The sequence below is a fragment of the Nocardia sp. NPDC059177 genome (genome assembly GCF_042755165.1).
Lineage (GTDB): Bacteria > Actinomycetota > Actinomycetes > Mycobacteriales > Mycobacteriaceae > Nocardia.
In genome coordinates this window covers 1-57,671 of record NZ_JBHZBX010000005.1, presented here as the reverse complement: position 1 = coordinate 57,671, position 57,671 = coordinate 1, and the positions used below count along the sequence as shown (strand labels likewise).

Here is a 57,671-nt window from a genome sequence, read left to right as displayed (position 1 = left end):
GCGAGCAGGTTGGTCTGGCTCAGCGTCGAGAACCACGCACCGTCCATGGTGGTGTAGGAGGTCAGCGACGAAACCCGTTCGCCGCTGCGGTATCTCGTCTGCTTCGGCGTGGCGACCGACAGCGACAGGTCGGTGTCGCCGTTGTCGCCGGCCACCCGGGCCGTGGTGCGGGTGGCGTCGATGTCGACGTCGACCTCGGTGACCCATTTGGGGAAACCGTAGCCGTCGTGCCCACGCACCCGGGCGATCTCGGTGCTCACCGGGAGTGAGAACACATAGGAATCGAGGTGATCGGTGTCGAGGCCGGTCACCAGATCGGCGAAGCCGAGCCGGCCGTGGCGGGCGGGCCGCACGGCGACGCCGACCCCGACCTCGGTGTAGAAGTCGATATCGCACATGTCGTACCGGAAGAACATGGCCGAGACCAGGCCGATGCCGGGCGCCACCTCCAGCGGCGCCAGCTCACGCGGCAGCCGCGCGCGGATCGCCCGGGAGCGGGCCAGCATCGTCAGCCGCGCGCTGGACATGCGGTAGTAGTAGTTCGGGGTGTAGGTCTCCCCGATCCGCGAATCGACCCGGCTCTTGGGCAGACGCCGGAAGTAGTCGACGCCACTCACCCGCGGATCGCGGGCGACCTCGTCGAGGTCGGTCCGCATCCGATAGCGGTCGTACAGGCCGCCTTCCGGAACGGTGACTACGCGGCCACCGAGTTCCACTTCGATCGTGCCTGGACGAGTCGCTGACATCGGCGTAGCTCCTTGCTGACGGTCCATTGATGTAAGCGACGTTAACTTCAGATGTAAGCGCTGTCAACGTGTGAGGTCGGCGATCAACCGATCAGCCAGCTCCGCCGACGACCCCGGGTTCTGCCCGGTGTACAGATTTCCGTCGACCACGATGTAGGGCCGCAGCGGAATCAGCCCCTTGGAGTAGTCGACGCCCAGTTCTTTCAGCCGGTCCTCGAGCAGCCACGGCGCCTTGCGCGCGAACCGGTTGAGCAGCTCCTCGCGATTGGACAGCCCGGTCATCCGGCGGCCCGCGAACGGCGAAACACCGTCGGGTCCGGTGGCCGCCGTGATGGCGGCCGGCGCGTGACACAGCAGCGCGAGCGGTCGACCGGAAGCCAATCGATCGGCGAGCAGCGCACCGGAGGTCGCGTCGTAGGCGAGGTCCTCCATCGGGCCGTGGCCGCCGGGATAGAAGACGAGATCGAAATCGCCGGCATCGATGGTGTCGAGCGCGACCGGCGTGGCGAGCTCGTTCCGGATGCTGTCCAGGTAGCGCTGCACCTCGCGGCGTTTCCACGGCATGCCACCCGCGATGCCGACACTCAGCCGATCGAGGGTCGGCGCTTTTCCTCCGGGGGTCGCATTGGTGACATCCCAGCCGGCCCGGCGGAACGCCCGATGCGGGACGGCGACTTCCTCAGCCCAGTACCCGGACGGATGCACCGTGCCGTCGTTCAGGGTCCAGCGGTCCGCGGCGGTGATCACCATCAGAACCTTGGTCACAATTCCTCCTGATGCGGTCGAACCGAGAGGGATGCGGCACCTGCGGGCGGAATGACGCCGTCCGGATCGTCGACGTAGAGCAGGTCCACGGCCGAATGTTTTCGGCGCTTACATTAGTCTCCGGGGGGTCCGTCGTCAACGGAGCAGCGCCGGCCGGGACCAGCCGATACCTCCAGGCGCACACCCATGACCAGGGCAGACAACGGTCAGGCAGCGGCGAGATGCCGGCGGTCGGATCGGCTGATGGTCACCGCCGCGACGAGGATGCCCATCGCGACGCCGATGAGGGTGTCCACAATGCGGCTGACGCCGAGCCCGGGGGTGATGTCGGCACCGAGGCCGACCATCAGCAGCGCCAGCGGCGTGACCGCGAGCGAGGTGAGGGCATAGTTCCGGGTGGCCATCATCTCGGCGCTCACCTGGAGCACGACGATCACCAGGGCGGTCGCCCAGTAGCCGATGCCGACGCCGATCAGCAGGGCGCCGAGGATCGCGCCGCAGACATTGCCGAGCAGTCGCTGGATGCCACGCTGCACGGTCATCGCGTACGAGACGCCTTGGAGGGCGGCGAGCGCGCCCATCGAGGCCCAGAGGGGGTGGTGGAGTCCGGCCGCCGCGGCGAACCAGCCCGCACAGGCCGAGGCGAGGGCGATGCGGGCGGCGTTACCGAGGACCGTGCGCGAGCGCAGCCCGGACCGGCCGGTCGCCAGGAAACCCAGGGGCCGGGGCAGGGTGGACGCCGTGATCTCGCGGTCGAAGATGACGCTGCGGCGCTTGACCTTTCGCAGTTCGGCCTCGTGGCGGACCACGTCGAGCAGCCGGGCCGGGTCGCCCGCCGTCCACTCGTCGACCGCGGTCTCGGCCTCGTCGAGCAGGGCGACGAGATCGCGGTGATGGCGTGCATCGACCTCCCGGACACCGCTGAGCGCCAGCTTCTCCCGCGCCTGCGCGATGGCGCCGCGAGCGGGTGCCACCGACCCGCCGCGGTCGAGTGCGGCGACGGCCGAGAGCGCCCGCGCGACCGCCAGGCGGGCCGGGCCCAGCGGCAGCACCAGCAGCGGTGCCGTCTGCGCGAGCAGTCCCACCCCGGCCCCGATCGCCGCGGCCAGGCAGGCGCGCGCGAGATCGGCGGGCGCGGTGACGTAACCGACGGCCGCGGTGGCCGCGAAGACCAGGATCACCGGTCCGGGCCCGGTGATCCGGAACGCCGACACCCACATCGCCGCGACCGCGGCGCCGACCGACATCAGCGCGACCTCGGCCCACATCGGCACCCGTGCGAGCGCGAGTAGCCCACCCCCGGCGACGAAAGCGACAACCAGCGCGCCGACCAGCGACACCTTGGCCGTCACCCGGACCATCGGCTCGTGCCGGGCGAAGGCGGAGGCCAGCGCCCCGAGCACCGCGAACCCGACGTACTGGCGCAAGTCGAGCAGGCCACAGCCGATGAACACCAGCGCCGCGGCGACACCGACACGCAGGGAGGCGGCGACGGTCGCGTCCGCCGGTCGCACCTCGAGCGCGCGCCGCCAGGTCGCGGCGGAGACCGAGTGCGCCAGGGCGCCACCGGAGTGCCGCAGCCGGGCGGTGGCGGGACGGGGCGGGTTCGACAGATCGGTGGGCACGTCCCCATCCTAAATATATTTCACTAGTAAAATACATATGAAATAGTGTGAAACCGGTCGCTAGGATGGACCCATGGGCGACACCTCCCCCGATTTCGTCGACAGCGTGCGAGCCGAATGGGCTCGCGCCTACCCCCTGGTCGACACCTCGACGGTCGAGGTGATCGGACGCATCAACCGGATCAGCGCGCTGGCATTGCACCAGCTCGACCGCGCACTCGCACCCAGGGGCATCACCCGCGGCGAGTTCGAGGTCCTGTGCGCGCTCGCCCGCGCCGACCGCCCGCTGCGCGCCAGCGAGGTGACCGCGCGGACGATGACCAGCAATGCCGCCACCACCAAGAACGCCGACCGGCTGACCAAGATCGACCTCATCGAACGGCTGCCGTTCGAGCGGGACGGCCGGGTGGTGCTGATGCGACTGACCCCCGCCGGACGCGAACTCGTCGACATCGAACTACCGAACCGCGCCGACCGGGACCACCGACTGCTGGCGGGCCTCGACGAGCAGGAGCGCCGCACCCTCGCCGACCTGCTGCGCCGGGTGTCACACAACACCGACGCCGCCGCCGTGCAGGCGCCCGGGTCCTGATTCGTCCATGCCGCCGGGCCCGGCACCCGTGAGTGGCACCTCCGCGACCGAATTCCGCTGTCCCAGACACTGATTCCGGTCCTGTCAAGACGCAATCCCGGCCAACGATTGTGCCGCTCGGTCAGGGCCGCAGCGTCATTACCGTCCCTGCACGTGAAAGCAACTCGTACGCAACGCACGATCGTCGCCGTGATGTCCACCGCCCTGGCCTGCCTCGCGCTCACCGCCACCGCCGCCCTGCCACCGGCGACGGCGACCCCGGGCGCGAGCGGCCAGATCGTCCTGGAGGGCGCGGTCAATGTCCGCGACATCGGTGGTCACCGCACCTACGACGGGGAAACCGTCAAGTCCGGCAAGGTGATTCGCGCCGACGCCCTCGCGGGGCTGACCGACGCCGACATCACCACCTTGGCCGACCGGAACCTGCAGTCCGTGGTCGACCTGCGCACACCAGGGGAGGTCCAGTTCATGGGTGCCGACCGGCTGCCCGATGGCGTCGAGCTGGTCGCGCGGCCGATCGACGACACCGGCCTGTTCACCCAGATGTCGCAGGTCATCCAGTCCAAGGACCCGCAACGCCAGCAGGAGGTGCTGGGCAACGGCGGCGCCGAGCGCATCATGAGCGGTGTCTACGCCAGTTTCCTGACTGCCGAGTCGCGCACCGCGTTCGGCGACACCATCCGTGAGATCGCCGCCACCGACGGCCCGCTGCTGTTCCACTGCACCTCCGGTAAGGACCGCACCGGGTTCCTCACCTATGTGGTGCTGCGGGCGGTCGGGGTGCCCGAACGAACGGCCCGACAGGACTATCTGCGCTCCAACGAGTTCCGCGCCGCCGCCGACGCGAAACTGCGGGAGCAGGTGAAACAGGCCGGCTACATGCAGAATCCGGACCTGCTCATCCCGCTGCAGGAAGTCCGCGACGACTATCTCGACACCGCCGTGCAGGCGCTGGAACAGCAGTACGGCAGCTTCGGCAAGTTCCTCACCGAGGGTCTCGGCATCGACGGGATGACCCTGGTGAAACTGCGCAAGAACCTCGTCGACTGACACCGGGTGGGTCAGGGGTCCCGCGATCCCTGACCCATCTCCTACGTCCGGACAGCCCGCGCGGACTCGTCGGCCACCTCGACGAGCAGCCGCGCCAGCCGGCTCGTGCCGGGCGCGCGTGCGCCGCCGAGACGGCCCGACAGCGACAGCGCCGCGATCCCACCGTGGCCACCGGCGCGGATCGGCACCGCGACGCACACGATGCCGAGCAGCGACTCCTCCCGGTCGAGGGCGACTCCCCGATGCCGCCGGACCCGGTCCAGTTCGCCGTGCAGTTCGGCGCGGTGGGCGATCGTGTGCGAGGTGCGCCGCGGCAGCCGTTCCGGGAAGGCCAGTTCGACGACGCTCGGCCGCAGCGTGGCCAGCAGCGCTTTGCCGACCGCGGTGCAGTGCGCGGGCAGCCGGCCGCCGAGCCGGGTCGCGATATTGTCGCCACTACGGCCGACGGCCTTGTCGATGATCAGCACTTCGGGCCCGTCGAGCACGCCGAGGTGCGCGACCATGCCGGTGCGCTGGCACAATTCGTGCAACCGCGGTCCCATCGCGTCGCGGATCTCGTTGTGTTCGATGGCGAGTCCGCCGAGTTCCAGTGCCCGGTTCCCGAGGCGGTAGCCGCCGGGTGCGTGCGCCAGCCAGCGCAGCCGGATCATCTGGTCGATGATGCGGTGCACGCTGGACCGGGGCAGACCGGTGCGTTCGGCGACATCGACCAGGGTGCGCATCGGCGCGGGCCCGTCGAAGGTGTCCAGGATCAGCGTCATCCGCTCGATCATCGATACCGGTGTGCGGCCGGTGTGTGCCACCGACCTGGGTGCTGTGTGCGCGTCGACCGTCATGGTCACCTCACTGCTGTTCGCTGTGCTGTGGCATCACTGTGCCGTCGTGGCGGCGCGCGGGAATCGCGGAAACTACGGAGATCGGGTGGGGCGGCTACGGAAATCGGGCGATGGTCACTCCGTGCGGCGGCCTGCCCAGGCGGCGATCTCGGTGCGGGAGGTGAAGCCCAGTTTGGTGAGGATGTGGTCGACGTGGCTCTCCGCGGTGCGGATCGAGATCACCAGTTCCTGGGCGATCCGGCGGTTGCCGTAGCCGCGGGCGACCAGCCGCGCCACCTCGCGTTCCCGGCGGGTCAGCACGTCGAGTCCGGCCGGTTCGGCGGCCGCGACCACCGGCGGTGCGGTGTTCATCGCATAGTCGACGGCGTCCTCGACCGCCAGCGCGGCACCGGCGGCGAAACAGGCGGCGAACGACCGCGCGCCGAGCGCGGTCTCGACCTGCTCGTTGACCCGTCGGCCGATCAGCTGGGTCATCGTGTGCGCGAGCCGCTGGGAACTGCCCCGGCGGATGGCCGACGCGGCGCCCATCAGCCGCGCCGCGCGCTGCGGGTCGCCCTCGGCGGCGGCGGTCCAGGCCAGGCCGTCGACGCTGGTGGCGATCCACGCGCACCGGTCGAAGCGGCGGAACATCTCGATCGATCGACGCAGCGCGGCGACCGCGCCACCCTGATCGCCGTCGCGCCAGCGCTGGGTTCCGACCGCCCATTGGGCGAGACCGCCGAGCAGGTGGGAGCCGTGTTCGGTGGTCGAGGCCAGTAGTTGTCCGGTCATGGCGCCGGCGAGCGGGTCGTCGAGTGCCAGGGCGCACACGGCGGCGAAGGCCAGGCTCTCCATCTCCACCCGCGGATGCGCGCACTCTCGCGCGCGGGCCGACACCGCCACCGCGATGTCGCACGCGCCGCGCAGCTCACCCGCCCCGAAGACCAGCACCGCCCGCGCCATCTCGGCTTCGGCCCGCACCTGCGCCGACCCGGTCTCGGCCGCGATCGCGGCGGCGTCCGCGGCGAATTCCGCCGCGGTCCCGGTCTCCGAGCGCATGGCCGCGATCACCGCCGACGCGGCCAGTGCCCGCGCCCGGTCCACGGTGCGCTCGCTGTTCTTCGCCAGCGCCTCCGACAGCCAGCGGTACCCCTCCAGCAGCAGGTGACAGTGTTCCCAGAACGGCCAGAGTTCGGTCGCGATCTCGAGGGCGCGGCGGGCGCCCGCCGGGTCGTCGAGGCAGAATTGCAGTGCGGCACGCAGATTGGCGTGTTCGCGCGCGACATCGGCGAACCAGGCGGCGTCGGCGGCGTTCCAGTATTCGTCGCGGCCACGCCGGGCGAGCCGGTAGTAGTACTCGCGGTGGGCGACGCGCAGGGTGTATTCGGTTCCCCGCGCCCGCAGCCGGTCACCGGCGAACTGCCGCAGCGGTTCGAGCATCGTGTACCGGCCCGCGCCGTCGACACCGGGTCCATAGGTCAGCACGGACTTGTCCACCAGTCCGGTCAGCGCGTCGAGCAGGGTGTGCGGCGCGCCGACCCGGCAGATCGCTTCGGCGGCGTCCAGGTCGACACCGCCCGCGAAGACCGACAGCTGTTCCCACAGCCGCTGCTCGTCGGGCGTGCACAGGTCATAGCTCCAGCGGATCGCCGAGGCCAGCGTCTGCTGACGTCGTGGCGCGGCGCGCAGCCCGGTGGTGAGCAGCCCCATCGCGTCGTCGAGCCGGGCCAGGACCTGCTCGGGGGTGAACATCCGCAGCCGCAGCGCCGCCAGTTCCAGCGCGAGCGGGATGCCGTCGAGGCGGCGGCAGATCGCGGCCAGCGTCGCCGCGTCGACCGCGTCCCGCCGGAAGTTCGGGTCCGCCGCGGACGCGCGGTCGACGAGCAGTCGCGTCGCGGGGCTGTCGAGATCGGCGTGTTCGGGGTCGGGCACCGGCAGCGGCGCCACCGGCAGCAGCTGTTCGCCGGGGACGCCGAGCGGTTCGCGGCTGGTGGCCAGGATCCGCAGGCCGGTGGTCGCGGGAACGAGCCGATCCGCGAGCGCGGCGCACGCGCCGATCACATGCTCGCAGTTGTCCAGGATGAGCAGCAGATCGGTGTCGGCCAGGTGGTCGGTGAGGGCGGCCAGCGGCGCGCTGGTGTCGTCGCGCAGGCCGAGTTCGCGCGCCACGGTCGGGGCGACCAGGTCCGGATCGCTGACGTGCGCCAGTTCCACCAGCCACACACCGCCGGGAAACGCCCGCCGCGCCACCGCACCGACCCGCCTGCTCAGCCGGGTCTTGCCGACCCCGCCCACCCCGGTCAAGGTGAGCAGCCGGGTGCCACCGAGCAGCTTCCTGGCCAGCGCGACATCGGCATCGCGACCGACGAAACTGGTCACCTCCACCGGAAGATTGCCCGGTACGCGCCTGCCCACGCCCTACTGTCGCACACCCCGACCGGGCGTACGGGCAGACCGCGCGCAGTTCGTACCTCGCGGCGCGGTCGCCGGCTCAGCGTGGGTTGCCGGTCGAGTCCGCCTCGTCGGGCGGTTTACGACGGCGACCGCGAGCCAGCAGGACAACGGCGACGAGAACGACCAGTCCGACGATCACGAGAAGCTCCATGTACGGCGCGTACCCGCGCCCGGCCCGGCCAATCACTGCTCGCGGCCGCCTTCCGGATCTAGACATACAGGAAAGAACAGTCAATAACTTAGCAATGCCTCCGTGGTAGGAATCACGAAGTTACTCGACTACATAATCACTCGATCGGGCCACATCTTGAAAATGACCAGTAACTTATGTCACGCTGCAAGTGTTCAGTGGCATCGTCGGCACAACGTTCGCAGCGCGAGTGGAGTGGCGCGAGACCCTCGCACGATCCCTGGGGTGAACATGACCGATGTGGGCACGAACGAGCCGGCCCGGCCCGCCGCCGATGCCGCGAACCGCCGCCGTTACATGGCCGGACCCGCGGCGCTGCTCGGCGGCCCGGCCAATGTCATCATGCAGCTGAGCCTGGCGCCGGTCGGGCGCGGCGTCATCGAGAGCACCGTGTCCAGCGGGCGATTCGACCTGCGCCCACGCAAACGGGGAAAGACCACACTCACCTACCTGGCCGTCGCCATGCTCGGCACCGACGAGGATCGGGCGGCCTACCGCGAGGCCACCAACGTCTCCCATCGGCAGGTCAGGTCGACACCCGGCAGCCCGGTGAAATACAACGCGTTCGACCCGCAGTTGCAGCTGTGGGTGGCCGCCTGCCTGTATCGCGGCACCCTCGACTCCCAGCTGTACCTGTTCGGGCCGGTGGCCGACGACCGCGCCGACGAGTTGTACCGGGAATCGGCCAGATTCGGTACCACACTCCAGGTCCCGCAGTCGCTCTGGCCGGCCGACCGCAGCGCCTTCGCCGAGTACTGGGACTCGAAACTGACCGAGATATCGATCGACGACGAGGTGCGGACCTACCTGCTCGAGCAGGTGGTCGACCTGGGCCCCTACCACCCCTGGGTACGGCGGCTGTTCCGCCGCGCGAACCGCTTCTTCACCACCGGCTTCCTCCCACAACAGTTCCGGGACGAACTGGGCCTGCCCTGGAGCCCCCGCCACCAGCGCGCCTTCGAGATCACCATGCGCGCGATCGGGCAGATCCTGTCGGTCCTGCCCGAACGCGTGCGGCTGTATCCGTTCGAGACCTACCTCCGCGACATGCGCCGCCGACGCGAACTCGGCAAACCGCTCGTCTGACACCGGCCGCGCGGGCGAGAGCAGCCGATCATCAGTAGCTTGGTGCCGACAGGGGCGCCATCGCCGTCGGCCGCCCCGGAGAGGACAACCGTGCGTTCGACGCTGATCTCCCGCCGCGACCTGGACTTCCTGCTCTACGAGTGGCTGCGGGTGGAGGAGCTGGCCGGTTTCCCCCGGTTCGCCGAGCACTCGAAGCAGACCTTCGACGGCTTCATCGACCTGTGCGAAGACCTCGCCACCCGCTACTTCGCCCCGCACAACAAACTCAACGACAGCCACGAACCGACCTTCGACGGCGAGCAGGTCACCATCATCCCGGAGGTGGCCACCGCGGTCGCGGCCTTCACCAAGGCGGGCCTGATCGGCGCGGGCATGGACGAGCGAGTCGGCGGGCTGCAACTGCCCGCGACCGTACAGGCCGCGGGCATGAGCTGGTTCCAGGCCGCCAATGTCGGCACCACCGCCTACGTGTTCCTGACCATCGGCAACGCGAACCTCATCGCGGCCCACGGCAGCGCCGAGCAGGTCGAGCGGTTCGTGCACCCGATGATCGATGGCACGGCCACCGGCACCATGTGCCTGTCCGAACCGCAGGCAGGCAGTTCCCTGGCCGATATCGTCACCCGCGCCGAACCCCGGGACGACGGCACCTACCGGCTGTTCGGATCGAAGATGTGGATCTCCGGCGGCGACCACGAACTGACCGGGAACATCGTGCACCTGGTGCTGGCGAAGATCCCCGGCGGACCCGCGGGCACCAAGGGCATCTCGCTGTTCATCGTGCCCAAATACCTCATCGCCGAGGACGGGTCCCGCGGCGCGCGCAACGACGTCGTCCTGGCCGGGCTCAACCACAAGATGGGCTACCGGGGCACCACCAACACCGTGCTCAACTTCGGCGAAGGCCGCCACACACCCGGCGGGGCACCCGGCGCGGTCGGCTATCTCGTCGGCGAACCGCACCGCGGCCTGTCCTACATGTTCACGATGATGAACGAGGCGCGTCTCGGTGTCGGTCTGGGCGCCACCGCGCTCGGCTACACCGGCTACCTCAAGTCCGTCGACTACGCCCGCACCCGCCACCAGGGCCGCGCCCTGGCCACCAAGGATCCCGCCACCGCGCAGATCCCGATCATCGAACACCCCGACGTGAAGCGAATGCTGCTGGCGCAGAAGGCCTACAGCGAGGGCGCGCTGGCCCTGCTGCTCTACTGCCACCGGCTCATCGACCTCGAACGCACCGCCACCGACCCCGAGTCCGCCCGCGCGCACACCCGGCTGCTGGAGATCCTCACCGGCGTCGCCAAGAGCTGGCCGTCGCAGTGGTGCCTGGAAGCCAACAATCTGGCCATCCAGGTCCACGGCGGCTACGGCTACACCCGCGAATACGACGTCGAACAGCACTATCGCGACAACCGGCTCAACCCGATCCACGAGGGCACCCACGGCATCCAGGGCCTGGACCTGCTCGGCCGCAAGGTGATCCAGCACGACGGCGCCGCCCTGCTCCTGCTCACCGAACACCTCGCGGCCACCGTGACCGCCGCCCGCGCGGCAGGCGGACAACCCGCCGACCACGCCGAACTCCTCGACGCCGCCTGGCAGCGCCTGCTCACCGTCACCGCCGGCCTCTTCGCCGCGGGCGACCCGGCCGCGGCCATGGCCAACGCCGCGGTCTACCTCGAGGCGTTCGGGCACATCGTCCTCGCCTGGATCTGGCTCGAGCAGGAACTCGCGACCGTCGGCGCGGACGGCGACTTCTACGACGGCAAGCGGGCAGCCGCCCGCTACTTCTTCCGCTACGAACTCCCCCGGACCGCACCACAATTGGACCTGCTGGCGGCCATGGATCGCACCACCCTGGAGACGGACCCGAACTGGTTCTGACCCGGCGAGCGACGGCTCGCGCGCACAGGATCCGTTGACAAGGGCTCAGCCCTCCTCTTAATATCTTCTCCAACGCAGATACATCTTCTGAGAAGATAGATCTCCTGAGCAGGAGATAGACGAGAGGCTCCCGATGACCGCGACCACCACCGTGACCGATTCCCCCACCGCGTCCACGTCCCGTCGCCGCACCGTCGCGAAGGCGCTGGGCGTGAGCGCACTAACCCTCGGCATCGCCGTCGTCGGCGGCTACGTGTGGCTGGACCGAACCTCGGACGTGCAGAATCGGGGCGTCGCAGCGTGCACGGACGTCACACCCGTCGGCGGCACCACCGCCGACCTGCGCGGAGTATGCGCGACCCTCGCCGAGCTGAACGCGGCCTGGGAGCGCGGCGACGCCGATGCCTACGGCGCGACCTTCACCGAGAACGGCACCTACACCACCTTCGCGGGCACCCATTACGAGGGCCGCCGCGATATCACCGAGAGTCATCGCGCGCTGTTCGATGGATTCGTCGAGGGCAGCAAGCTGGCCGACTCCTACCTCGGCATCCGCGTGTTCGGCACGGACACCGCGATCGTCACCACCCGTGGCGACCGATACGACGACGAGCGCCCGCGCGAGCTGTCCAAGACCGCGACCTTCACCATGGTGCGCGAACCGGACGGGCAGTGGCGGATCGCCGCCTTCCAGAACACCCAGCGCAAGACGGTCATGGAACGCATCTCGTTCCTGTTCGATCCGGCCACGAAGCCCGAGGCCGAACGGTGAGCTCAGTAGTCGGACGTGAGGATCCGGAAGAACGCCACCCGGGTGACGGCCCACACCGCCAACCCCGTGCAGGCCAGGACGTGCGCCAGGTACAGGCCGCCGACCAGGACGACCCCGTAGCGGATCATCCAGTCCCCCAGTGAAATCAAGGCGATGAGGTCGAAGCCGAACATCAGCACCGATGCCAGCAACACCGGCCCCGCCCACGGTGGGGTGGTATCCGCTGCGGCGGTGTCGGGCGGTGCGTCGCCGGGGTCGCAGGAAACGCCGGCATCGATCTGAGTGTCCATGAGGTCCTGACGGGTAGGTCCGCAACGGAAGTGAGCGGGGCGCAATTTCACTGACCCGTCACATGTTCGGGACCATCACCGGGTTCGGATCGGCCGCGAATCTGAAAACTTCGAACTCCGCAAATATTCGGCAACTCGCGGCCCCGCCGTCGGGCGACGCGCCACGGGCCGGTCAGCGCGCACAGCCCAAGGCCAATTGCGTCTGGGTAACTTATCCAGTCAGATACTTGCACTTGATGTTAAGTGCAAGCGTCCCTAGCGTTCTCGGTATGAACCTCATCATCCTCGCGGCCTCCGGACAGACCGGAATCGCACTCACCCGACAGGCGCTGCGCCGCGGTCACACCGTCACCGCCATCGCGCGAAATCCCGGCCGGATCACCGTGGCCGACGCCCCCGACCTGCGCAAGGTCGCCGGAGACGTGCACGACGCGGCCGGTATCGCCGCGCTCGTGGACGAGGAATCGGTGGTGCTGTCCGCACTCGGCACCGACCGGCCCGGCACCCTCCTGGCCGGGGCCGAGGCGGTCGTCGCCGCGGGGCCACGCCGGGTCATCTGGCTCGGCGCCTACGGCACCGGCCGGTCGGCGGGGGTCGCTGGAGAGGGCGCCGGGCGGCTGGCCGCGATGCTGGGTGATCGACTGGCCGACAAGGTCGACGCCGACAACACCGTCCTCGCCGCCGGTGGCACGGTCTTCCATGCCGCGATGCTCACCGACGGGCCGGTGAGCCCGCATCGGCGCACCAGCGCCCTGGCAGCCGGGGCGCCGCTGGACTTCGGCGTGCAGGTCAGCCGGGAAACCGTCGCCGCGGCCATGCTCGACGAAGCCGAATCGCCGGAATACCCTGGCGCGGTGGCACTTCCGTTGGCGAAGTAGTCAGCCGGCGGTGATCTCCGCGAGCGATACCCGAACCTGCTCGCGCAGCCAGGCGTGCGCAACGTCCGAATCGTAGCGCTGATGCCAGGTGCCGTTGATCGCCGCCGCCGGGGACTCGACCGGCAGCGGCCGGGTGACGAGCCCGAACGCCTCGATCAAGGGGCGGCCGAGAATCTCGGTGCAGGTGACCAGCGCGTCGCCGCGGGCGGCGATCTGCACCGCGGTGGATACCGTCGCCACCGCCGCGACAACCCGACGCTGCAGCCCGTGCGCTGCCAGCACGTCATCGATCGGGGCGGTGAGGCGTCCGCGCCGGGAGATCACCACATGCGGCTGTGCCGCGTAGGACGCCAGGTCGAGCCCGTCGGCACAGGGGTGATCCGCGCGCATCGCCACGACGAGCCGGTCCGCACCGAGTGGCTCGGAACGGAATTCGGGCAGATCCGGCCGGCCGCCACCGAGTTCCAGGTCGACCCGGCCGTGGCGCAGATCGTCGGTGTCGACGGGGTTCTCCGCCAGTACCCGCAGCTGCACCCGGGGAGCCCGCTGCGCGATCCGCTCCACCAGCACCGGAACGAGTGCCGCGGCCACCGCGTCGTGACAGGTGATCGTGAATGTGCGCGCCAGCTCGGCGAGGTCCAGTTCGCGGACCGGCGAGAGCACGGCGTGAGCTTGCTCGACGAGCCGGTGCACCTCCTCGCGCACCGACACCGCGTACGGGGTGGGTGCCATCGAATGGCCGGTGCGCACCAGGATGTCGTCGCCGGTCACGGCGCGGAGCCGGCCGAGGGTGCGGCTGACCGCGGGCGAGGACAGATGCAGCCGTTCGGCCGCGCCCATCACGCTGCCCTCCTCGAGCAGGGCGTCCAACGCGGTCAGCAGATTCAAGTCCACATGCACAAGAGTGCATCGTATTCAGGAGTGTTCCATGAGCCCAGAACTACTGGCAGCCACCGTCGCCGCCGTCCGTCACGCCGGTGCCCGGATGATGACGCGCTACTCCACCGAGTCCCGTCAGCCCGGGCTCCCCGAATTGCTCGCGCACCTGCGGGCCAACGATGCCGCCGTGGTCGAGGTGTTGCGCCCGGCATTGACCGAGGCGCTGCCGAGCGCGGGCTGGCTCGACGACGAACACGGATCAGGGCCGATGGACGGGGGCCGGTGGTGGCTCATCGACCCGGTCGGCGGCAATGTCAACGCCGCGCACGGCATGCCCGACTGGAATATCGGGGTCAGCCTCGTCCAGGACGGCCGCCCGGTGCTCGCGGTGGTCTACTTCCCTGTTCTCGACGAGATGTTCACCGCGACCGCGGGCGGCGGGGCGTTCCGCGACGGCGAGCCGCTGCGAATCTCGGCCAAGACCGCGTTGAACGGGGCGCTGGTCGGCACCGGTCAGGCTCAGCCGGGTCAAGCTCCCGAACTCGCCGAACGAATGGCCGCTTCTGTGGTCGCGATGTCGAAAGCCGCCCTGCAAGTGCGGATCTCGGTGCCGGTCAGCCACCAGCTGGCCCAGGTCGCCGCGGGCAGGATGGACCTGCACTGGCAGTTCGACAATGTCCGCGCCCACGCCGCCGGTGTGCTGCTGGTCCAGGAAGCCGGCGGTGTCGTGACCACGCTGGACGGCACACCGTGGGAACTGGCCAGCCGGAGCTATCTCGCCTCCGCGCCGGGCCTGCACGCTGCCGCACTCGACGTGCTCACCGGCCGGCCCTGACCCTGCACTAGTACACGGCACGGCAATCGTGGTTTGCGCGAACACCTTTCGGGCCTCGGTTCCTACCGTTGGTCGCATGAGGTATCTGGAAGGTCATTTCGCGCCCGTGGACACCGAGCTCACCGCCTACGATCTGCCGGTGACCGGGCGAATCCCGGACGAACTCGTCGGCCGGTATGTCCGCAACGGACCCAATCCGGTGGATGTGCCGGACCCGGGCACCCACGTGTGGGGCATGGGCCAGGGCATGGTGCACGGAGTCCGGCTGCGCGACGGACGCGCCGAGTGGTATCGGAACCGTTTCGTGCGGGTCCCGGGATTCGCGCCCATGGTGCACGTGATCGGGCACGCGGGGCAGACCTTCGCCATGGCGGAGGGCGGACTGCCCCCGGCCCGGCTCGACGACGAGCTGAACACCCTGGGTTCGTGCGGGCTCGGTGCGACGGCGGACGGATTCACCGCCGGAGCCCATGCCAAGCACGACCCGCGCACGGGCGAGCTGCATGCCCTGTCCTACATGCCCGGCCGTGACGTCGTGCAGTACATCGTGACCGATCCCGCGGGCACAGTGACCCGGACCGTGCCGATCGCCATGACCCGGACCCCGTTCCTGCACGACTTCGCCCTCACCGGCGAGCACGTGGTGCTCTGGGACACCCGTTGGGGTTCGACGGTTTCGAGTGCCGATGGCGGCCAGGGCACCCCACCCGCGTCGGCGTGATGCCGCGCACGGGCGGCGAGGTGCGCTGGCACGAGATCGACCCGGTGCACGTCAGTCACACGCTCAACGCCTACGACGACGGCGACGCGGTCGTGGTCGACCTGGTCACCGCGCAGGGCCCGTTCGATCCCGCCGACCCCGGTGCCATCCGGCCGGTGCTGGATCGCTGGACCATCGCCGACCGGGTCCAGCAGCAGCGCATCGACGACCGGCCGCAGGATTTCCCGCGCATCAACGACGCCTACGCCGCGCACCGCCACCGCTACGGCTACTCCGCGGCGACGGCCCTGTACGGGATCCCGTTCGCCCCCGAGGGCACCGCTCCCGACGGGGCCTTCACCAATGCCCTCGTCAAACACGATTTCCGGTGGGGCACTGCGGAAGTCCACGCGTTCGGCGCGGAGGAAGCCGTCGGCGAGGCCGCGTTCGCGGCCACCGGACCGGGCGAGGACGAGGGCTACCTGCTCACTTTCGTCCACGATCCGGATCGCGGTGCCGCCGATCTGGTCGTGCTGGCCGCGCAGGACTTCACCGGCGAACCCGTCGCGCGGATCCACCTGCCCGCCCGCGTTCCGCTCGGCCTGCACGGCAATTGGCTGCCCGACCACTGAGCCGTGCCAGCATGATGGTCGTGACCGATCCCCGACCGCCGTACCTGCGCATCGCCGCCGAGATCGAGCGGCGCGTCGCCGCGGGCGAACTCCGCCCGGGCGAGCAGGTGCCCACCACCAGAGCCATCGCACAGGAATGGGGCGTCGCCATCGCCACCGCGACCAAAGCTCTCGCCGCACTCAAACACTCGGGGGTCATCGAATCCACCTCCCGGGTCGGGGCGGTGGTCGCTGCCCGGCGGTTGCCCGCGCGGACCGCCGACGGGCTCGACCGCGACCAGGTCGTGCGCACGGCGATGCGGATCGTCGACAGCGGTGGCCTGGCGGCGTTGTCGCTGCGGGCGGTGGCCGCCGAGCTCGGCGTCGCGACGATGACGTTGCGCCGCCACCTCGACGCCGACGCCGAACTCCCGCACCTGCTCGCCGATGCCGCGTTCGCCGAAATAGACTATCCCGCACCGGTTCCGGGCTGGCGTTCGCATCTGCGGGTGGCCGCGCACCTGCAATGGGATGTCTACCAACGTCATCCGTGGGTGCCGCCGCTGGTGTCGATCACCCGGCCTGCCACGCTACCGGCCATGCTCGCCTACGGGCTGTGGACGCTGCGCGCCTTCGACGGCCTCGAGCTGGATGCCTCGACCCGTCTGCACGTCTACGCCACGCTGGTCAACTATGTGCGGGGCACGGCGATGAACATCGAGAGCGAGGCCCGTGCCGAACTCGATACCGGGATGACCAGCGCGCAGTGGGGTGCGGCCCGGCTCGCCGTGGACCGTCCGTTGATCACCCAGCTCACCGAACCGAACACGGAAGTGGACCTGGACTCGCTGTTCGCGTTCGGGCTGGAACGGTTGCTCGATGGCTTGACCATCGTGATGACCCCGCTCGCGACCCGGCGCCGACAGACCTGAGCGCGGGCACCGGGTCAGCCGGCGAGGTCGAGGATGCCACGCAGGGCGAACAGGGTGCCGAAGCCGAACAGCACCGACAGGGTCAAAGTCCGGCTGTGCGCGAGCATCCACTTCTCGAGCACGGCCAGGCCGCGTTCGGCGCGGTCACCGGCGAGGACGAAGGCCGCGATCGGGATGAGGAAGTCGGCCACGGCCGCCACCAGCAGGACCAGGGTGGCCAGCAGTGCCGCGCCGATGCCGACAGCCGCACTCGAGATGGCGCTCATGCCCGCGAGCATGATGAACAGATTGGGGTTGAGCACGCCGAGCACCACCCCCAGCGCGAACGCTTTGCGCGGACCGGCGGAGTCGAGCTCGGCGAGCAGTTTCGGCCGTTCGGCGGTCGGTCGTGGTTTGCGATACAGCAGCCAGCCACCACCGGCGAGGAACAGCAGGCCGACGCTCAGTCCGGCCCACGCCGAGGACCGCGCGGAGGTAGCCGCCGGATCCGACGCACCGCCGAGCACCGCGGCCAGCGCGACAAGGAAGTAGACGACCAGGAACCCGGCGCCGAACATCGCCGCGTTGCGGACCGGCTCACGCGAGCGCAACAACAGCACGGTGCCGATGACGGCGCCGGGGGTGATCATCAAGCCGAGGATCTCCGGTATCAGCATGACGAGCAGACCACCCATGTCAGGACCTCCGTCGCTCGTTGATCCGGATCTCGGCGTCGGCGTAGGCCGACAATGTCGATTCCCCGATCGTGCTGGATGCCGGATAGAACTCGATCTCGATGCCTTGCCGGTCGAGCAGTTCGTCGGTCCACACCGTGCGGATCTGCGGGTCGATCCCGCTCAGGTAGAGGCGGCCGCCGATCGCGTCGAGCCGGTGCGCGTAGTCGGCGATGATGTGCAGGAAGGTCGAGCTGACGCTGGCGCGGCCCCGCAGGCGCAGAATGACGACGCTGTGCCTGGCTCCGGTGGGGTCGGGCAGGCGGGACTGCAGCGTGCGCGCTCCGGCGTAGAAGAGGCTGCCGTAGACGTCCAGGATCACGATCTCGTTGTCGGACAGGTGTTTCGGCACCGTCGACTCGAGCAGGTTTCTGCCCTCCACCCGGAGCCGGACGACTTTCAGGTCGATCGCTTCCTGGTTCATCTGCATCAGCAGCGAGATCGCCACACCGACGCCGACCGCCGAGGTCACCGGCAGCAACAGGGTCGCGACGAAGGTGACACCCAGCGCGGTGCGCGAGATGGTGCCGCTGCTCCAGATCGCGACGACCTGGTCGATGTTCATCGAGCCGACCGCGGCGACGATGAGGATGGCCGCCAGTGTCGGCATCGGCACCCGGCCGACGACCCCGCTGAGCGCGAGCAGGATCACCAGGATCCACAGCCCCGACCACATCGCCGCCCATCGCGTGCGCGCGCCTGCGGTCACGTTGATCGCGGTCTGGCCGAGCGAACCACCCACCGGCATACCGCGCAGCAGCGCGGAGAACAGGTTGCCGACGCCCTGGGCACAGAAGTCACGGTCGGTCTTCGCGCGGGAACCGTCCGGGTTCGGCGCCGATTCGGCGACACCGGCCCCCTGCACCAGCACGATGACGGTCACCGCGAGGGCACCCGCGATCAGCGAGGGCGACAGCACACTCAGCTCGGGCACCTGTGGCAGCGGGAACCCGCGCGGAATCTCGCCCGCCTGCGACACCGTCGCCACCGAATCCCAGCCGAGGGCGAGCATCAACGCGGTCGGCACGATGAGCCCGGCCAGCGAAGCCACCGCCCGGAACCTGGTCCGCGCCACCGCGATCAGCAGCGCGACCGCGAGCGCGCCGACCACCACCGACGGCCAGTCGAGTTGGCGTGGATGCAGCACCACGTGCACAGCCTTCAGCGCGGCCACCGATCCTTCCGCCGGCGCCCCGACCAGCACGGGCAGCTGCCCGAACACGATGTTGGCCGCCACCCCGAGTAGGAACCCGGTCATCACCGAATGCGAGACGAACCGCGTGTAGCGGCCGAGCCGCAGCACCGCGGCGATGATCATGGCGATGCCCGCGACCAGTGTCAGCACGACCATGGCGGCTGAGCGGTCCGCGGGCGCGATATCGGTGAGTACCGAACCCGCGGCCAGCGCCGACGCGCTGGTCGTGGTGACCACCATCAGCCGGGTGCTGGTGGCGGCCCCACCGAAGAACCGCCCGGCCAGGCTCGCGTAGAGACCGTGCACCGGGCTGACCCCGGCCAGCAGACCGGCCGCCATCCCATCGGGCACCCCGCCGATCGCGCCGGGCACTCCGGCGACCACATCGGCCTTGGTCATGCGCTGACCCGCGAACGGATTACGCATGCCGCACTCCGTCACGCCCGCCGAACGGTCCGGCTCCGGCGCTGCGCCGCCTCGAATCGCGCCACGCGGCATCGGCGGCGGGTCCGATCGCCGGCCGCTGCCGGATGCTGGGGCCCCGTGGCAGACGTGCGGTGAGCGCGCGACCCGGATCCGCAGGTGGGAAGCGCAGACTCAGCGCGGCGCCGAGCGTGAAGTAGCTGCGCAGTACTCGGAAGCCGAGATAGGCGGGAAGGTGTTTGACCGAGCTCGGCTGCCACAGCAGACAGACCGAGGCTGCCATGATCATCTGCATGCCGAGGACGGTGGCGACGATCGGCTGCCAGTGCAGCGGCCTGCCGGCCACGACCGAGACTGTGGAATCGACCACGGCGAAGATCAGTATCGGTGCGAGCATCGCGCGGCGGGCGGCGTTGACCAGCTGGAACGGCAACACGAACCCGCCGGTGATCGAGCGCGGGTTCAGCAGCATCGCCCGGTTGTGCGCGGAGATGTGGTAGATGCTGCGGAACCAGCGAACCCGTTGCTCCCGCAGGTGCGCGTAGGAGGCCGGGGTCTCGCTGTAGTACACGGCCCGCGGATCTGCCACCGTGTGATAGCCGGCCGCGTCCATGCGCAGGCAGATGTCGGTGTCCTCGCCGTTCATTCCCTCGACCATCCCGCCGACCTCGACGACCACGCGCCGCCGGTAGATCGCGAACATTCCCGGCACACCCATGACGCCCTGGTAGCCGCCGAGCGCGACCTGGAAGAAGCCGTGCCGCAGATAGACCTCCACCAGGCGGACCTTGTCGATCCAGGTCGTGTTCCCGACCGGCAGCGGCAGCCCGCCCACCGAGCCGACGCGCGGATTTCCGAAGTGCCGCATGGCGGTCTGCAGGCAGCCGGGCCCGATGACGGTGTCGGCGTCGATGCGGACGATGAACTCCTCGGTGATCCGGTGCACGCCCAGATTCAGCGCGATCGCCTTGCCCGGTGTCGGGCATTGGAGTACCTCGCCGGTGATCGCGGTGCACTCGTCGATCGCTTCCTCGGCGACGGCGGTCGTGTTGTCGGTCGAGGCGTTGTCGACGACGTAGAGGTGGATGCGGCCGGCGTAGCTCTGGGCGGCCCGGTCGACCGCGGCGATGGTGGCCGCGATGTCGTGTGCTTCGTCGTGGGCGGGTACCAGCACCGCGACCGGCGGCGAGAAATCTTGTGCCCGTGATCGTCTCAGCGCGGCCCAACCCATTCCGGCGGTGCACACCGCGAAGACCTGCTGGGTCAGGAACACACCGGGCCCCATCCCGCCGAGCAGGGCCACCGAGCGCATGTCGAACACAAGATTCGGCAACGCCAGTTCCACGGTGCTCGCGACGAGCATGGCCACCAGCAACGCACCGATCACGCGGACATAGGCGACCGGTGGAGTCCTCGGGTCGACGGTCATCCCCAGCGGGCGCGGCAGTTGTGCGTGGGCGAGCACCGTCTGCGGGAAGATCGCCAAGGCGGTCAGCGCTGACGCTATCTGCTGACCCAGCACGTGCAGGTCCAGGATGTGCTGGGACGCCAGCCACCAGCCGAGCACATCGAAGGACACACACGACAGCAGGAACTTTCCGAGCAGCAGCACACCGAGATGCGCACGGCGCCACCGGTTGCTGTAGGCGTAGTAGGCGTAGGTGGCGAAGAAGACGACCAGGAATATCCGCGTCGGCACCGCAACGTCGCCACGCCCCGAGGCCAGGATCATCAGGTCGTTGCTTCCGATCACGCCCGCGTGCTGAAGCACCGCCTGGCCGCCCAGGACGATGACGCTGAGCCCGGTGAACATGAGCAGAAACCCGTTGCTGGCGCTGGCCGGCCGGTCCACCGAGTAGTCGACCGGCGCGCTGTCGACGGAGCGGAAGTGCCCGGCGATCGCCGCCGGTGTGGGGAAGTCCGGCTCGGCCCGTGTCATTCAGGGACACTCGCGCCGTCGGGCACCACCGCGCCACCGCCGTCGACGGTGAACGCGCCTGCCGGTGTGATCACCTGCACGCATTCGCGGCCGAAGGCCGGCAGCGGCAGGCCGTCGGTATCGCCCGCGTACTGCACGGCCAGCCCGCGCGCGCCGTTGCCGGTGGCGCACTGCACCACCGTCCCGGTCTCGACGGCGGGCAGGTCGAGCACCGTGGCGTCGCGGCCGGAGACGAGGCGGTTGTCGGTCAGCCGGACCAGGGTGCCGACGCCGGGATCGCCTGCCCCGATCACAACGAACGGTCTTCCCGGCGCGGGTGGGGCATTCCAGTGGATCTCGGGACCGGCGGTGGCCGGGAGGAATTCGGCGAGCACCGGCACCGCTGCGGTGAGCACATCGATCGTGCCTGCCGGGTCGGTCGCGGACAGGTAGACGGCGGGCCGGGCGCCGAGTTCGCGTGGCAGTGCGGTGAATCCGGCGCCGGGGGCGTCACCGAGGTCGAGCCCGGACGAGCCGAGCAGTTGCATCGGATAGGCGGTGATCCGCACGTCGCAACCGCCGAGATCGCGGTCGCGTTGCACGGTCAAGGTCAGGGTGTTGTCGAGCAGTAAGGCCTCGGGCGGCAGCGGGATGACGACCGGATCGCGGGTCGGTGCGAGCCGTCGGCTGTCGAGGAACTGTCCGTTGAGATCGATATTGAGCAGCCACACCAGATCCGGCGGTGCGGCGGGCAGTTGCAGCGCCACCCGCGCCGCCGCGGGGAGCCGGCCGCCGGGAAGGTCGGCCAACGCGAATCGTGCGCGCCACGTGTGATTCTCGGTGACCTGTACCTCGCCGGATTCCGCGCCGAGCGCGAGCAGGCCGACCTCACCCGGCGGCGGTGCCACCCCCACCGCCCGTGGATCAGCGCCCGATCGATCGGCAGTGCTGACGACGGGCGTGGTCAGGTACGGCGTGACCAGGTCGGCGTCGGGTTCGACGATGCTGACCACCGGTGTGCCGTCGATCGCGCCGAGCATGATGCTGTTGTCGACGCCGGTGCGCGACCAGCCCGGTGTCTCGGCCAAGCGCTGCGCCGGGCCGAGCAGGATCACGCTGCGGTGTCCGTCGTCGGGAACGGTGTCGGTGAAACGTACGAGGTAGCCGGATTCGGTCAGTGCCACACCGAGGGTGGCAGCGGTGGTGCGCCACGGGTCGGTGGTGTCGGCCAGCACCACGGTGACTGTGTCGTCCCAGGCGGCGACCGCGTCGCGCAGGGTGTGCACCGGTTGATCGAGCGCCGATTCGACCACGGTGCCGGGATCGAGAGTGATGACCATGCCCGCGCTCTGATCGGCGGTGCACGGCTCGTGATGCAAGGTTCCTCGGGTCCGCACGGTGACCCGGACCTTGCCGTCCGCGGTGGCCTGGCCCGGAATCGCGATCGTGTCGTCGACCAGGTTCTGGCCGCGGGGCAGTTCACGCTGATAGACCTGCTGTCCGTCGATGGCGACGATCAGGAACACGGTGCTGTCCTCGGCGACCTGCGCGGATCCCGCCAGGCGCAGCCGGGTCTTGTCCCTGGCCGAGTCCACCGGGACCGCCACCTGGAAACTCGACGACGGCGTGTCGCTGGTCAGCCGGATGCCGTCCGGGCGTCCCAGATCAGCGAGAGTCTTCGCGTACAGACGGTCGGCGGGGACATCGAAACCATCACTCGGTGGCGGGTTCAGCCAGCCGGTGTTCACGACTACCCAGACCGCGACGAGCACCGCGGCCAACCCGAGCACGAACCAGGCCGACCGCGGCACCCTCCTGCCGTGCTCATTGCGGAAATACTGTGGCGGATCGGGTGTGCGCTCCACGCCTGCGGCGTCGTCTTCAGCCACCGGCAGCCACCCCGCTGTTCGTTTCGCGTTCGCGGTTCCAATACGAGCTCGCGGGAATACGCCGCGCGTCGATGCGGTCGGCGTACTTGTGCGCGATATCGACCGACTCTGCCAGTAGGCCGGATTCCAGCAGGATCGGATCGAGTCCGAGGTCGATGAGGTGGTCGTTGACCGCGCTCAACTCGTTGGTGTCGGCCTCTGCGCGCGGATTGCTGACGTGGGTGACCTCGGCCCCGACCACGCGGGCGACCAGATCGGCGAGGTCGGCGATGCGGTGAGTCTCGGTGACCTGATTCATCACCCGCGGTCTGCCCGACACCTGGTCACCGGATTCGACCGCGAGCCGGATGCACTGCACAGTGTTGCGGATATTGATGAACGCGCGGGTCTGGCCGCCGGAGCCATAGACCGTGAGCGGATAGCCGATCGCGGCTTCCACCAGAAACCGATTCAGCACGGTGCCGTAGTCGCCGTCGTAATCGAAACGATTGATCAATGCCTCGTCCAGAACGGTCTCGTCGGTCTGGGTACCCCATACGATGCCCTGGTGCAGATCGGTGATCCGCAGTCCGTCGTTGCGTGCGTAGAACTGGAACACCAACTGATCGATGGACTTCGTCAGATGGTAGATACTGCCAGGATTCGTCGGATAGAGAATCTCGCGAGACCGCATCTTTCCGTCGCGGTCAGGATAGGAAACGGTCAGGTAGCCCTCGGGGAGGTCGACCGGAACTGATTCGTACCCATAGACACCCATGGTCCCGAGGTGGACCACGTGCGCGTCGACACCGGTCTCGACCAGCGCGTCCATCAGATTGTGGGTGGCGTTGACATTGTTGTCGATCGTGTACCGCTTGTGCCGTGGAGATTTCATCGAATACGGCGCTGACCGCTGCTCGGCGAAATGCACGATGGCGTCCGGTCGTTCGGCCGCCAGCAACTCGGTCAGGCCCGCGTAGTCGTGGGAGATGTCGAGGTCGATTGTGCCGATGTGGTTTCCTGTCACATTCCGCCAGACGGCGACCCGCTCGTCCAATGTCTGGATCGGCGTCAAGGACTCGACCCCGAGCTCGGCGTCGATCTTGCGACGGACCCCACTGTCGACGATCGTCACGTCGTGACCGTGCGCCGAGAGGTGCAGGGCGCTGGGCCACCCGCAGAACCCGTCACCACCGAGAACGAAGATCCGCATTTCCGACTCCTTCCGATTTGGCTACGTTCGGCTACGTCACTGCTGAAGTCGAGCACCGACCGTGTGGACGACGATCACTCTCGGGTCCCACGGGATGAGGTCGTTGACCGCTGCCTGCAGCTCGGCGACCGATGGCAACTGTTGCGGCCCCAGGACAGACACCGTGGCGGTGTCGCCTTGGACCGTGACATCGATGACCTGCGCGCCGGGTGCGTCACCGAGCCAGTCGCTGGTCGCCTCGGCGATCTGCCCGGCCCACAGCGTCGACAGTGAATTGACCACCATCGGGATCGCGACCACCACCAGCGCGGCACCGAGCACCAGGTACGCGCGCCCCCGACGCGCGGTCGACGCCGCCGCCTCCCCGCCGTAGCCGGCGATCAACAACACCGCCGTCACGGTGATGATCATGGCGATGACATTGGAGGCGAACAGCACGAACGCACCGAGCGCGAGCGCGGGCGCCTGCGAACCCAGACACACCCCGACCACACCGAGCGGCGGCACCAGTGAGATCGCGATCGCCACGCCGGGCAGCACGTCACCGACATCGCGGCGGGTGATCGCCACGGCCGCGACCAGCCCGGTGGCCAACGCGGCGGTGAGGTCCATCAGTTTCGGCGAGGTACGCCCGAGGACCTGCGCGTTGGACAGCACATTCACCGGATTCGGCAGCACCTGCGCGAACACGAATCCCAGCGCGATCACCACCACGATCCCCGCCAGCACCAGGATCGCACTGCGCCCGACCAGTGCGGCGCGGCCGGTGACCACCCCGAGACCCACGCCCAGGATGGGCACCGACAGCGGCGCGACGATCATCGCGCCGATCACCGTGGCGGTCGAGTCACCGACCACGCCCGAGATCGCGATGACCGCCGAGAGCACCAGCATGATCCAGAACGCCGACCGCTTCGCGGTGACCGCGCCGACGGACAGATCCAGTTTGTCGGTGAGCTCGTCGAGGGTGCGGCGCTGATCGGTGGGAACCAGGTACCCCAGCATCGGAAATTCCTTCCCTGGACGATCAGGGCGTCACGATGGCGAAATCCGGATCAGGGGCGTCGAGATAGCCGACCAGCTCGACCAGCTTGCCCGCGTCGCCGTCGACCTCGACCCGACCGGCCTCGATCATCTGTTGCAGATCCTCGCCCTGTACCAGCGCGGCCCGCAGGTCCGCCTCGCTCAGGGTGAAGGTGGCCTCGGCGGGTGGGAGATCGTCGGTGACATCGAAATGGACGAGCAAGCCGTTGCGCAGCTGCGTGCGATGCACCGTCGCGGTGCCCTTCAGACGCCAATCGATCACGATCGCCGCCGACCAGGCGCGTGGACCGTCGACCCGCAGTGCTACCGCGTCGAATATCTGCTCGACCGACAGCGCGGCGATGATGTCGGGCGCGGCGGTGACGGTGGGCGTGCCGACGCTGCCGTTGCGCAGTTCGTAGGCGCCCATCAGGAAGAAGTTGCGCCAGGTCCCGTTCTCGGAACCGTAACCGAGCTGCTCGAGCGTATCGGCCTGCAACGCTTTCGCTTCGGAGTTGCCCGGGTCGGCGAAGATCACATAGTTGAGTACCTGCGCGACCCAGCGGAAATCGCCCTCGTCATAGGCCTTGCGGGCCTTGACGATCACTTCATCCGCGCCACCCATGAAATCGACGTGGCGGCGGGCGGATTCGACCGGCGGGTGCTGCCACAGTGTGGCCGGATTACCATCGAACCAGCCCATGTACCGCTGATAGATCGCCTTGACGTTATGGCTGACCGAACCGTAGTAGCCGTGCGTCGACCACGAATTCTCGAGTGCGGGTGGTAGCTGGATGTCCTCGGCGATCTCGATGCCGGTGGCGCCCTTGTTCAACGCGCGCAATGTCTGATCGTGCAGATACCCGTAGAGATCACGCTGCGTCGACAGGAACTCCGTCAGCCGTTCGGTGCCCCAGGTCGGCCAGTGATGGGAAGCGAACACGACATCGGCGCGGCCGGCGTAGCGGTTGATCGCCTCGGTGAGGTACTTCGACCACACATGCGGGTCACGCACCAGCGCACCGCGCAAGGTCAGCAGATTGTGCAGAGTGTGGGTGGCGTTCTCGGCCATGCACAGTGCCCGCCGGTCGGCGAAATAGAAGTTCATCTCCGACGGGGCCTCGGTGCCCGGTGTCATCTGGAACTCGATGGCGATCCCGTCGACGGTCACGGTCTGGCCGGTGTGATCGATGTAGGTAGTCGGCAGGATCAGGGTCGGCATGCCGGTCGATGTCGTCGGGCCCAGGCCAGCGCCGACCGCACCCAGCGGACCGCGCGGCAGCGCAGCCCCGTACATGTACGCCGCGCGCCGGGCCATCGCGGTGCCGGCGTAGACGTTCTCCTCGACGGCATGCTCGGTGAATCCGATCGGTGCGATGATCGGGCACTTGCCCGCATCGACCTCGTCCTGCGTCGTCACCCCCTTGACCCCGCCGAAATGGTCGATATGGGAGTGCGAGTAGATGACACCGGTGACCGGGCGGTCACCGCGGTGCTCGCGGTAGAGACCGAGGCCGGCGGCGGCGGTCTCCACCGAGATCAGCGGATCGATGATGACCACACCGGTGTCACCCTCGACGATCGTCATATTGGACAGATCGAGGCCACGGATCTGGAAAATTCCCTCGCTGACCTCGTACAGGCCCTGCATCGCAACGAGTTTCGACTGTCGCCACAGACTCGGATTCACCGTCGACGGGCATTCGTCGTCGAGGAAGGAGTACGCGCCGCTGTCCCACACCACGTCGCCGTCGGAGTTTCGCACGACCCCGGGCGACAAAGCAGCCACGAACCCGCGTTCGGCATCGGCGAAATCCTGGGTGTCATCGAACGGCAGTGTGCGCGACACACTGGCGTTTCCGGCTTCGATGCTGGCCGAGGCTTCGTGCTGACTGGTCATCGGATCCCTTTCTTCGCAGAGATGGGTGACGCGCCGACCGCGCCCGCCACAACCGCACGCCGGGCACGAAGTCGATCGACTGTCTTCACAGGTTCCTCTCGGGAGCCGCTCCCGACCTCACCCAAAGCAGATGAACTTCATCGACGCCCCCTCCCGTTCAGTGAACTCGCGACCACGCCGAAACGGTCCAACCGAGTTTCACCCGAATCGAGTGAAGCGTTTCCCCTGCCGAGCCCATACGCTGCGAATACCGGCACCGACACGCGGTGGCCCGGGTGTCGAGCGGAGTGCGATCATGTCGTTCTGGGACGTTGTGTGGCTCATCATCATCACTTTCCTGTTCATCGCCTACCTGATGATGGTTTTCACGATCATCACCGATCTGTTCCGTGATCGCGACACCTCGGGCTGGGTCAAAGCAGTCTGGATCGTGTGCCTGTTCATCTTCCCGTTCATCACCGCACTCGTGTATTTGATCGTGCGAGGAAACAGCATGAGCGAACGCACCGTCGAGGCCCAGACCCAAGCGCGCGCGACCGCCGACAGCTACATCCGCGCAACCGCGGGAACCGACTCCGCGTCACAGATCGCGGGCGCGAAGAAGCTGCTCGACGATGGCACGATCACCGAAGCCGAGTTCGCGTCGTTGAAAACCAAGGCACTGAGCTGAACCAAGCCGTTGTGGCCGACGTCACCCAAATCGAGCTCGCGTCCGCCGGACAGGGGCCCACTCGTTCCCCCAGCACTTCGCCTATTACTTTCACCCGTTGATTCCGGAGGTGGAGCCGTGGATACCGACAACTACGACGTGATCGTGATCGGATCAGGATTCGGCGGCAGCGTCGCCGCGATGCGGGCCGCCGAGAAGGGCTACCGGGTCGCCGTCATGGAAGCCGGCAAACGGTGGCCGGACGAAGAGATCCCCGCGACGAGCTGGGACATGCGTCGATTCCTGTGGCAGCCCGAAGCCGGTCTGTACGGCATACAGAAGATGGCTGTCCTCGACGATGTGTTCGTGCTGAGCGGAGCGGGTGTCGGCGGCGGGTCCCACGTCTACGGTAACACCCTCTACGTCCCGCCCCAGCGCTTCTTCGACGCCCCCGCGTGGGCCGACATCACCGACTGGGCCGACGAGTTGGCACCGACCATCGACCAGGCCAAACGCATGCTCGGCGTCGTCCGCGTGCCCTACCTGCCCACCGATATCGACCGTCACATGCGCGCGGTCGCCGACGATATGGGCGTCGGCCACACCTTCAACAGAGCACCTGTCGGCGTCTACTTCGGCACGCCAGGCAAGGAGGTCGACGACCCCTACTTCGGCGGGGTCGGCCCCCGCCGCACCGGCTGCGTGAACTGCGGCGACTGCATGATCGGCTGTGGCCGCAATGCCAAGAACAAACTCACCGTGAACTATCTCTACCTCGCCGAGAAGCTGGGCGCCGCGATCCACGAACTCCACGAGGTGCACCAGATCCAGCCTGTGCCCGGTGGCGGCTTCGAGGTCCATACCCGACACCCAGGCTGGATGCACCGCGCCGTGCACCACGACAGGAAGGTCTTCACCGCACGGCAGGTGATCGTGGCGGCCCACGCGTACGGGACCGCGAAGCTCTTGCTGCACATGCAGGACACGGGCTCGCTGGCCAACCTGTCCGACCAGACCGGACGGCGGGCCCGCACGAATTCCGAGCAGTTGCTCTCGGTGACCCTGCCGCATGCCGACTGGGAACGCGACCCCGAACGCGTACACATCACGCCGGGCTCGGTCTCGATCACCTCCGGTGTCTGGCCCGACCCCGACACCAGCATCGAACCGGTCTACTACGGCGTCGGCAGCAATCTCATGTCGTTGTTGTTCACCTATCACCAGCACGGCGACCAGCAGCACCCCACCCGCGAATGGTTCAAGAAACTACTCCACCGACCCCACGATGTCCTGAAGTTCGACGATCCCCGAGACTGGTCGCAACGGATGGCGGTGATGCTGTGCATGCAGACCACCGACACCTCACTGGACCTGCACTGGCACAACGGCATGCTGCGCAGTCGCCCCGGGGCAGGGCCCCCGCCGACGCCGCACATCCCGGTGGTCGAGGAGTACGTCGACAAACTGGCCGCGCGATTGGGCGCCGATCAGGGCGCGCTGGTGTTCGAGGCGATCAACAAGACCGCCTCGGCGCATTTCATCGGCGGTATCCCGATCGGCGATTCGCCCGACCGTGGGGCTGTGGATCCCTATCAGCGGGTGTTCGGCTATCCCGGACTGCATGTGATGGACGGCAGCGTCATGCCCGCCAACCCCGGTGTCAATCCGTCGCTGCTCATCACCGCGTTGGCCGAACGCGCGATGTCGTTGTGGCCCAACAACGGTGACGACGATCCCCGGCCACCGCTGGGCTCGGGATACGAACGCATCGCACCGGTGATGCCACATCGCCCGATCGTCCCCGCCGGCGCGCCAGGAGAGCTTCGGCTCGACGCCACCGCGGACGATACGATTCCCGAATATCCCTACTGACCACGGGGAGAACACTGTGACTCAGACCAGCGACGACATCCGGATCCTCGGACCGGGCAGCGATATCGCCGACCTGGCCGCGGCCGCCTACTACATCACCGACCACAAGATCCGGATCGCGGTCGTCCGGGTAGGCGAAGCCCTCTACGCGTTCGACGACCTCTGCACCTACGAGGCCTGCCCGCTCTCAGCCGGACAACTCGACGCGCTGACGGTGATGTGCCAATGCCACGGCTGTCGATTCGACGTGCGAACCGGCAAGGTCTTGGCGGGACCCGCCGCGCGGTCGCTCGGCGTCTACGACGTCTACGAAGCCGATGGCCAGATCCACCTACGGCTGGCCGGACTACCGGCGAACTGAGTCACTCCGGCGAATTTCGCGTTCGGTAGCGTACGGCAGCGCGACCAGCTATCCGAGGACCGCGGACAGGTCAAGGCCGGTGAGGCGGCGCTGGTCGGAGAAGATGTCGATCGCGGTGATGCGGTCTGCGGTGACGGTGAAACCGATGACCGAGAACGGGCTGCCGTCGAGCGTGTTGACCAGGCCGGCGCCACCGTTGACCACCGCGGGGTGGATCGTGCAGACGGTGGCCATACGCCGGAAGGTTTCGGCCTGCCCGGCCACCGCGGTGCCACCACGGATCACCCGCATCGCTTCGCCCGCGTCGGCGCGCAACACCACGTCGGGGTCGAGCAGGCGGAGCAGTTCGTCGAAATCACCGCCGCGGGCCGCGGTCAGAAAGGCATCTACGACGCGACGCTGCCGGGGCAGGTCCGGGTCCGGGGTGGCGCCCTGGATCCGGCGCCGCGCTTGGCTGGCCAGCTTCTTGGTGGTTTGCGGTGCGCGGTCCACGATCGGCGCGATCTGGTCGTAGGGCATGGCGAACATGTCGTGCAGGACGAAAGCGAGCCGTTCGGCCGGGCTCAGCGAGTCCAGCACCACCAGCAGCGCCAAACCGACCGAATCGGCGAGCAGCGCTTCGTGCTCGGGGTCCGGTGTGGTCTCGCTGACGATCACCGGATCGGGCAGATGCTCGACCTCGAGGGGTTCCTCGTGGCGGGTTCTGCGGGTCCGCAGCATGTCCAGGCAGACGCGGCCGACGACAGTGGTCAGCCAGCCGCCGATATTGGCCACGTCGGTGGTGTCGGTGCGGGCCAGCCGGAACCAGGCTTCCTGCACCGCGTCGTCGGCTTCGGTGAGTGAGCCCAGGATCCGGTAAGCCACCGCCCGCAGGTGGGTGCGGTGGGCCTCGAACCGGTCGGCCAGCAATTGCTCGTCGTGCACGGAGTCCTCCTCGATGTCGTCCTGTACCGATGACGAATCGGAGCGGACAAACGTGACCGTAGTGGGCGTCGGCATCAGGATCTCGGACTGCCGGACAGTGTGGCGCTCTGCACTAGTACAGAGCGCGGTAGTCGGGTCCCATGAGTACCTCTCCCTGGGAGTCGGTTCCTACGGTGCATTCGTGCCCACCACTGTCCATGGCGCCGCCGGAACCTGGAATCAGCTTGTCTACCAGCCATTTTCGGCGATGCGGTCACGTTCTGCCCGCGGCATCCGTCAGTGCAGCAGAAGCCGATCCGAGAGGAACCGACACCATGAACGAGATCGAAGTACACGGCACCGTCGCCGCGGGATACGAACCGGTGCGCGCCGAATTCGCCGCCGTGGTCGCCGAGGAGAACGGTGAGTCCGGCGCGCAAGTGGCCGCCTACGTTCGCGGCCGTCAGGTGGTGAACCTGTGGGCCGGTCCCGAGGTCACCGACACCACCCTGACCGGGCTGCATTCGACCAGCAAAGGCGCGGCCGGGCTGGTGATGGCGCTGCTCGTCCAGGACGGCGCGCTCGATATCGACCGGCCGGTCGCGCACTACTGGCCGCGGTTCGCCGCGGGCAAGGAACAGATCACCGTGCGCGATGTGCTCGTGCACCGGACCGGAATCGTCGGCGCCGACGGCGGTTTCACCGTCGCGGAGCTGGCCGACGAACAGCTCGTCGCCGAACGGCTGATCGGGCAGCGGCCCTGGTTCGCGCCGGGCACCGTGCACGGGTACGGAGGGTTCGTCATGTACGCGATCCTCGGCCAGGTGGTCCGGGCGGTCACCGGCAGCACCGTGCAGGAACTGTTCGAGCAGCGTGTGCGCGCTCCCTACGACCTGGATGTGTATCTGGGCCTGCCCGCCGAACTCGACCATCGCTACCTGCCGATCACACCGTGGCTGGCCACCCCGGAGATGGAGGCGGCGTTCGCGGCCAACTCGCCCAACCCGTACGGCGTCGCCGGGATCTCCTACAACCTCAACGCACGCGGATTCACCGCCGCCGATGTCATGGCATTGCCCAACGACGCGACGCTGCGCCGGATGGGGCAGGCCTCGGCCGGCGGAGTGGGTAGTGCGCGTGGCCTGGCACAGATGTACGCGGCCGCGGTCACCGGCATCGACGGGCGGCCCGCGTTGCTGTCGCTGGACACCATCGCCACCATCTCCACGATCCATTCCACCGGCACCGACCTGGTGCGCGGCACGCAGGCGCCCTACGCGCTGGGCTTCGAGGCGAAGAGCCTGCTGCATCCGTTCCTCGGTGCCCACGCGTTCGGGCACACCGGCTCGGCCGGCTCGGACGGATTCGCCGACCCGCACAGCGGCCTGACCTACGGCTACACCCGCCGCCGCGCCGCCTTCGCGTTCAACGCCCCCGAGAACGCGCGCCTGGCTGCCGCCCTGCACCGCGCCGCGACCCACACCGCGCTCACCGCGGCCGCCTGACCTCCGACAAACCGACCCACTCTGCAGGAGCAACACATGTCCACTCGCACCACGTCGATGATGTCCCGCGGCCTGAAACTCGCCCGCTGGGTTCCGGTGGCCGCCGTGCTCGCCGAAACCGCCGTCGGCGCCTACTGGGATCTGGCCCGGATCTCCTATGTCCGCGATTCCTTCGACCACCTCGGCTACCCGATGTACTTCGCGACCATCCTGGGCGTGGCCAAGACCGCCGCGCTCGCCACGATCCTGACCCCCGGCCACCCCCGCACCAAGGAATGGGCCTACGCCGGACTCGTTTTCGTCTACGGCGGCGCCGCCACCTCGCACGTGGCCGCCGGCGACGGCCCCGACAAATGGGCCATGCCGCTGTTCTTCGCCGCCGCCACTTTCGCCGCGCGGGCCTGGCTGCCCCAGGGCGGCTCCACCACCGCCTCGCTGCGCGCCCTCGGCACCGTGGGCCACCGGCCGCAACCTGCCTGACCACCACAGTTTCACCACAACAGAGAAGGAAAAACACTGATGAACGCCAACCTCACGACCATCGAGCGCACCGGTTCCCGGCTGCCGAACCCTCAGCAGCTCGTCCCCGAGCTCGGTGAGATCGGCGCGGCACTGTTCAAAGCCACCGGCAACGGCGCGATCCCCCGGACGACGATCGGCCTGATCCAGCTGCGCGCCGGACAGCTCGTCGGCAGCACCTACCTGGCCATCCTGCACAGCGGCAACCTGCGCGCCGCCGGCGAGTCCGAGGAACGGATCGCCTCGGTGGCGACCTGGCGCGACGCCCCCTGGTTCACCGACGCCGAACGGGTGGCGCTCGCCCTGGCCGAAGCCGTCCTGCAGCCCGCAGCGCATGGTGAACGGGTGCCCGACGAGCTCTACACCCTGGCCACCGAGCACTACGACGACAAAGCCCTGGCCACCCTGGCGATGGCCATCGGCCAGGTGAACTTCTTCGTCCCGCTCGCTCTCATCGGCCAGCCGATGCCCGGCCGCTCGCCGGCCGAACAGTGGACGCCCGTGGCGGACTGACCGTCGACCTGGAGCTGGGGTGTGGCCGTGCGGCCGCACCCCAGCTCTACTTATCTCGAGTTCGCGAAGATCGCGTATTGGGCCGCCGCACGCTGATGGACATCGAGGAGCTGATCACTGCCCACCACCGCCACATAGGAGCGGTAGGCGAGAATGCAGCTGTAGCGATTCTTCGCCGTAGGAGTCGCGTTCTCCACACACGCGGAATCCGGAACACCCGCCGGAGCCGGAGCCTCCCCGGCAAAGGGCATCGGGAACAGTTTCTCGGTCACTGCGCGTCGAGCGGATTCCGGATCCGCCACCTTGAACGCGACCGTCCCCGACGACAGGGCGACACGTTCGGCTTTCATGCGGTCCAGATTGGTGGCGGTGTACTCGCGGTCCTCGTACAACCCGCGATCGATGTAGTGCAGGAAGCCCTGCTTGCCGCTGACACTGTGGGTGCCGTTCGAGTCGGGTAATGGAATCTGGTGCGGGTTCAGCGTGCGGGCCAGCAAATGGTCGGGATCCCACGGCAGGGTGTAGGCCTGCTCGCCGGTCAGCGGCTGGGTTCCGGCCAGTGCCTCGATTTGCTTGGTGAACGCGGTTTCGGCGAGGTCGACAATGGCGGCCAGGTCGGGAGTCGGCGCGGACACCATGATGGCGATGACATAGGGGCCGCTGGCCAGGTACGCGCGCATATACGGTGAACCCGGCTGCCAGTGGGCGTGCGCGGTGGGATGACCGGGCAGCGAAACCCGCTCGTTGTGATCACGGTAGTTCGCGAAGTCGGTGTCGTTGAACTCCTGGGCGGCGGCCTTGGCGTGTTCGTCGTCCCACACCCGCGCCACTGCGATATTGGCGGTCAGCTCGTTCGCCCGGAGCTTTGTCGGCCAGTCGCTGTGATAGGGCCACTTACCTTGCGAGGTGTCACTCGACTTCGCCGAAACACCACCGGTGGCGAACCCGTAGAGCAACCCGTGCCGATCGACGATTTCCTCCATCTCATCGGACTTGCCGAAAAGCACTGTCAGGGAACTGTTCAAATGGCCGGCCGAACCCTGGTACTTCATTCGGGGGTCGATGTCGTAGGCGGTGATCGTGTAGTCCGAAAGGTACAGCCCGGCCACGGTCTTCATGTTGAAGAGCGGCGGAACGAACGGATCGTCATGGGCATTCAATGGCTCGGTCGGATACGAGCCCGTGTCCAACGTGCTCAGGTCGACTTCGCCCGGTGCGGCGGTGCCCGGCACCGTCGCACCACAACCCGCCACCGAACCGGCAATCAGGGCCGCCAGGCAAGCAGCACGGATCCGTGGTATCCCCCACATGAACGAAAACCCCTCCCACCCAAGACAAATCGGAGGGGATGCTACCGCAGGTCGCCGGTAGCGAGGCGTCGGCTCAGAAGTTCCAGACCACCGGCACGACGACAACGGTGACGATCAGGAACCACGCCAGCATCAGCAAACCGAGTTTCCAGTAGTCGCCGAATCGGTAGTTCCCGGGTCCCATGATCATCATGTTCGCCGGCGTGGCGACCGGAGTGAGGAACGCCGCGGCGGCGGCGACTGCCACCGTCATCAACAGGGGCAGCGGCGACACCGAGAGTTCCTCGGCGATCGCGACAGCGATCGGGACGACGATCAGGGCGGTGGCGGTGTTGCTGATGAGCTGGCCCAGCACGACGGTGACAGCGAACAGCCCGATCAGCAGCAGATGCCGGTCGAGATCGCCGAAGACGGTCAGGAACAGCGCGGCGAGCTGGTCGGCCGCGCCGGTCTCGCGGATCGCGGTGGACAGCGGGATCATGCCGCCCACCAGGATCAACGTGGTCCACGAGATCGAGCGGTGGGCTTGCTCGACGGTCAGCACCCGGCAGATGACGATCGCGCACGCGGCGAGCAGCGCCGCGACGGCCGCCGGAACCAACCCGGAGGCGAGCAGCGCGATCATCGCCGCGACGATCGCCAGCGCCGGTTTCGCGCCCGGTCCCATCGGCACCGTCTGGCGCCGGATCAGGTCGGGTTCGTGGACCACGCGGACGGCGGGATCGGCGATGTGGGCGTCGAGGGCGTTCCACGACCCACGCAACAGCAGCGTGTCACCGGCGCGCAGCGTCGCCGGTTTCGGTCCCAGGTCGTTGCCTGCGCGTTGCGCCGAGAGCAGCACGAGGTCGCCGCTGCTGGTGGTCATGCCGGGAAAGATCGTGTGGCCGATGAACTCCGAGCGTGGCGGGATCATCACCTCGGCGACCCCGTATTCGACGCCGATCAATTGATCGGCGCTGGTGTCGATGCGGGCACACGGGGTGAGCTCGTACTCCTCGACGAACTCGGCCACACTGTGCTGGGCCGCGATGACCACCGTGTCGCCGGCGGCGATCGGGCCATCGACAGGTGTCCGGTCTCCGCGCGCGATCCCCCGCAGGGTGGCGTCCGCCGGCAGCAGCGCCGCGACGGTCTCCGGGTCGGCGCCGACGAGTGCCGAGCGGGCGCCCACCGTCACCTGGATCAGGTCGTTGTGCAGGGCGTATTGCCGGGTCAGTGTGGTCGCCATGGCACTCAGATCCGGTGGCAGTGCGGCCGGTGTGGTCGTCGGCAGCAGTCGCGCGCCGAAGACGATCGCGATGACGATGACGCCCACCAGCAACGGCAGCCCGACGAGAGCGAACTCGAAGTAGCCGATCGGGCGCGCGCCGGCGTCGTCGGCGGCCTCCGAGACGATGATGTTGACCGGCGTGCCGGTCAGCACCAGCAGGGAACCGGCGTGGGCCGCGAAGGCCAGCGGCATCAACAGCTGGGAAGGCGCTCGCCCGACCCGCACCGCGAGCACGACAACCATCGGGATCAGCGCGGCCACAGCACCATTGACACTGATCAGCGCGGTCAACACCGCGCAGGCCAGCATCACCGACACCAGCAGCCGGGCCCGGCCCGCGCCGACTCTGGCGATCAGTTGCTGCCCGGCCCAGGCCGTGACCCCGGTCGCGTCCAGCGCCTCGCTGACGACGAACAGCGCGGCGATGAACGCGACCGTCGGGTCACCGAATCCGGCCAGTGCCTGGTCGAGGGTCAGGACCCCGGTGCCGTAGAGCGCCAGCGCCACCGCGAGCGCGACGACGCCGACGGGCAGGCGATTCCAGACGAACAGAACCACGGCCGCGGCGAGTACGAAATAGGTGACAGAGGCGGGATCCACATCAACCTTTCGATCCTCGAACGCCCGGCTATTCCACGACTGCCGCCACCGCGAGCGCGACACAGATGATGACGACATTGATCGCCATCAGCGGCCAGATGAAGCGGAGATATTTGTCGTAACCGACTTTCGCCATGGCCAACCCACCCACCACGACGACATTGGTCGGCGCGATGAGCATGGTCAGGCCGTGCCCCATCTGGAACGCGGTAATGACCAGTGACCGGCTGATCCCCGCGAAATCGCCGAGCGGTGCCAGCAGCGGCATCGCGAGGGTGGCGTGCCCGGAGGACGAGGGGATCAACACCGCCAGTGGAATGTTGACGATCATCACCAAGATGGCGAAGACGCCCGCCGCGGCTCCGTCGACGAGCGATTCCATCGCATTGAGGACGGTGTCGAGGGTTTGGGTGTTGGTCATGATGACCGAGACGCCACGCGCGAGCAGGATGACGATCGCAGGCCCGACCATGTCGCCCGCGCCCCGGGTGATCAGCGAGACGGTCTCCTTCTCCCCCATCCGCGCGACCACGCCGACGACGATCGCGGCGATGATGAACAGCATCGCCAATTGCGGGAACCACCAGTTGAGTTCGAACCAGTACGGCTCGGTGGCGGTTTCGTGGTACTGGTCGTATTCGGCCGGACCGGTGGCTGCCCCGAAAATCGCCGACCAGGGAATGACGGAGAAGATCATCAGCGCGAAGGTGAACGCGGTGATCGCCAGCACCCATTTCTGCGTCGCGCTCAGGTGTTCGTCGAGTGCGCTGTCGGGTGTCTCCCCGGTGTCGAATCCGACCAGCGAACTCGCCGGATCACGTTGCACGCGGGCCGCGTAGCGCAGCACGAACGCGACCGCGACGGCGGTGAGTACCACCCACAGGATGAATCGCAGCACGATGCCGTCACCGATCGAGACGCCGGCTTCACCCGAGGCCACCCCGATCGAGAACGGGTTGACCGTCGAGGCCATCGAACCGACGAGCGCGCCGATGATGATGGTCGCGGCCGCGACCATGCGGTCGTAGCCCATGGCCAGCATCAAGGGGATGACCAGGGCGTAGAAGCCGAAGGTTTCCACCGAGAAGCCCATGGTGGTGCCCAGGACCGAGAACAGCACCATGATCACCGCGATCAGCAGCCACGCTTTGTCGTGCAGCCGGGCGCCGAGCCGGCCGACGGCGACCTCGAGGCTGCGGGTGGCGAAGCTGACGGAGATGAACGAGCCGAGCGCCATGATGAACAGCACCACGCCGACCGAGCCGAAGAGCCGGCCGACATTGTCCGGATCGACGAATCCGGTGGTGAGGTCCTGAGTTCCGTAGAGGCCGTTGACCGGTGCCAGGATCAGCTGCTGGATGCGTTCCCACCACGACAGGGGCGCGGAAACCTCTTCGAAGGTGCCGGGGATCGGTGCGCCGTCGGCATCGGTGTCGAATCGCCCCGCGGGAATGAACAGCGCCGCTATCCAGACGAGCACCATGACGATCGCCAGCACGGTGACCGCGCCGGGGAACTCGAATTTCTTCCGCGGCGGAGTTTCCGCGACGGGTTCGGAGGTCATGTTCGTGCTCATCGAGTTGCTCCGTTTCGCGCCGCGGAACAGTTTGCGCTGTACTCGCGCAGGAACAATGCCTTCGCCAGCGTGGCCTTGGCCAGTTCGTCCAGCAGCACACGCTCGTTGGGGCCGTGGATGTTGGCATAGCCGTCGGTCGCCCCGAACAGCAGTTTCTCGGCGGCCGGGACCGCGGTGTGCAAGGCCATCACCAGCGGGATGGATCCACCGCCTGCCATCTGCCCGGCATCAGCGCCCCACGCCTGGCCGAGCGCGGAGACCGCGGCGTCGAAGGCCGGACCGCCGGTCGGTGCGGCGAACCCGTTGCCGACTTCGCCACCGGTGACGGTGAGTTCGATCCCGAACGGCCGCAACGTCCGCAGGTGGGCGATCACCGCTTCCTGTGCCTGCGCAGCGTCCTGCTCGGGGTGGACCCGCACATTCAGGACCGCGCGGGCCGAACCGGCGACGGCATTGACCGAGGCATCGGGCTTCGGTGCGTCGAAACCGATCACGGTGATCGCCGGCCCCGACCAGATCCGTTCGCCGATTCCGCCGGTTCCCATCAGCGGTGTCCCGTCCAGAACTTCTGCCAGTTCGCGGAACTCGGCGTCGGTGTAGGTGGTGCCCGTCCACGGTTCACGTCGCAGGCCCTGCACCGCGACATCGCCGGCGTCGGTGTGCAGCGTCGACAGCGCACGGATCAACGCCAGACGCGCATCGGGTGCCGCACCGCCGTAGAGGCCGCTGTGCTTGTCGGCTTCCAGTGTCCGCGCTTCCACGGTGACCTGGGCCGATCCACGCAACGCCACCGTCAGTGTCGGTGCGCCCGGCCGGACGCTGCCGACATCGGCGATGACCATCGCGTCGGCGCGGAACAGATCCGGGTGCTCGACCGGATAGAAGTCGAAGGGGCTGCCGAACTCCTCCTGGCCTTCGAACACCAGTTTCACGGTGACCGGTGGCCGGCCCGCATAGGCGCGCAGCGCTCCGATGATGCTGATGATATTGGCTTTGGAGTCCGCGGTGCCGCGCCCGTAGATGGCGCCGTCGCGTTCGACCGGTTCGAAAGGTGGGGTGTCCCACAGCTCGACGTCCTCGGCCGGCACGACGTCGTAATGGGTGTACATCAGCACCGTCGGCGCCCCGGGCGGGCCGGGCAGGGTCGCCAGGATCACCGGAGCGGTCTTGCCCTCGATCCGCAGATCCTCGATCTGCTCGACCCCGCTGGCCCGGAGCAATTCCACGACCAGATCGTGCGCCTGGAACAACGGTTCCGGCGGATAGCCTTCGGTGGCGATCGACGGTATCCGCACCAAGCGGATCAATTCGGAATACAGGTCGGGAAACAACGCACTGACGGCCTGCTCGATCGTGGCATCGGATATCGGTGTGGACACAGCAATCCCTCACTTCTGGTAGCCAGTGCGATCATCGGGTGCTCGAAAGGTTCGTTCAGTTTATGAACTATACGACCAGACTCCGCCGCCAGAGCACATTTCCGGCGATCGACACCAAAACCGCATGAATCGGTGTCGATCGGCAGAAACTCTTCCGGACTGCTTCGCCTGTGCGCGTCCCTCCATCGGCAGGCGAATACACAGCTATCCTGCCAATGGCAGACCATCACAAGGAGTGATCTATGCGCAGCTCGATATCCGCTCGCTCGGGAATCGCCTGTGCGGCAGCCGCACTCGCGATGCTGTCGTTTCCGGCCACCGCATTCGCCCAACCAGCGCCGGACAATCTCCCCGTCGACCTCACCACGACGGTCACCGGCACGACGATCGATTACACCGTGACCGATGTCCCCAATCGTCGTGACACTTTTCCGGTGATCCGCGGTGAATGCACCACCGCGGCAGTCGACACCATCGCCGCAGCCCCGATCCTGGGTACCGCCGCACTGAACTCACTGAGCGGACGACAGCCCGACGCCCCCGATCTGCTGCAACGCCTCATCGCCGCGGGCGCGGTCGCGGCGGGACCCCGCATCCAGATCGCCTCGAACACCGGAGAGATCACCGGCAGTTTCCCCGGGCTGGCACGCGGTGTCTACGTGGTGGTCACCCTCTGCAATATCAACCCGTTCGGGTTCGAATTCGATCCCGATCTCTTCGACGCCTCGCCCGCCGTCGTGACCGATCTCGGTTCAGGATCGGGGTCGGGGTCCGGGTCGTAGGAGCCAGCGCTACCTGGAGTTCGCGAAAATCGCGAACTGGGCGGCGGCGCGCTGGTGGGCGTCGAGGATCTGGTTGCTGCCCACCACGGCCACGTAGGTGCGGTAGGCGACCATGCAGCTGAAGCGGTATTTCGCTGCCGGGGTTTCGTTCTCCACACACGTGGAATTCGGAACGTTCGGTGGCGCGGGGGCGTCACCGGCGAAGGGCACGAGAAACCGCTTCTCGGTGACCGCGAGCTGTGCCGATTCGGGATCGGCGACCTCGATCCCGATCGTGCCCCAGGATTGCGCGACGCGTTCTGCCTTCATGCGGTCGAGCTGGATGCCGGCGAATTCCCGGTCCGCGTAGGACTTCTCGTCGACATAGTGCAGGAAACCCTGCCGGCCGGTGACCGTTTGATTGCCGTAGGAGTCGGGCACCGGGGTCCGTCGCGGGTTCAGGGTGCGAGCCAGGAGATGGTCGGGGTCCCAGGACATCGTGTGCATCTGCTCGTCGGTCAGTGGCTGGGTCCTGGTCAGGGCTTCGAGCTGGCGCGTGTACGCGGTGTCGGCGAGCCCGACGATGGTCGTCAGGTCGGGAGTCGGCGCGGAGACGAGCAGTGCGATGACATAGGGCCCGCTGGCGAGGAAGGCGCGCAGATAGGGCGAACCAGGCTGCCATTGGGCGTGCGCGCCCGGATGACCCGGGAGCATGACGGTCTCGTTGTGTCCCTGATAGGACGCGAAATCGGTGTCGTGGAAATCCTGCGCGGCGGCCGCGGCGCGTGTGGCGTCCGGGAATTGCATGACCGCGATATCAGCGGTCAGTTCGTTGGGAATGTTCTTCGTCGGCCAGCCGTCGGCGGATGGCCATTTACCCTGCGAAATATCGCTCATGCCGGCCGAGACCCCGCTGGTGGCGAACCCGTACAGCATCCCGTGCCGTTCGATGATCTCCTCGACGTCCGTGAAATTGCCGAAAGCGGACGGGAGCGTGCCGTGCAGATGCCCCTGCGAGCCTTGGTATTTCATCCGCGGATCGATGTCGAAGGCGGTGATCGTGTAATCGGACAGGTACACCCCCGCGACGGTCTTCATGTCGTAGAGCGGCGGAATGTAGGGGTCGTCGTGGGCGTTGAGCGGCTCGGTCGGATATGATCCGGTATCCAGCGTGGACAGATCGACCTCACCGGGCACCGCGCTGCCCGGCACGGTCGCACCACAACCCGTCAGCACAGCGGTGAGCAGGACAACGGAGCCGGCGACGCGACGACGCGAACCTCGTTTCATCGCGCATTCACCAACAACGCGTACTGGGCCGAGATCCGTTGCTGCGCGTCGAGCAGCTGCGAGGCCCACGTGAAGGCCGCGTATCGGCCCGCTGTCACCGAACAATAGAACCGGACCGCGAGCGGCTCCCGCCCGATGTACTCCTTGCAGAGCGCCGTCGGCAGGTTGACCGGCGCGTCCGTTTTCCGGAACTTCCGGCTGAGCCCACCCAGATCTTCCTGGACCCGCAGCGCGGCGGCATAGTCACGGGCCCGGTAGACCTCGGCTCCTTCGAAGGCGTACCGGTCGACACCGTTCTCGGCGACAGTGCGTGCCACATCGTCGGGCTCGGAACTGAAATGGACAGCCGTACGCCCCTCGTAGGCGCCGGGTGGATTCGTCCAGGAGTCCTCGAGTGGCCGTTTCAGCGTGCGGCCGAGCATGCCGTCGAGGTCGACCGGCGCGTTCATCAGCTGGTCGGACGGGGTCGGACGGAAGCCGGCGACCGCGGGCACGACCTTGTCGAGGCTTTTGTGGACCCACTCGATCAATGCGGGCCGGTCGACCTTCTTCAGGAAGATCTTCAGATAGTCGAACACCCACGTGTAGATCACGAGATTGCCGGTGGCGTACCAGACTCCGATCGACTGCTCCTGGGGCTGCCAGTGCGCGTGCGCATCCGGATACCGCGGGATCTCGATCGGTTCGTTGCGCGTATTGGCTTCGAAATCGACCCGTTCCAGGGCGCTTGCCGCCGCGGCGGCCTGTTGCTGATCGGGAAAGACCATCACCGCGTTGAGCAGATCGACCCCGTCGTTGCGTGGATGATTGCCCGCGCTGCTGATGAACCCACCGATGAATCCCGGTGCGGCCTCAGCGAATCGGTCGACGGCCATGATCCGGCCAAGCGCGCCTTCGGGATCGATGAAGACCCGCGGCATATACGGGTTCGGATAGACCAGTGCCGGGTCGATCTCCGCCGGTGCCGGAACGTAGTTGCCGAGCCGCTCGGCCTCGACGAACCTGGCCTGCTCCGCGTTGTCCGGCAGGCCGAGGTCACGTGGTGTGGTGGCATAGTTTCCGACATCGAGCCCGGCGATATCGATCACCGGTTCGACCGGTCCAGCCTGTTCCGGACTGCCCCCGCAGGCAGCGACCAGCAATCCCGCCGAGACAGCCACACACACGCGCCGAAACCGCGCACTCCCCCACATGACTCGAACATTCCTCCCGCCCAAGGTAAATCGCACGGATGCTACCGCGTCGCGATCGTTCGTGTCACAAACAGCCGCTGAGCAGCGACGACACGGCTCGAACCGAATCCACAGTGCGACAGCACCGTACGCCCGTGTCGGGAGAGTTGGCTATGCTCGACTCAGCAACTGCGATGGGGGGATCGTGAGCACAGCGCCGCCGAACTGGTACCCGGACCCGGACAACGACGGCATCGTCCGATATTGGGATGGCACGGCCTGGACCGAACAGCGCAGGCCGGTCGGCCCGGCGGCGCAGACCGGACCCGATACTGCCCCGGGCGCAAAGGTGCCGTTGTTCGGTGCTCGCGGCTTCGCGAAGCGGCAATCCCAGGAGCTGGCCGACGCGCTCGCGGAAAACCAGCGGCTACGGGGGCGCCTGGCGCAGACCGGAGGTCTCGAGGTCGCCGACCTCGAGCGGCTGCGCGACGAGCTGGCCACGCAGGTCACCGACCAGCAGACGCTGCTGGACACCGTCCTGGCGCAGCTGGCCGCGGCCGAAGCCGAGGTGATCCGCACCCGGGAGGAGAGTGTCCTGCAGGAGATCGGGATCTACGACTACCGGCATCCGCTGACGGATTCGGTCGCCTATCGCGACGCACTCGCGCGCCTGCAAGACGAGGTCAAAGGTATGGCGCGTCGCGACGGCGGCGCGATCGAGGCACAGAAGGCCTGGGTGGTCGAGGGATCGGCGGCCCAGGGCCGGAAGATGATCCGCGAGTACTCGAAACTCATGCTGCGCGCCTACAACGCCGAAGCCGACAACCTCGTGCGTGCGCTCAAACCGTACAAATTGCGCAGCGCGCTCGAACGCCTCGACAAGATCGCGCTCACCCTCGAACGGTTCGGCGCCACGATGTCGCTGCGTGTCGCGCCCGCCTATCACCACCTGCGTCGATACGAACTGGAGCTCACCGCCGACCATCTCGAACTGCTCGCCCGCCGCAAGGAATACGAACGCGAGGAGCGCGACCGCCTCCGGGAAGAACGTCGCGCGCACGAAGAACTCACGCGCGAGCAGACCCGGCTCGAACAGCAGCACCGACGGCATCGTGACGCGCTGGTAGCTCTCGAGGCCGGCGGCACCGCGGAGACAGACGCCATCGGCGCGCTGCGGGCGAAGCTGGCCGAGCTCGAATTGCAGATCAGCAGCGTCAAGAATCGTGCGGGTAATCTGCGCGCCGGCCACATCTACGTCATCTCCAATATCGGTGCGTTCGGTGCGGGAGTGGTGCAGATCGGCTTGACCCGCCGGTTCGATCCCTGGGAACGGATCCGCGACCTCAGCAACGCCTCGGTGCCCTTCGGCTACGACGTGCACACCTTGTTCTTCGACAACGACGCCGCCGGAATCGAAGACGAGCTGCACCGCAGGCTCGAACGTCAGCGGGTCAACAAGGTCAACCGGCGCCGGGAGTTCTTCTACGCCACGCCCGCCGAGGTCCGGTCGCACCTCGGTGAATTGACGACGGGAGTGCTGGAATTCACCGAGCTGCCCGAGGCGGTTCAGTACCGCCAAAGCCATCCCACGCCGGGCGACGGCGCCCCGCGATGACACAGGAGGACAATTCAGCCATGTCGAATCCGCAGAGCCAGTTGATGATTCATACCGACGGCAGCGCCGACGACCTGTTCCGGTTGAAGGACTGGCTCAACGGCACCGATGAACTGCGCGGCCGGGTGACGTTGCCGCCCAGCCGGATTCGCCCCGGTGAGATGGGTGGGCTCACTGAGGTTCTGGTCGTCACTCTCGGTGCGGGCGGCATCGCACCTGTGCTCATCCAGTCGTTGACCGGATGGCTCACCGCCCGTCGATCCGATATCAGCCTCACGCTGAAGACCGGTGAGCACACCGAACTCACCGTCGACCTCAAAAGGATCAAGCAGCCGGAGGTCGCCCAGACCCTGCAGGCCATGCTGGAAAGGTTCGACAACAGGCAATGACAGCGGCTGCGCATCGAGACGGCTGGCGGGCGGTCCTCATCGGGGTGAGCCGATACGCCGATGCCGAATTCACCGATATTCCGGCGGCCACCACCAATATCAGTGATCTCGCCGAACTCCTGACCGCGCCGACCGGTGGTGGCCTCGCCGCCGAGCACTGCACTGTGCTCGCCGATCCGGTGGACGCGACGGAGGTCGGCCGGGCGATCGCCACCGCGGCGGACGGAGCCGACGATGTCCTGCTCGTCTACTACACCGGGCACGGTGTCGTAGACCGGCGTGGTGGCCAGCTGTATCTGACGCTGCCCAACACCGACCACCACCACCCCGAGTGGGGTTCGGTGCCGTTCGCGACACTGCGCGACGAACTCCTCGAATGCCGGGCACGCACCCGCATCCTGATCCTGGACTGCTGCTTCTCCGGCCGCGCGTTCGAGGCGATGGCACCGGCCGCGGCCGCCGTGGACGGGCAGATCGACGTCCAAGGCACCTACACCATTGCGTCCTCGGGCCGGGATGTGCTGTCGATCGCCCCGGCGGGTCACCGGCACACCGCCTTCACCGGGGCATTGCTCCACGCCGCCGCCGAGACCGGTCTGACTCTCGACCAGCTCTACCGCCGGGTCGAGCAGATCCTGCACCGCGACGGTCACCCTCGACCACAGCGACGCAGCGTCGCCGGCGCGGGCGATCTGCGCCTGTTCACCGCGCCCGACGATGATGCCGCACCGGCCACCACCGAGACCGACAGCGAAACATTGTTCATCAGCGGCGGGCATTGCGCCGACCGAAACGACTTCGTCCAGGCGGAGGCATTGTGGCTACGCGCCGCGACACAAGGACACACCGGCGCGATGAACAATCTCGCCAATTCTCTCCTCGCCCGCAAAAAAGCCGGCGAAGCCTTCGACTGGTACACCAAAGCCGCCGAGCTCGGCAATACCGATGCCATGACCAATCTGGCACAACTGCTCTTCACGCTGAAACATGTCGACGACGCCGAACGCTGGTGCCGGCCGGCAGCCTCGACCGGATACACCGGCGCCATGTTCACCCTCGCCGTGATGCTCGACAAGACACACCGATTCGACGAAGCCATCACCTGGTATCGCCAGGCCGCGGACGCGGGTCACACCGACGCAATGCACAACCTCGCGATCCGGCTCCGTCATCGCGGGCAACTCTCCGAGGCCGCGGCCTGGTGGCGCAACGCCGGACACGCCCACCCGCAACGCACCAGCGACAAGCCGTGCGGGTTCGCCGCCCCGGCACGATCACGGTAATCAACCACCGGTCACCGACCTGTGGGCCTTCGCCGTGGCCCACCGCGTTACGGTGGTGCGACGAACAGCATGTAGGAGTGTCAGGTGCACCGAACGACGGAGCAGGGGGAACCGCCCGGATCAGCGCACCCGCCGTGGATCACGGTGCAGACCACGCGGACCGTGCTGATCGTAGTGCACACCATCACCGCGTGGAATCGGCTGTCGGATATTCTTCCCGTTTTCGATTCCGACCGTCGTATCCAGCTGGTTTTCACTTTTCCCGATGTTTCGAATGTCACCGGCGATGTGGAGCGGCAACTCAGTTCGTCCGGTGCGCGAACAATTCCGTGGAATCGCGCGGTGACGGATGAATTCGACCTGGCGATATCAGTACACCACAGCGGAGATCTCCACCAAATTTCGGCACCACTCGTATTACTGTCCCACGGAATGGGTTATAGTAAAATAGCTCGGGAATCGGGAATCGGGAATCGGGAATCGGGAATCGGGAATCGGGAATCGGGAATCGGGAACGTCTACGGTCTCGGTCGCGAATGGCTGGTGCGGGAGGGGTCAGTGCCCGCTGCGGTGGTGCTCTCGCACGCCGACGATCGGCTGCGCCTCGCGATCACCGCTCCCGAAGCTCTCCCGAACGCCGTGGTCGCCGGCGACCCCTGTTTCGACCGCATGCGAGCCAGCCGCCATCTCCGGCACACCTACCGCGCGGCCCTCGGCGCCACCGACGACACGACGATCGTCACAGTGTCGTCGACCTGGGGGCCGGGATCACTGCTGGGACAACACCCGGACCTGATCAACGACCTGCTCAGTGAACTCACCCTCGACGGCCACATCCTCGCCGCGATCGTCCATCCGAACGTCTGGTTCGCCCACGGCCCACTCCAGCTGCGCACCTGGCTGGGCGACGCGCTGCGATCCGGACTTCGCCTCATCCCGCCGGTCAGTGGCTGGCAACAGGCGGTGCTGGCCTCCGACATCATGATCGGCGACCACGGCGCCGTCACCAGTTACGCAGCCGCCCACGGCATTCCGACCGTCCTGGCGGCGTTTCCGCGCGCGGAGGTCGCCACCGGCTCGGCCGCGGATCTGCTCGGCGAGTTGGCACCGACGCTGCATCCGTCGCAGCCACTCCCCGACCAGCTCGCCCGGGCGATCACCACCCACGACAGCGTCCGGATGCGGGCGGTGACATCGCTGGCCACGTCCCGCCCGGGCGCCTGCCTCGACGCGCTGCGCTCCACGTTCTACGAGCTGCTGAACCTCACCGAGCCGGACCGGCCAGCACCCGAATTCCCCTATGCCGCAGATGATCTCACGCCGACGACCGCTCCGATGCTGGCATGCTGGGTCGCCTGTGAACCGGACCTGGACTATCCCGGCGCACCCACCGTCCGCATCCGTCGATGGCCTGCCGATGTGACGGCGCGGCGACAGCGCGGCCACCGCACCACCGACGCCTGCCTCGTGGTGCACGAAGATCATCCCCGGCGGGATCTCAACCGCAACGCCGACATCGTCGTGGTATCTCCACGTCCCGGTCTCGACACCGACGAACACCTGCGCCGGACACTGCGGCAGCGCCCATCGTGTTCGGTGACCGTAGCCGAGGTCGGCCCCGGCCGGATCCGCCTGTGCCACCGTGACGGCGGCCTGTCGGAGGCGATCATGCCGAACGCCCGCATCGCACCGATGCCGACCGCCTGCCTCGCGGCCGCGGCGCACACCGTCGCACTGAGCGGCGCGGCTGGCCGTGGCACCGTGACCATGCTGATCGGCGACCGGCGAATCACGTTCACCCGCAAAGACATCGGCACCGGTACTCGCTGACCTCCCGACGCGGCGCGGCTCACCCTGGCGTCGTATACAGTGAGCCACATCGACGCTGGTCACGGGGGAAGGCAGGTCAGTGAGCGCGAGTCCCACACCACCATGGGCGAACCCATTCGTGCCGCGGCAGCCGATCATGGACGACATGGCGGCACACGTCCGCCGGTGCAAGGACGCCGAGCTGCCCGCGCTGATGTACGTCTACGGACTCGAGGGACTCGGCGTTTCGTGCCTGACGGCCCAGTTCGGGAGGGAACACCGGAACCTGGTCGGCGATCAGACGGTCTGGCTCAGCGGGCGCCGTCGGGACGGCACCGTCGTGCCGGTGGGCGAATTGTTCAACAGGGCATTTCTCCAGCTGAAAATCTCGGCCGCCGATCAAGGCACCACCGAAGAAGAGAAGTCCGACAGTCTGCAACGGGTGTGGCAGGACCGACGATTCGCGCTCGTTCTCGACGACCTCGACAACCTGGGCCAGATTCAGCCGTTCATCCCCTCGGACATCCCCGGCGCGGTCGTGCTCGCAACCAGCCCCCTGCGACGGCGCACCCTGGAACAACGGGATTTCGCCGGTTTCACCCCGGATCTTCTCGACGACGACGCGGCACGGACACTGCTCGTCACCGGCATGAAAGACACCGCCGGCGAGCTCGACCCGGCGGTGATCGACGAATTGACAGATTTCTGTCACGGGCTTCCGCTGTTGGTGAAAGTATTGTCCGCCCAGATTCACGGTCGGCCGTACCGGGCGCACTATCTGCTGACGGAGCTACGGAATTCCGGGCTCCGCCCGCACCAGCTCGATGGCGAGATGCGGATACAGAAATTCCTCGACACCGCCTACAGCAATCTCGACGAGGCCGAAAAGGACGCCTACCGTCTGCTCGGGTTGCTGCCCATCGAAAACATCGGCTTGGACGCCGCTGCAGCGGTACTCGGCGCGGCCGACGGCGATGCCGTCTACCCGATCCTCGAACGACTCGTCGAATTGAACCTGCTGGTCCCGGTCGACCCGAACAACCCCCGTTATGCCTTTCACCCGGTCGTCCACCACGATGCCCGGGACCGGGCAACGGCCATCGACTCGCCCCCGGTCCGGGAAGCGGCCGTCAGCACCTGGATCACCTGGTATCTGCGCGAGACACTCGCCCGTGCCGCGGTGGTGTCGGATCGCTGGTGGGTGCGCCCGGTCACCGAACTGCTGATCGAGCTCCACAACGGCCGAGTCCCCCGATTCACCCGCCCGCAGGCTCTGGAATGGTTCGAGCTCGAAGGCGACAACGCGATCGCCGCCGTACGCGCCGCGCACGGTGCCCGGCTGCACCGTCTCGTCTGGCCGTTCTGTGTCGCGCTCTGGAAGTATCTGCACCTGCACGGGCTCCACGATGCGTGGATCGATATCCACCTGCTCGGCCTCGCCTCCGCCAGGACCGAAGAATCCGATCTCGGCATGCTGCAAATGACCTCCCAGCTCGGCGCCGTGTACCTGGAACTCCGTGAATTCGATTCCGCGCGTGAGCATTTCACGAAGTCGCTCGGCCTCGCACGGAAGCACCATCATGTCCTCGGCATGCAGAGCGCACTCGAATGGCTCGGAAAAATCGCCGCCGCCGAAGGCCAGTTCGATATCGCGCTCACCGATTACCAGCAGTCGTGGGATGTGATCGCGCAGGCCACCGACGAGCAGATCGCGCCCGCCGAACGAGCCCGTGCCTACGCCATCCTCTGGTTGCAGCGCGCTCGTGCCGAACTCGGCGCGGGCCGTCCCGACCGGGCACTCGCCGCCGCCGATCACGCGGTCGCCGCCTTCAAGCCACAAGCCACCGAAATCGACAACAATGCCAAAGCACATCTGATTCGCGGCCGCGCGCACTTCGCACTCGACGCGACAGCATCGGCGATCAGCGACCTCAGAACAGCCTTCGAACTCTTTGACGACGAACGAGTCGAGAAACAGAAGGCGATCACCAGCCATCTCCTCGGCGACGCGCACCGAGCCGCGGGTGACCCCACCGCCGCGCTCGAGAGTTATCGACTGGCGCTGGACTACTACCAGCGAGTGGGCAATATCGAAGCGGCCACAGTGGCCCACACGATCACCGAATTGATGGGTGACCGATAGTCAGGCCCGGCCGTGCAGGGTCAGCACACTATCGATACAGCGCGTGATGAACGCGTCGTCGATCGGCTTCTCCCCCACCAGCAACCGGAAATACAAAGGCGCGGAGAGTGTTTCGAGGACCTCCCGCGGATCGGTCCGATCGGCGAGTTCGCCCCGCTCGATCGCCCTGACGACGACCTGTGAGCTCTGGTCGAAGCGGTCGTTCCAGAACTGACGGCGCGCGGCCTCGACCTCGGGATCGGCCGACAGCGCGATGGCGGTTCCCAGTAGCCGCGCGATGCCGGGGCGCGTGATCAGCTGGGAGATCTGCTCGGCGAGTACTTGCAGATCGGCGCGCAGCGAACCGGTGTCCGGCACGGGGTTGCCGACGGCGGCCAGTTCGGTGACCGCTTCGGCGATCAAGGCCGTGCGGGTGCCCCAGCGCCGGTAGATCGTCGTCTCCGCGACACCGGCGCGGGCGGCGACGTCACCGATGGTCAGGCCCTCGATGCCGTATTCGATGAGCTGCTCGAGGGTGGCGGTCAAGACCGCCGCGCGCACCCGCGCCGAACGGCCCCCGGTCCGCTTCCGCGGAGCCGGCGCCGTCTCGCCCGGCTCGACATCGTCGGGACGCCCACGCTGATCCATGGTCCAGTTCTACTCGACGGACTGCCCGGGTGCCGAATGCGTCACCCGCGGTGACGCGACTTTCAGCGCAGGTGGGCCGAGATCCAGTTGCCGAATTCGCACGCGAGATGCCACTGGTGTTCGGCGATGTAGAGCCCCGGCAGCGCCGCCGGAAAGGCGACCGCGAACCGGCCGCGGAAACCGCCGCCGGGTTCGTCGCGGAACTGGTGGCGCACCCCGCCGATGACGAAACCGTCGGCCAGTGACGCGACACCGGCGAGCGTGAACGGGAAGGCCGGGTCCGGGGGCACCATCACCGCGGCGGTGTCGGTGTAGTCGACGAAGAACTGGCTGGCCAGCATCGCACCGCCGGTCACCTCGATGACTTCCTGACGGCCGTCGGGCAGGGTCGCGATGAGGTAGTGATCCGGGCAGGCGTCGGTCCAGACCGGACGGTCATCGGTCACCAGGGCGCGGTCGAGCCAGTCCAGGAACCCCTGCGCGGTGCCCCGATCACTGGCGATCTCGGTGATCGCGTATTGCCAGCGCCCGGCCGAGGCGGCGATTCCCGTGCGCGCGGCGGCTTCGGAAGCGACGAGTTCCGCGGCGACCAGTTCCCTGATCCCTTGCTCACCGATCGTCAGCCGGGCGCGTGCGAGCGCCGCACGCGCCGCTCCGATGTCGTCGACGGTGGATTCCAGCCGGGCCAGTAGCGAGTCCAGTTCACCGGCCAGCACGCCGACGTAGTCCCTGCGCAATCGCGCGGCCGCCACCGAGACCCGTCGCTTCTCCCACTCCACGACCTTCGCCCGGTCGATCGCGACTCCGTCGATGAAGGTGCGGAGCCCGTCCGGCGGGGCCGCGAACGACGTGGCGGTACCGAGGGAGGCCGCGGCCAAGCCGGCGGCCGTGGTCGCCGCGGCACGGGTCATGAAACTTCTCCTGGACAGCATCGACCAATTCCTCTCGGGCACTTGCTCGTTCACGACCGTCAGCGGATCGGCGAGCTGGGGCGTTTTAACGCAGGCATTCCTTGCGTTAAGACGGCATCGGCCATTGCCGGCGCACTGTCTATGGGTTGCGCCCGATTAACGCTAGATTCACTAGCGTTTGCATCGCACCCAAGTTGCCGGAATGGCAATTCTTCTTGCTGGATTCAATCGGATTCGGCAAGTCTGACCGGATGTCACCGACGCACCAAGGAAGCCTGATGACCAACGCGGCGCAGCCGTCGACTCGCCACGTCCACCGTCTCACCCGCGCGCTCTGCCTCACCGCCGTCGCGATACTGCTCACCCTCTACACCGCAGCCTGCACCCCGGCGACGCAGGTTCCCGACTACGCCGCGGCCACCCACGACGACCCGGATTTCGCACCGGACTTCCGGCACGAATTCGCCGATGTCGACGGTGTCCGCATGCATTACGTCACCGGGGGAACCGGCACGCCGGTGGTACTCCTGCACGGCTGGCCGCAAACCTGGTACGGCTGGTGGCAGATCATGCCCGAACTCGCCGAGCACCACACCGTGTACGCCGTCGACCTTCCCGGATTGGGCGACAGCACCGGCTCACCGAGCAGCTACAGCACCGCCACCCTGGCGCGCTACGTCCACACGCTGATCGCCGAACAACTCGGGGTGCGTGACGCCCAGGTGGTCGGCCACGACTTCGGCGCAGCGGTGGCATTCCACTACGCCGCCCAGTTCCCCACCGACACCACCGGTCTCGGATATCTCGACCTGCCGCTACCCGGGCACGCGGTCGACGCATCGACCTACCGCGCGATGAGCTGGCACATCGCCTTCCATTCCCAACCGGGTGTCCCCGAGGCGGTGGTCAGCGACGACGTCCGCGACTACCTGGCCCTGTTCTATCCCCAGGTTTCCTTCGGCGGAAGCGCTTTCGGCGGCACCTCGCAGCAGTCCCCGTTCACCGACCCGGAAATCGACGAATACGCCCGGACCTACAGCCGGCCCGACCACCTCACAGCCGGTTTCGAGCTGTACCGAGCGCTCGACAGCGACGTCCGCGAGTCGATCGAAGCAGCACCGACCGATGTCCCGACTTTGCTCCTGACCGCACAGGGCCAACTGGACCCGGTCCGCGCGAGCGTGTCTGCCCGGCTGACCAATATCGTGCGGGCCAGCGACGTGCCCAACGCCGGCCACTGGCTCGTCGAGGAGAACCCGGACTTCGTCACCACCGAACTACTCGGCTTCCTCCGCGAGTGAGCGCCACCCTGCCGATCGGGTCTGTCAGGCGTCCGGCTCGGCGTGCTCGGACGCCCAGGCGCAGATCGCGGCGAGCGGTTGTTCCAGGGACTTCCCGAGCTCGGTGAGCTGATACTCGATATGCTGTGGCGCGCTCGCTCGCAGCACATGACGCTCGACCAGGCCGTCGGATTCCATGCCGCGCAGGGTCTCGGTCAGCATCTTCTGGGTGATTCCCGGGAGCCGCTCGCGCAGCCGGGCGGGCCGGTGCGGTCCGTCCAGCAGTGCGTAAACGACCAGGATGCGCCATTTCGCGGACAAGCGTTCCAATGCCCTGCGGGTGGCGCAGGACTCCTCCAGCACGTCCGGGATGAACAGACTCACCGCGTTCTCCTCGGGGCTCATGGGCACGCAAAAGTGCCTTCTGTCGCTGCGTGACCGAGTGACCTAACGTCGCTGAGTATGACAGCGAGAACCGAACCGTTCACCTTCCATATCGGCCAGGACCGGCTGGCCGGCGTGCTGCACCTGCCCGCCACCATCCCCACCGCGGCCGTCGTCACCACCGGTCCGCTGACCTCGGTCAAGGAACAGGCCACCGGCGCCTACGCACGCGCGCTGGCCGAGCGCGGTTTCGCCGCCCTCGCCTTCGATCATCGTACTTTCGGCGAAAGCGAGGGCGAGCCACGGCAATTCGAGAATCCCCTCGGCAAGGCCGACGATATTCGCGCCGCGGTCACTGCCCTGACCGCGGACGAGCGCACCCGCGAGCTGCCGGTCGTCGCGGTCGGCGTGTGCGCCGGCGCGGGATACATGGCGCGCGCGGTCGCCGACGATCCACGCATCCGCGCCTTCGCCGGAATCGCCGGATACTATTCCGACGCAACGGCTTTCCCGCCGGACGCGGCCGTGCTGGAACGGGGCAGAGCCGCCGAGCAACGCCGGCGCGACACCGGTGTCAGCGAGACCATCCCCGCGGTGGCCGAGGACGCCGGCGATGTGGCCATGCCGCTGCGGGAGGCCTACGAGTACTACGGCACGCCCCGGGGCGCCGTGCCGAATTACACCAACGGGTTCGCGGTGCAGTCGCTGGCCTACACCGGCCCGTTCGACGCACAGGCGGCGGCGCCACGGCTGTCGGTCCCGTTCCTGATGGTCCATTCCGAACACGCCCTCGCCCCCGCACTCGCCCGGAAATTCTTCGCGGCCGTGCCTGGAACCCGCGCGGAGCTCTGGCTCGAGTCGGTGGGCCAGATCGACTTCTACGACGACAGCCACCTCATCGACGCCGCCACCGATGCCGCCGCGGCACATTTCCGGGCCGGCCTCGACGACCCGACTCACACCTTGCGACCCACCGCGCCGTAGAGCGAGATCTGCTTGTCGTAGCTGCGTGGGCGATCGATACCTTCGTTGCGCCATCGGTGGATCACCTCGACACCCGGCGACACGAGTTCGAGCCCGTCGAAGAATCGCGCGACTTCCGCACGGGTACGCGGCCGCACCGCGATCCCACGATCGGCATAGACCTGCAGCAGCCGGGCCATACCGTCGGGATCGTGGTCGCCGTCGTCGAAATCGGTGGTCACGTGCGACATCGCGAGATACGAACCCGGCGCCAACGGTGCCATCAGTGTCCGAACGATGTCGTAGACGTCGCCGGGCACGAAATGCAGCAACGCCATCAGCGACACCGCGACCGGCTTAGACAGATCCAGCGTCGCCGCCAGCTCCGGCGCGGCCAGAATGGACGCCGGATCCCCGGCATCGGCCTGCACGTAGGCGGTGCTGCCCTCGGGGGCGCTGACCAGCAGCGCCCGCGCGTGCGCGAGCACCAGCGGATCGTTGTCGACGTAGACGATCCTCGACTCCGGGGCACTCGCCTGGGCGACCTCGTGCAGATTCGGCGAGGTCGGGATACCGGTACCGATATCCAGGAACTGCCGAATACCCTGCCCGACAAGGTAGTCGGTGGCATGACGCATGAAATCACGGTTGGTGCGGGCGGTCAGCCGAACCGACGGGAACTGCTGCAATGCCTGTTCAGCGGCGACACGGTCGGCCTCGTAGGAGTCCTTGCCCCCGAGGAAATAGTCGTACATTCGCGCCGAGTGCGCCACGTCGGTGCGCAGGTCGACAGGGCTCTCAGACACAGCGAAGCCTCCTCGTACGTGGGAATCTGTACCCCAGCAGGTATACCGCATTCCGGCATCGGTTTCCCGAGAAGGCATGCAGGACAGGTGAACCGCCGAATCGAAGGACGAAACACCTGGGCGTCGGGCGGCCGGGGACAGCGCCCGGCGGCGATGATGTGGCGACGTCACGAGGAGGTCCGGGACGATGGGGACAGTCGGCGATCTGTGGGCAGCCGGGCAGAAACCGTGGCGAGACGGGCTGTACCGGATCGATGACACCGGCGCCAACCTACTGGTCGACGGCCCGGGGGCCTACCACCCGGATGCGGGCCAACCGATCCCCTTCCAGCTCGGCGGATCGTTCGACGTGGCCGCAGCCATCCACGAGGACGGCGCCGACGACGTCGACATCTTCTTCGACACCCCCCTGCCCAACGGCGACGGCCGGATGACCGGAGGCGGGGGTTCGATGGGAAACATCGGCTGGTTCGCACGCCTCGACAACAACGGCGCCCTGCGATGGATCGCGACGATGTTCTACTCCAACCCGTTCACCAGCGTGCACTACGAAGCCACAACCGCCGTCTTCACCAACGACTGGCGCAACCAGCTACGCCTCGACCTCGCGGCCGCCGCCCGATGAGTGGCATCCACGGCCCGAAAACCGGCTGGAAAGTGCCGCCTACCAGCCGATTAGTACCTACACGGAATGGTGCGGTAATCTTTTCGAGCACCCAGCAACGGGGGCAAGAACGGGCTGTGGCGCAGCTTGGTAGCGCACCTGACTGGGGGTCAGGTGGTCGCAGGTTCAAATCCTGTCAGCCCGACCACGCAAAAATCCCCTCCGACCTGCGTCGGAGGGGATTTTGCTGTCACTGGACGAGTCGGAGCTTGGGACCAATTTGGGACCGTTTCGGCGCTCTCAGGTGCGCGGAGAGCATGTCGCCGTCTGCCTGCAACGCGACGATGTCCGGGTGTAGGTACCGCTGTGTGATCCTCGGATCGGTGTGCCCGGCGATCTGCTGTAGCCGGTGGATCGGCACCCCGGCATCGGCGAGCCAGGTGAGCCCGGTGTGCCGGAGGTCGTGCCGCCGCAGGTGCTCGTAGCCGAGCGTGGCGACGACGGAATCCCAGTGCGTCGCCTTGCGTAGCACGCCAGTTTGGATCTTGCCGCCGCGCGGCCCGACGAACAGACGAGCCTCCGGCTTGTCCTTCCGCGCCCGGATTCGATCGAGCAGCATGGGCCGAATCTCTTCGATGATCGGAACGCGGCGTGCGCGCTTGCCCTTGGTGCCCTTGTCCAGCATTCCGCCCGGTCCGGGTGAGGTCTGGCGCCGTAGGTTCCAGATCCACTGCTCGGTGTCGATGTCCTTGACGCGGACGCCGGAAACCTCGCCGATGCGGGAGGCGGTGCACGCCGCGAACGTGACCACGTCGCCCCAGCCCTGGAACTGGTCGGACGAGGCCGCTACGAGCGCGGCCGACAGCTGGGTCAATGCCGCCCAGTCCGGCAGAGCGAGCGATCGAGGGTCATCGAGTTCGTCCTCGATTCGCTCGAACTGGGATTGCCAGCCGGACACCTCGACACGGTTCCGCTCGATTACCTCGTCACGGACCGCCTGATCCAGCACCCGCGCCAGCACAGCAAGACTGTTCTTGACCGCCGACCGGCTGACACCCGAGGCGATCCAGTTCGTCACCGCACGATCAGCCATACCGGCGGTCACCATCGTGACCGGAAGGTGGCCGAGCGAAGGCACCACCCGCCGGTTCCACGCCGGTTTGTAAGCGTCGCCGACCGTCTTCAGTTCGACGCCACGCATGGCGGCCTTCCAATGGGCGTTTCCGAAGTCCTTCAGCGTCGCCGTGGCCGTCTTCGGATCGACGCCGCGGGCTGCCGCGTTCTTGATCCCCGACACCCATTCCTCGGCTTCCTCCCGGGTGCCGAAGGATTCGGACTTGGATGGCCGTGCCTTGGTGTTCGGGTCGGTCCAGCGCACACGCGCTCGAAAGCGGCTGGTCTTCCCGCGCTCTTCGATGTCGGCGCGGATCTCCACGCCGAGCGGGATGGTGTGAATTGGTTCGGTTGTCATCACGCCGCCCGAGGATCGACGCGGCTTGCGCGCAGGTACTCGATGATGTCCGCACCGAGATAGCGCGTCACGCGGCCAGCCAGGTGGAAGAACGGCGGTCCCTGCGGAGGCGTGGCGCTGCGCCAGCGCCGCAGACTGGACGGGTCGACCTTTAGAGCTCCTATCCAGTTCGATTGCTGAGGCGTCGCCAACAGATCAGTGCCGCACCAAGATTCATGAACCCGTAGTGGATGTCGGTACGACGTTCCCATCGGATGGCCAAGCGACGGTACTGATGGAGCAAGGCGATGGTTTGCTCCACGATCCACCGGCCGGCGGTGACCTTGTCACGAGTTCCCCGGCGCGG

51 protein-coding genes, 1 tRNA gene and 1 pseudogene (1 of these 53 running past the window's edge) are annotated in these 57,671 nt (G+C 67.6%); 26 read left to right on the top strand and 27 right to left on the bottom strand.

Annotation, left to right across the window (positions count from 1 at the left end; translation table 11 throughout):
* The 3 genes from ACFXK0_RS08205 to ACFXK0_RS08195 all read right to left on the bottom strand — a co-directional run.
* A protein-coding gene (locus tag ACFXK0_RS08205) for an acetoacetate decarboxylase family protein (RefSeq protein WP_379409248.1) crosses the window boundary here: on the bottom strand, nt 1–746 show its 5' portion. The gene continues 181 nt to the left of window position 1, outside the view; only the first 746 of its 927 coding nucleotides appear in the window; it begins with the start codon at nt 744–746; the stop codon falls past the left edge of the window.
* 63 nt (nt 747–809) lie between these two features.
* Nucleotides 810–1,511 (bottom strand): type 1 glutamine amidotransferase domain-containing protein, encoded by a 702-nt coding sequence (locus tag ACFXK0_RS08200; protein WP_379409246.1) that lies wholly within the window; start codon nt 1,509–1,511, stop codon nt 810–812.
* Between the two features lie 206 nt (nt 1,512–1,717).
* Entirely contained in the window at nt 1,718–3,136 is a 1,419-nt protein-coding gene (locus ACFXK0_RS08195; RefSeq protein WP_379409245.1) for an FUSC family protein, read from the bottom strand.
* 73 nt (nt 3,137–3,209) lie between these two features.
* On the opposite strand from ACFXK0_RS08195, the gene ACFXK0_RS08190 reads away from it, so the two are divergent.
* Nucleotides 3,210–3,728 (top strand): MarR family winged helix-turn-helix transcriptional regulator, encoded by a 519-nt coding sequence (locus ACFXK0_RS08190; protein ID WP_379409243.1) that lies wholly within the window; start codon nt 3,210–3,212, stop codon nt 3,726–3,728.
* Nucleotides 3,729–3,881: 153 nt separating this feature from the next.
* On the top strand, nt 3,882–4,778 hold the full coding sequence (locus tag ACFXK0_RS08185) for a tyrosine-protein phosphatase (RefSeq protein WP_379409242.1): 897 nt from the start codon (nt 3,882–3,884) through the stop codon (nt 4,776–4,778).
* Between the two features lie 41 nt (nt 4,779–4,819).
* Here the strand turns inward: ACFXK0_RS08185 and ACFXK0_RS08180 are convergent, their stop codons facing one another.
* Together ACFXK0_RS08180 and ACFXK0_RS08175 are read right to left on the bottom strand one after the other, a co-directional pair.
* Nucleotides 4,820–5,614, bottom strand: a complete 795-nt coding sequence (locus tag ACFXK0_RS08180) for an IclR family transcriptional regulator (protein ID WP_379409241.1) — start codon at nt 5,612–5,614, stop codon at nt 4,820–4,822.
* 114 nt (nt 5,615–5,728) lie between these two features.
* Nucleotides 5,729–7,972, bottom strand: a complete 2,244-nt coding sequence (locus ACFXK0_RS08175) for an ATP-binding protein (protein WP_379409240.1) — start codon at nt 7,970–7,972, stop codon at nt 5,729–5,731.
* A 496-nt stretch (nt 7,973–8,468) separates the two neighbouring features.
* On the opposite strand from ACFXK0_RS08175, the gene ACFXK0_RS08170 reads away from it, so the two are divergent.
* The 3 genes from ACFXK0_RS08170 (at nt 8,469) to ACFXK0_RS08160 (ending at nt 11,982) form a co-directional block, all read left to right on the top strand.
* Entirely contained in the window at nt 8,469–9,323 is an 855-nt protein-coding gene (locus tag ACFXK0_RS08170; RefSeq protein ID WP_379409517.1) for an oxygenase MpaB family protein, read from the top strand.
* 90 nt (nt 9,324–9,413) lie between these two features.
* Nucleotides 9,414–11,210 carry an acyl-CoA dehydrogenase gene (locus ACFXK0_RS08165; protein ID WP_379409239.1) on the top strand — a complete coding sequence of 599 codons (1,797 nt, stop codon included), beginning with the start codon at nt 9,414–9,416 and terminating at the stop codon, nt 11,208–11,210.
* 133 nt (nt 11,211–11,343) lie between these two features.
* Nucleotides 11,344–11,982 carry an SgcJ/EcaC family oxidoreductase gene (locus tag ACFXK0_RS08160; RefSeq protein WP_379409238.1) on the top strand — a complete coding sequence of 213 codons (639 nt, stop codon included), beginning with the start codon at nt 11,344–11,346 and terminating at the stop codon, nt 11,980–11,982.
* Nucleotides 11,983–11,984: 2 nt separating this feature from the next.
* On the opposite strand, the gene ACFXK0_RS08155 is transcribed toward ACFXK0_RS08160, so the two are convergent.
* Nucleotides 11,985–12,272 (bottom strand): hypothetical protein, encoded by a 288-nt coding sequence (locus ACFXK0_RS08155; protein ID WP_379409236.1) that lies wholly within the window; start codon nt 12,270–12,272, stop codon nt 11,985–11,987.
* A 269-nt stretch (nt 12,273–12,541) separates the two neighbouring features.
* Between ACFXK0_RS08155 and ACFXK0_RS08150 the strand changes: the two genes are divergently transcribed.
* Nucleotides 12,542–13,150 (top strand): NAD(P)-dependent oxidoreductase, encoded by a 609-nt coding sequence (locus tag ACFXK0_RS08150; RefSeq protein WP_379409235.1) that lies wholly within the window; start codon nt 12,542–12,544, stop codon nt 13,148–13,150.
* Here the strand turns inward: ACFXK0_RS08150 and ACFXK0_RS08145 are convergent, their stop codons facing one another.
* Nucleotides 13,151–14,044, bottom strand: coding sequence for a LysR family transcriptional regulator (locus tag ACFXK0_RS08145; protein ID WP_379409234.1), 894 nt, complete (start codon nt 14,042–14,044; stop codon nt 13,151–13,153).
* A gap of 34 nt (nt 14,045–14,078) precedes the next feature.
* On the opposite strand from ACFXK0_RS08145, the gene ACFXK0_RS08140 reads away from it, so the two are divergent.
* The 4 genes from ACFXK0_RS08140 to ACFXK0_RS08125 all read left to right on the top strand — a co-directional run bounded on the left by ACFXK0_RS08140 (nt 14,079) and on the right by ACFXK0_RS08125 (nt 17,107).
* Entirely contained in the window at nt 14,079–14,864 is a 786-nt protein-coding gene (locus tag ACFXK0_RS08140) for an inositol monophosphatase family protein (RefSeq protein ID WP_379409233.1), read from the top strand.
* A gap of 76 nt (nt 14,865–14,940) precedes the next feature.
* Nucleotides 14,941–15,585, top strand: coding sequence for a carotenoid oxygenase family protein (locus ACFXK0_RS08135; protein ID WP_379409231.1), 645 nt, complete (start codon nt 14,941–14,943; stop codon nt 15,583–15,585).
* A complete protein-coding gene (locus ACFXK0_RS08130) occupies nt 15,585–16,196 on the top strand; it encodes a carotenoid oxygenase family protein (RefSeq protein ID WP_379409230.1) in 612 nt (203 codons plus the stop codon). Before ACFXK0_RS08135 ends, ACFXK0_RS08130 begins: the two co-directional genes overlap by 1 nt.
* A 20-nt stretch (nt 16,197–16,216) precedes the next feature.
* Nucleotides 16,217–17,107, top strand: coding sequence for a GntR family transcriptional regulator (locus tag ACFXK0_RS08125; RefSeq protein ID WP_379409228.1), 891 nt, complete (start codon nt 16,217–16,219; stop codon nt 17,105–17,107).
* Between the two features lie 14 nt (nt 17,108–17,121).
* Here the strand turns inward: ACFXK0_RS08125 and ACFXK0_RS08120 are convergent, their stop codons facing one another.
* From ACFXK0_RS08120 to ACFXK0_RS08090, 7 genes are read right to left on the bottom strand one after another with little or no spacing between them, the layout of a single operon-like run.
* Nucleotides 17,122–17,781: a GAP family protein gene (locus tag ACFXK0_RS08120; protein ID WP_379409227.1), complete on the bottom strand. Its 660-nt coding sequence runs from the start codon at nt 17,779–17,781 to the stop codon at nt 17,122–17,124.
* 1 nt (nt 17,782) lies between these two features.
* Nucleotides 17,783–19,441, bottom strand: coding sequence for a SulP family inorganic anion transporter (locus ACFXK0_RS08115; RefSeq protein ID WP_379409226.1), 1,659 nt, complete (start codon nt 19,439–19,441; stop codon nt 17,783–17,785).
* Nucleotides 19,434–21,377, bottom strand: coding sequence for a glycosyltransferase (locus ACFXK0_RS08110; protein WP_379409224.1), 1,944 nt, complete (start codon nt 21,375–21,377; stop codon nt 19,434–19,436). Before ACFXK0_RS08110 ends, ACFXK0_RS08115 begins: the two co-directional genes overlap by 8 nt.
* Nucleotides 21,374–23,245 (bottom strand): hypothetical protein, encoded by a 1,872-nt coding sequence (locus ACFXK0_RS08105; RefSeq protein ID WP_379409223.1) that lies wholly within the window; start codon nt 23,243–23,245, stop codon nt 21,374–21,376. The genes ACFXK0_RS08110 and ACFXK0_RS08105 overlap by 4 nt, the downstream gene beginning before the upstream one ends.
* A complete protein-coding gene (locus ACFXK0_RS08100) occupies nt 23,238–24,437 on the bottom strand; it encodes an NAD-dependent epimerase/dehydratase family protein (protein WP_379409221.1) in 1,200 nt (399 codons plus the stop codon). Before ACFXK0_RS08100 ends, ACFXK0_RS08105 begins: the two co-directional genes overlap by 8 nt.
* 36 nt (nt 24,438–24,473) lie before the next feature.
* Nucleotides 24,474–25,442: a DUF389 domain-containing protein gene (locus ACFXK0_RS08095; protein WP_379409220.1), complete on the bottom strand. Its 969-nt coding sequence runs from the start codon at nt 25,440–25,442 to the stop codon at nt 24,474–24,476.
* Between the two features lie 22 nt (nt 25,443–25,464).
* Entirely contained in the window at nt 25,465–27,360 is a 1,896-nt protein-coding gene (locus ACFXK0_RS08090) for an alkyl/aryl-sulfatase (RefSeq protein WP_379409219.1), read from the bottom strand.
* 295 nt (nt 27,361–27,655) lie between these two features.
* Here ACFXK0_RS08090 and ACFXK0_RS08085 point away from each other — a divergent pair, with 295 nt between their 5' ends.
* The 3 genes from ACFXK0_RS08085 to ACFXK0_RS08075 all read left to right on the top strand — a co-directional run bounded on the left by ACFXK0_RS08085 (nt 27,656) and on the right by ACFXK0_RS08075 (nt 30,242).
* Nucleotides 27,656–28,030, top strand: a complete 375-nt coding sequence (locus ACFXK0_RS08085) for an SHOCT domain-containing protein (RefSeq protein ID WP_379409516.1) — start codon at nt 27,656–27,658, stop codon at nt 28,028–28,030.
* 117 nt (nt 28,031–28,147) lie between these two features.
* Nucleotides 28,148–29,881, top strand: coding sequence for an FAD-dependent oxidoreductase (locus ACFXK0_RS08080; RefSeq protein ID WP_379409218.1), 1,734 nt, complete (start codon nt 28,148–28,150; stop codon nt 29,879–29,881).
* Between the two features lie 16 nt (nt 29,882–29,897).
* Nucleotides 29,898–30,242 carry a Rieske (2Fe-2S) protein gene (locus tag ACFXK0_RS08075; protein WP_379409217.1) on the top strand — a complete coding sequence of 115 codons (345 nt, stop codon included), beginning with the start codon at nt 29,898–29,900 and terminating at the stop codon, nt 30,240–30,242.
* Nucleotides 30,243–30,290: 48 nt separating this feature from the next.
* Here ACFXK0_RS08075 and ACFXK0_RS08070 read toward each other — a convergent pair whose 3' ends face one another.
* On the bottom strand, nt 30,291–31,166 hold the full coding sequence (locus ACFXK0_RS08070) for a sigma-70 family RNA polymerase sigma factor (RefSeq protein ID WP_379409216.1): 876 nt from the start codon (nt 31,164–31,166) through the stop codon (nt 30,291–30,293).
* Between the two features lie 314 nt (nt 31,167–31,480).
* Here ACFXK0_RS08070 and ACFXK0_RS08065 point away from each other — a divergent pair, with 314 nt between their 5' ends.
* From ACFXK0_RS08065 to ACFXK0_RS08055, 3 genes are read left to right on the top strand one after another with little or no spacing between them, the layout of a single operon-like run.
* A complete protein-coding gene (locus tag ACFXK0_RS08065; protein WP_379409214.1) occupies nt 31,481–32,650 on the top strand; it encodes a serine hydrolase domain-containing protein in 1,170 nt (389 codons plus the stop codon).
* Nucleotides 32,651–32,686: 36 nt separating this feature from the next.
* Entirely contained in the window at nt 32,687–33,130 is a 444-nt protein-coding gene (locus ACFXK0_RS08060; RefSeq protein WP_379409213.1) for a DoxX family protein, read from the top strand.
* Between the two features lie 39 nt (nt 33,131–33,169).
* On the top strand, nt 33,170–33,682 hold the full coding sequence (locus tag ACFXK0_RS08055) for a carboxymuconolactone decarboxylase family protein (RefSeq protein WP_379409211.1): 513 nt from the start codon (nt 33,170–33,172) through the stop codon (nt 33,680–33,682).
* Nucleotides 33,683–33,732: 50 nt separating this feature from the next.
* Here ACFXK0_RS08055 and ACFXK0_RS08050 read toward each other — a convergent pair whose 3' ends face one another.
* Genes ACFXK0_RS08050 through ACFXK0_RS08035 form a run of 4 tightly spaced genes read right to left on the bottom strand, consistent with a single transcriptional unit; the run spans nt 33,733 to nt 39,817 of the window.
* Complete coding sequence (locus ACFXK0_RS08050) at nt 33,733–35,097, bottom strand: hypothetical protein (RefSeq protein ID WP_379409210.1); 1,365 nt, start codon at nt 35,095–35,097, stop codon at nt 33,733–33,735.
* Complete coding sequence (locus tag ACFXK0_RS08045; RefSeq protein WP_379409209.1) at nt 35,066–36,862, bottom strand: SLC13 family permease; 1,797 nt, start codon at nt 36,860–36,862, stop codon at nt 35,066–35,068. The genes ACFXK0_RS08050 and ACFXK0_RS08045 overlap by 32 nt, the downstream gene beginning before the upstream one ends.
* 28 nt (nt 36,863–36,890) lie before the next feature.
* Nucleotides 36,891–38,438 carry a YfcC family protein gene (locus tag ACFXK0_RS08040; RefSeq protein ID WP_379409208.1) on the bottom strand — a complete coding sequence of 516 codons (1,548 nt, stop codon included), beginning with the start codon at nt 38,436–38,438 and terminating at the stop codon, nt 36,891–36,893.
* The gene (locus ACFXK0_RS08035; RefSeq protein ID WP_379409207.1) at nt 38,435–39,817 is read right to left on the bottom strand and encodes a M20/M25/M40 family metallo-hydrolase; all 1,383 of its coding nucleotides are present in this window, start codon (nt 39,815–39,817) and stop codon (nt 38,435–38,437) included. Before ACFXK0_RS08035 ends, ACFXK0_RS08040 begins: the two co-directional genes overlap by 4 nt.
* Nucleotides 39,818–40,059: 242 nt before the next feature.
* Between ACFXK0_RS08035 and ACFXK0_RS08030 the strand changes: the two genes are divergently transcribed.
* Nucleotides 40,060–40,599: a hypothetical protein gene (locus ACFXK0_RS08030; RefSeq protein ID WP_379409206.1), complete on the top strand. Its 540-nt coding sequence runs from the start codon at nt 40,060–40,062 to the stop codon at nt 40,597–40,599.
* Nucleotides 40,600–40,608: 9 nt separating this feature from the next.
* On the opposite strand, the gene ACFXK0_RS08025 is transcribed toward ACFXK0_RS08030, so the two are convergent.
* Both ACFXK0_RS08025 and ACFXK0_RS08020 read right to left on the bottom strand, forming a co-directional pair.
* A complete protein-coding gene (locus ACFXK0_RS08025) occupies nt 40,609–41,868 on the bottom strand; it encodes a hypothetical protein (protein ID WP_379409204.1) in 1,260 nt (419 codons plus the stop codon).
* Nucleotides 41,865–43,028, bottom strand: a complete 1,164-nt coding sequence (locus ACFXK0_RS08020; protein ID WP_379409203.1) for a hypothetical protein — start codon at nt 43,026–43,028, stop codon at nt 41,865–41,867. The genes ACFXK0_RS08025 and ACFXK0_RS08020 overlap by 4 nt, the downstream gene beginning before the upstream one ends.
* Nucleotides 43,029–43,245: 217 nt before the next feature.
* Here ACFXK0_RS08020 and ACFXK0_RS08015 point away from each other — a divergent pair, with 217 nt between their 5' ends.
* From ACFXK0_RS08015 to ACFXK0_RS07995, 5 genes are all read left to right on the top strand, one after another.
* Nucleotides 43,246–44,655, top strand: coding sequence for a DUF4041 domain-containing protein (locus ACFXK0_RS08015; RefSeq protein WP_379409201.1), 1,410 nt, complete (start codon nt 43,246–43,248; stop codon nt 44,653–44,655).
* Nucleotides 44,656–44,675: 20 nt separating this feature from the next.
* Complete coding sequence (locus ACFXK0_RS08010; RefSeq protein ID WP_379409200.1) at nt 44,676–45,044, top strand: hypothetical protein; 369 nt, start codon at nt 44,676–44,678, stop codon at nt 45,042–45,044.
* Nucleotides 45,041–46,327 (top strand): tetratricopeptide repeat protein, encoded by a 1,287-nt coding sequence (locus ACFXK0_RS08005; protein ID WP_379409199.1) that lies wholly within the window; start codon nt 45,041–45,043, stop codon nt 46,325–46,327. Before ACFXK0_RS08010 ends, ACFXK0_RS08005 begins: the two co-directional genes overlap by 4 nt.
* Before the next feature lie 558 nt (nt 46,328–46,885).
* Nucleotides 46,886–48,157, top strand: coding sequence for a hypothetical protein (locus ACFXK0_RS08000; protein ID WP_379409198.1), 1,272 nt, complete (start codon nt 46,886–46,888; stop codon nt 48,155–48,157).
* A gap of 145 nt (nt 48,158–48,302) precedes the next feature.
* Nucleotides 48,303–50,279 carry an NB-ARC domain-containing protein gene (locus ACFXK0_RS07995; protein WP_379409196.1) on the top strand — a complete coding sequence of 659 codons (1,977 nt, stop codon included), beginning with the start codon at nt 48,303–48,305 and terminating at the stop codon, nt 50,277–50,279.
* Here the strand turns inward: ACFXK0_RS07995 and ACFXK0_RS07990 are convergent, their stop codons facing one another.
* Together ACFXK0_RS07990 and ACFXK0_RS07985 are read right to left on the bottom strand one after the other, a co-directional pair.
* On the bottom strand, nt 50,280–50,906 hold the full coding sequence (locus ACFXK0_RS07990; protein ID WP_379409195.1) for a TetR/AcrR family transcriptional regulator: 627 nt from the start codon (nt 50,904–50,906) through the stop codon (nt 50,280–50,282).
* Between the two features lie 62 nt (nt 50,907–50,968).
* Nucleotides 50,969–51,817 carry a hypothetical protein gene (locus ACFXK0_RS07985; protein WP_379409194.1) on the bottom strand — a complete coding sequence of 283 codons (849 nt, stop codon included), beginning with the start codon at nt 51,815–51,817 and terminating at the stop codon, nt 50,969–50,971.
* Between the two features lie 278 nt (nt 51,818–52,095).
* On the opposite strand from ACFXK0_RS07985, the gene ACFXK0_RS07980 reads away from it, so the two are divergent.
* Nucleotides 52,096–53,118, top strand: a complete 1,023-nt coding sequence (locus ACFXK0_RS07980) for an alpha/beta fold hydrolase (RefSeq protein ID WP_379409192.1) — start codon at nt 52,096–52,098, stop codon at nt 53,116–53,118.
* A gap of 24 nt (nt 53,119–53,142) precedes the next feature.
* Here the strand turns inward: ACFXK0_RS07980 and ACFXK0_RS07975 are convergent, their stop codons facing one another.
* Entirely contained in the window at nt 53,143–53,481 is a 339-nt protein-coding gene (locus tag ACFXK0_RS07975) for a winged helix-turn-helix transcriptional regulator (protein WP_379409191.1), read from the bottom strand.
* Nucleotides 53,482–53,559: 78 nt separating this feature from the next.
* On the opposite strand from ACFXK0_RS07975, the gene ACFXK0_RS07970 reads away from it, so the two are divergent.
* Nucleotides 53,560–54,465: an alpha/beta hydrolase gene (locus ACFXK0_RS07970; protein ID WP_379409190.1), complete on the top strand. Its 906-nt coding sequence runs from the start codon at nt 53,560–53,562 to the stop codon at nt 54,463–54,465.
* Here the strand turns inward: ACFXK0_RS07970 and ACFXK0_RS07965 are convergent.
* Entirely contained in the window at nt 54,438–55,250 is an 813-nt protein-coding gene (locus ACFXK0_RS07965) for an SAM-dependent methyltransferase (protein ID WP_379409189.1), read from the bottom strand. The two genes, ACFXK0_RS07970 and ACFXK0_RS07965, sit on opposite strands and share 28 nt — an antisense overlap.
* Nucleotides 55,251–55,437: 187 nt before the next feature.
* Between ACFXK0_RS07965 and ACFXK0_RS07960 the strand changes: the two genes are divergently transcribed.
* A complete protein-coding gene (locus ACFXK0_RS07960; protein ID WP_379409187.1) occupies nt 55,438–55,875 on the top strand; it encodes a hypothetical protein in 438 nt (145 codons plus the stop codon).
* A 110-nt stretch (nt 55,876–55,985) separates the two neighbouring features.
* A tRNA-Pro gene (locus ACFXK0_RS07955) sits at nt 55,986–56,062 on the top strand.
* Nucleotides 56,063–56,104: 42 nt separating this feature from the next.
* On the opposite strand, the gene ACFXK0_RS07950 is transcribed toward ACFXK0_RS07955, so the two are convergent.
* Both ACFXK0_RS07950 and ACFXK0_RS07945 read right to left on the bottom strand, forming a co-directional pair.
* Entirely contained in the window at nt 56,105–57,325 is a 1,221-nt protein-coding gene (locus tag ACFXK0_RS07950) for a tyrosine-type recombinase/integrase (RefSeq protein WP_379409515.1), read from the bottom strand.
* Nucleotides 57,326–57,485: 160 nt separating this feature from the next.
* A pseudogene (locus tag ACFXK0_RS07945) lies at nt 57,486–57,671 on the bottom strand (hypothetical protein); the annotation flags it as partial.

What these genes read in the sequence shown, in the direction of transcription:
- ACFXK0_RS08110 (WP_379409224.1), bottom strand. Translation starts at nt 21,377, where the DNA reads ATGACACGGGCCGAGCCGGACTTCCCCACACCGGCGGCGATCGCCGGG.
- ACFXK0_RS08090 (WP_379409219.1), bottom strand. Translation starts at nt 27,360, where the DNA reads ATGACCAGTCAGCACGAAGCCTCGGCCAGCATCGAAGCCGGAAACGCC.
- ACFXK0_RS07960 (WP_379409187.1), top strand. Translation starts at nt 55,438, where the DNA reads ATGGGGACAGTCGGCGATCTGTGGGCAGCCGGGCAGAAACCGTGGCGA.
- ACFXK0_RS08190 (WP_379409243.1), top strand. Translation starts at nt 3,210, where the DNA reads ATGGGCGACACCTCCCCCGATTTCGTCGACAGCGTGCGAGCCGAATGG.
- ACFXK0_RS07995 (WP_379409196.1), top strand. Translation starts at nt 48,303, where the DNA reads ATGGCGGCACACGTCCGCCGGTGCAAGGACGCCGAGCTGCCCGCGCTG.
- ACFXK0_RS08065 (WP_379409214.1), top strand. Translation starts at nt 31,481, where the DNA reads ATGAACGAGATCGAAGTACACGGCACCGTCGCCGCGGGATACGAACCG.
- ACFXK0_RS08115 (WP_379409226.1), bottom strand. Translation starts at nt 19,441, where the DNA reads ATGCGTAATCCGTTCGCGGGTCAGCGCATGACCAAGGCCGATGTGGTC.
- ACFXK0_RS07980 (WP_379409192.1), top strand. Translation starts at nt 52,096, where the DNA reads ATGACCAACGCGGCGCAGCCGTCGACTCGCCACGTCCACCGTCTCACC.
- ACFXK0_RS08085 (WP_379409516.1), top strand. Translation starts at nt 27,656, where the DNA reads ATGTCGTTCTGGGACGTTGTGTGGCTCATCATCATCACTTTCCTGTTC.
- ACFXK0_RS08055 (WP_379409211.1), top strand. Translation starts at nt 33,170, where the DNA reads ATGAACGCCAACCTCACGACCATCGAGCGCACCGGTTCCCGGCTGCCG.
- ACFXK0_RS08150 (WP_379409235.1), top strand. Translation starts at nt 12,542, where the DNA reads ATGAACCTCATCATCCTCGCGGCCTCCGGACAGACCGGAATCGCACTC.
- ACFXK0_RS08095 (WP_379409220.1), bottom strand. Translation starts at nt 25,442, where the DNA reads ATGCTGGGGTACCTGGTTCCCACCGATCAGCGCCGCACCCTCGACGAG.
- ACFXK0_RS08180 (WP_379409241.1), bottom strand. Translation starts at nt 5,614, where the DNA reads ATGACGGTCGACGCGCACACAGCACCCAGGTCGGTGGCACACACCGGC.
- ACFXK0_RS08100 (WP_379409221.1), bottom strand. Translation starts at nt 24,437, where the DNA reads ATGCGGATCTTCGTTCTCGGTGGTGACGGGTTCTGCGGGTGGCCCAGC.
- ACFXK0_RS08005 (WP_379409199.1), top strand. Translation starts at nt 45,041, where the DNA reads ATGACAGCGGCTGCGCATCGAGACGGCTGGCGGGCGGTCCTCATCGGG.
- ACFXK0_RS08155 (WP_379409236.1), bottom strand. Translation starts at nt 12,272, where the DNA reads ATGGACACTCAGATCGATGCCGGCGTTTCCTGCGACCCCGGCGACGCA.
- ACFXK0_RS08130 (WP_379409230.1), top strand. Translation starts at nt 15,585, where the DNA reads ATGCCGCGCACGGGCGGCGAGGTGCGCTGGCACGAGATCGACCCGGTG.
- ACFXK0_RS07970 (WP_379409190.1), top strand. Translation starts at nt 53,560, where the DNA reads ATGACAGCGAGAACCGAACCGTTCACCTTCCATATCGGCCAGGACCGG.
- ACFXK0_RS08170 (WP_379409517.1), top strand. Translation starts at nt 8,469, where the DNA reads ATGACCGATGTGGGCACGAACGAGCCGGCCCGGCCCGCCGCCGATGCC.
- ACFXK0_RS08010 (WP_379409200.1), top strand. Translation starts at nt 44,676, where the DNA reads ATGTCGAATCCGCAGAGCCAGTTGATGATTCATACCGACGGCAGCGCC.
- ACFXK0_RS08030 (WP_379409206.1), top strand. Translation starts at nt 40,060, where the DNA reads ATGCGCAGCTCGATATCCGCTCGCTCGGGAATCGCCTGTGCGGCAGCC.
- ACFXK0_RS08060 (WP_379409213.1), top strand. Translation starts at nt 32,687, where the DNA reads ATGTCCACTCGCACCACGTCGATGATGTCCCGCGGCCTGAAACTCGCC.
- ACFXK0_RS08160 (WP_379409238.1), top strand. Translation starts at nt 11,344, where the DNA reads ATGACCGCGACCACCACCGTGACCGATTCCCCCACCGCGTCCACGTCC.
- ACFXK0_RS07985 (WP_379409194.1), bottom strand. Translation starts at nt 51,817, where the DNA reads ATGACCCGTGCCGCGGCGACCACGGCCGCCGGCTTGGCCGCGGCCTCC.
- ACFXK0_RS08140 (WP_379409233.1), top strand. Translation starts at nt 14,079, where the DNA reads ATGAGCCCAGAACTACTGGCAGCCACCGTCGCCGCCGTCCGTCACGCC.
- ACFXK0_RS08120 (WP_379409227.1), bottom strand. Translation starts at nt 17,781, where the DNA reads ATGGGTGGTCTGCTCGTCATGCTGATACCGGAGATCCTCGGCTTGATG.
- ACFXK0_RS07990 (WP_379409195.1), bottom strand. Translation starts at nt 50,906, where the DNA reads ATGGATCAGCGTGGGCGTCCCGACGATGTCGAGCCGGGCGAGACGGCG.
- ACFXK0_RS08135 (WP_379409231.1), top strand. Translation starts at nt 14,941, where the DNA reads ATGAGGTATCTGGAAGGTCATTTCGCGCCCGTGGACACCGAGCTCACC.
- ACFXK0_RS07950 (WP_379409515.1), bottom strand. Translation starts at nt 57,325, where the DNA reads ATGACAACCGAACCAATTCACACCATCCCGCTCGGCGTGGAGATCCGC.
- ACFXK0_RS08025 (WP_379409204.1), bottom strand. Translation starts at nt 41,868, where the DNA reads ATGAAACGAGGTTCGCGTCGTCGCGTCGCCGGCTCCGTTGTCCTGCTC.
- ACFXK0_RS08040 (WP_379409208.1), bottom strand. Translation starts at nt 38,438, where the DNA reads ATGAGCACGAACATGACCTCCGAACCCGTCGCGGAAACTCCGCCGCGG.